Source organism: Klebsiella sp. P1CD1 (assembly GCF_003790505.1).
In the GTDB taxonomy this organism is placed as follows: domain Bacteria; phylum Pseudomonadota; class Gammaproteobacteria; order Enterobacterales; family Enterobacteriaceae; genus Klebsiella; species Klebsiella variicola.
The window spans coordinates 5,532,357-5,590,027 of the sequence record NZ_CP033631.1 but is presented as its reverse complement, the minus strand read 5'-3'; the positions used below and the strand labels follow the sequence as shown (position 1 = coordinate 5,590,027).

General features: G+C 57.4%; 47 protein-coding genes, 2 tRNA genes, 2 rRNA genes and 1 riboswitch (2 of these 52 cut by a window edge). Of the genes, 25 read left to right on the top strand and 26 right to left on the bottom strand.

Annotation, left to right across the window (positions count from 1 at the left end; translation table 11 throughout):
- The 7 genes from DTA24_RS27600 to rhaB form a co-directional block, all read right to left on the bottom strand.
- Positions 1 to 737, bottom strand: the 5' portion of a protein-coding gene (locus DTA24_RS27600; RefSeq protein ID WP_022064611.1) for an ABC transporter permease. 268 nt of this gene lie to the left of the window's left edge; only the first 737 of its 1,005 coding nucleotides appear in the window; it begins with the start codon at positions 735 to 737; the stop codon falls past the left edge of the window.
- The gene (locus DTA24_RS27595; protein ID WP_012969222.1) at positions 734 to 1,741 is read right to left on the bottom strand and encodes an ABC transporter permease; all 1,008 of its coding nucleotides are present in this window, start codon (positions 1,739 to 1,741) and stop codon (positions 734 to 736) included. Before DTA24_RS27595 ends, DTA24_RS27600 begins: the two co-directional genes overlap by 4 nt.
- Positions 1,738 to 3,249: a sugar ABC transporter ATP-binding protein gene (locus tag DTA24_RS27590; protein ID WP_123837153.1), complete on the bottom strand. Its 1,512-nt coding sequence runs from the start codon at positions 3,247 to 3,249 to the stop codon at positions 1,738 to 1,740. Before DTA24_RS27590 ends, DTA24_RS27595 begins: the two co-directional genes overlap by 4 nt.
- Before the next feature lie 146 nt (positions 3,250 to 3,395).
- The gene (gene rhaS / locus DTA24_RS27585; protein ID WP_022064613.1) at positions 3,396 to 4,382 is read right to left on the bottom strand and encodes a rhamnose ABC transporter substrate-binding protein; all 987 of its coding nucleotides are present in this window, start codon (positions 4,380 to 4,382) and stop codon (positions 3,396 to 3,398) included.
- A gap of 81 nt (positions 4,383 to 4,463) precedes the next feature.
- Complete coding sequence (rhaD, locus tag DTA24_RS27580) at positions 4,464 to 5,294, bottom strand: rhamnulose-1-phosphate aldolase (RefSeq protein WP_008807883.1); 831 nt, start codon at positions 5,292 to 5,294, stop codon at positions 4,464 to 4,466.
- A 154-nt stretch (positions 5,295 to 5,448) separates the two neighbouring features.
- The gene (gene rhaA / locus DTA24_RS27575; protein ID WP_012543272.1) at positions 5,449 to 6,708 is read right to left on the bottom strand and encodes an L-rhamnose isomerase; all 1,260 of its coding nucleotides are present in this window, start codon (positions 6,706 to 6,708) and stop codon (positions 5,449 to 5,451) included.
- Positions 6,705 to 8,171 carry a rhamnulokinase gene (gene rhaB / locus DTA24_RS27570; RefSeq protein WP_123837152.1) on the bottom strand — a complete coding sequence of 489 codons (1,467 nt, stop codon included), beginning with the start codon at positions 8,169 to 8,171 and terminating at the stop codon, positions 6,705 to 6,707. The genes rhaA and rhaB overlap by 4 nt, the downstream gene beginning before the upstream one ends.
- A 310-nt stretch (positions 8,172 to 8,481) precedes the next feature.
- Here rhaB and rhaS (DTA24_RS27560) point away from each other — a divergent pair, with 310 nt between their 5' ends.
- Both rhaS (DTA24_RS27560) and rhaR read left to right on the top strand, forming a co-directional pair.
- Positions 8,482 to 9,318 (top strand): HTH-type transcriptional activator RhaS, encoded by an 837-nt coding sequence (gene rhaS, locus DTA24_RS27560; protein WP_008807880.1) that lies wholly within the window; start codon positions 8,482 to 8,484, stop codon positions 9,316 to 9,318.
- 73 nt (positions 9,319 to 9,391) lie between these two features.
- Positions 9,392 to 10,237, top strand: coding sequence for an HTH-type transcriptional activator RhaR (rhaR, locus tag DTA24_RS27555; RefSeq protein WP_008807878.1), 846 nt, complete (start codon positions 9,392 to 9,394; stop codon positions 10,235 to 10,237).
- Between the two features lie 32 nt (positions 10,238 to 10,269).
- Here the strand turns inward: rhaR and rhaT are convergent, their stop codons facing one another.
- Positions 10,270 to 11,304 (bottom strand): L-rhamnose/proton symporter RhaT, encoded by a 1,035-nt coding sequence (gene rhaT / locus DTA24_RS27550; protein ID WP_046622711.1) that lies wholly within the window; start codon positions 11,302 to 11,304, stop codon positions 10,270 to 10,272.
- A gap of 288 nt (positions 11,305 to 11,592) precedes the next feature.
- Here rhaT and sodA point away from each other — a divergent pair, with 288 nt between their 5' ends.
- Both sodA and yiiM read left to right on the top strand, forming a co-directional pair.
- Positions 11,593 to 12,213: a superoxide dismutase [Mn] gene (sodA, locus tag DTA24_RS27545; RefSeq protein ID WP_004203668.1), complete on the top strand. Its 621-nt coding sequence runs from the start codon at positions 11,593 to 11,595 to the stop codon at positions 12,211 to 12,213.
- Positions 12,214 to 12,285: 72 nt separating this feature from the next.
- Positions 12,286 to 12,960, top strand: a complete 675-nt coding sequence (gene yiiM, locus DTA24_RS27540; protein ID WP_117249037.1) for a 6-hydroxyaminopurine reductase — start codon at positions 12,286 to 12,288, stop codon at positions 12,958 to 12,960.
- A gap of 63 nt (positions 12,961 to 13,023) precedes the next feature.
- Here yiiM and cpxA read toward each other — a convergent pair whose 3' ends face one another.
- Both cpxA and cpxR read right to left on the bottom strand, forming a co-directional pair.
- A complete protein-coding gene (cpxA, locus tag DTA24_RS27535) occupies positions 13,024 to 14,397 on the bottom strand; it encodes an envelope stress sensor histidine kinase CpxA (RefSeq protein ID WP_008807874.1) in 1,374 nt (457 codons plus the stop codon).
- Entirely contained in the window at positions 14,394 to 15,092 is a 699-nt protein-coding gene (gene cpxR, locus DTA24_RS27530) for an envelope stress response regulator transcription factor CpxR (RefSeq protein ID WP_002882901.1), read from the bottom strand. The genes cpxA and cpxR overlap by 4 nt, the downstream gene beginning before the upstream one ends.
- A gap of 149 nt (positions 15,093 to 15,241) precedes the next feature.
- Here cpxR and cpxP point away from each other — a divergent pair, with 149 nt between their 5' ends.
- The 3 genes from cpxP to pfkA all read left to right on the top strand — a co-directional run bounded on the left by cpxP (position 15,242) and on the right by pfkA (position 17,965).
- The gene (cpxP, locus tag DTA24_RS27525) at positions 15,242 to 15,745 is read left to right on the top strand and encodes a cell-envelope stress modulator CpxP (RefSeq protein ID WP_004178004.1); all 504 of its coding nucleotides are present in this window, start codon (positions 15,242 to 15,244) and stop codon (positions 15,743 to 15,745) included.
- A gap of 158 nt (positions 15,746 to 15,903) precedes the next feature.
- On the top strand, positions 15,904 to 16,806 hold the full coding sequence (gene fieF, locus DTA24_RS27520) for a CDF family cation-efflux transporter FieF (protein WP_008807873.1): 903 nt from the start codon (positions 15,904 to 15,906) through the stop codon (positions 16,804 to 16,806).
- A 196-nt stretch (positions 16,807 to 17,002) separates the two neighbouring features.
- On the top strand, positions 17,003 to 17,965 hold the full coding sequence (pfkA, locus tag DTA24_RS27515) for a 6-phosphofructokinase (protein WP_002882911.1): 963 nt from the start codon (positions 17,003 to 17,005) through the stop codon (positions 17,963 to 17,965).
- A 61-nt stretch (positions 17,966 to 18,026) separates the two neighbouring features.
- On the opposite strand, the gene rraA is transcribed toward pfkA, so the two are convergent.
- The 7 genes from rraA to priA all read right to left on the bottom strand — a co-directional run bounded on the left by rraA (position 18,027) and on the right by priA (position 25,991).
- Positions 18,027 to 18,512 (bottom strand): ribonuclease E activity regulator RraA, encoded by a 486-nt coding sequence (gene rraA / locus DTA24_RS27510; RefSeq protein ID WP_002882913.1) that lies wholly within the window; start codon positions 18,510 to 18,512, stop codon positions 18,027 to 18,029.
- Between the two features lie 92 nt (positions 18,513 to 18,604).
- On the bottom strand, positions 18,605 to 19,525 hold the full coding sequence (gene menA, locus DTA24_RS27505) for a 1,4-dihydroxy-2-naphthoate polyprenyltransferase (protein WP_038421951.1): 921 nt from the start codon (positions 19,523 to 19,525) through the stop codon (positions 18,605 to 18,607).
- 69 nt (positions 19,526 to 19,594) lie between these two features.
- A complete protein-coding gene (hslU, locus tag DTA24_RS27500; protein ID WP_008807871.1) occupies positions 19,595 to 20,929 on the bottom strand; it encodes an HslU--HslV peptidase ATPase subunit in 1,335 nt (444 codons plus the stop codon).
- Positions 20,930 to 20,938: 9 nt separating this feature from the next.
- Positions 20,939 to 21,469, bottom strand: coding sequence for an ATP-dependent protease subunit HslV (gene hslV / locus DTA24_RS27495; protein ID WP_002882918.1), 531 nt, complete (start codon positions 21,467 to 21,469; stop codon positions 20,939 to 20,941).
- 91 nt (positions 21,470 to 21,560) lie between these two features.
- The gene (gene ftsN / locus DTA24_RS27490) at positions 21,561 to 22,523 is read right to left on the bottom strand and encodes a cell division protein FtsN (protein ID WP_072047552.1); all 963 of its coding nucleotides are present in this window, start codon (positions 22,521 to 22,523) and stop codon (positions 21,561 to 21,563) included.
- Between the two features lie 93 nt (positions 22,524 to 22,616).
- Complete coding sequence (gene cytR / locus DTA24_RS27485; RefSeq protein WP_004203676.1) at positions 22,617 to 23,645, bottom strand: DNA-binding transcriptional regulator CytR; 1,029 nt, start codon at positions 23,643 to 23,645, stop codon at positions 22,617 to 22,619.
- Positions 23,646 to 23,795: 150 nt separating this feature from the next.
- Positions 23,796 to 25,991 (bottom strand): primosomal protein N', encoded by a 2,196-nt coding sequence (priA, locus tag DTA24_RS27480; protein ID WP_071583300.1) that lies wholly within the window; start codon positions 25,989 to 25,991, stop codon positions 23,796 to 23,798.
- A gap of 252 nt (positions 25,992 to 26,243) precedes the next feature.
- On the opposite strand from priA, the gene rpmE reads away from it, so the two are divergent.
- Positions 26,244 to 26,456, top strand: a complete 213-nt coding sequence (gene rpmE / locus DTA24_RS27475) for a 50S ribosomal protein L31 (RefSeq protein ID WP_008807868.1) — start codon at positions 26,244 to 26,246, stop codon at positions 26,454 to 26,456.
- 102 nt (positions 26,457 to 26,558) lie between these two features.
- On the opposite strand, the gene metJ is transcribed toward rpmE, so the two are convergent.
- Complete coding sequence (gene metJ / locus DTA24_RS27470; protein WP_004107547.1) at positions 26,559 to 26,876, bottom strand: met regulon transcriptional regulator MetJ; 318 nt, start codon at positions 26,874 to 26,876, stop codon at positions 26,559 to 26,561.
- Positions 26,877 to 27,143: 267 nt separating this feature from the next.
- Between metJ and metB the strand changes: the two genes are divergently transcribed.
- Together metB and DTA24_RS27460 are read left to right on the top strand one after the other, a co-directional pair.
- The gene (metB, locus tag DTA24_RS27465; RefSeq protein WP_008807867.1) at positions 27,144 to 28,304 is read left to right on the top strand and encodes a cystathionine gamma-synthase; all 1,161 of its coding nucleotides are present in this window, start codon (positions 27,144 to 27,146) and stop codon (positions 28,302 to 28,304) included.
- A gap of 2 nt (positions 28,305 to 28,306) precedes the next feature.
- Positions 28,307 to 30,739: a bifunctional aspartate kinase/homoserine dehydrogenase II gene (locus tag DTA24_RS27460; RefSeq protein WP_008807866.1), complete on the top strand. Its 2,433-nt coding sequence runs from the start codon at positions 28,307 to 28,309 to the stop codon at positions 30,737 to 30,739.
- A gap of 38 nt (positions 30,740 to 30,777) precedes the next feature.
- Here the strand turns inward: DTA24_RS27460 and DTA24_RS27455 are convergent, their stop codons facing one another.
- Positions 30,778 to 31,149, bottom strand: coding sequence for a carboxymuconolactone decarboxylase family protein (locus tag DTA24_RS27455; RefSeq protein WP_008807865.1), 372 nt, complete (start codon positions 31,147 to 31,149; stop codon positions 30,778 to 30,780).
- A gap of 91 nt (positions 31,150 to 31,240) precedes the next feature.
- Here DTA24_RS27455 and DTA24_RS27450 point away from each other — a divergent pair, with 91 nt between their 5' ends.
- Both DTA24_RS27450 and metF read left to right on the top strand, forming a co-directional pair.
- Positions 31,241 to 32,149 (top strand): LysR family transcriptional regulator, encoded by a 909-nt coding sequence (locus tag DTA24_RS27450; RefSeq protein WP_123837151.1) that lies wholly within the window; start codon positions 31,241 to 31,243, stop codon positions 32,147 to 32,149.
- 227 nt (positions 32,150 to 32,376) lie between these two features.
- Positions 32,377 to 33,264, top strand: a complete 888-nt coding sequence (gene metF, locus DTA24_RS27445) for a methylenetetrahydrofolate reductase (protein WP_008807863.1) — start codon at positions 32,377 to 32,379, stop codon at positions 33,262 to 33,264.
- 90 nt (positions 33,265 to 33,354) lie between these two features.
- Here metF and gldA read toward each other — a convergent pair whose 3' ends face one another.
- The 3 genes from gldA to DTA24_RS27430 form a co-directional block, all read right to left on the bottom strand.
- Positions 33,355 to 34,458 (bottom strand): bifunctional L-1,2-propanediol dehydrogenase/glycerol dehydrogenase, encoded by a 1,104-nt coding sequence (gldA, locus tag DTA24_RS27440; protein ID WP_016162055.1) that lies wholly within the window; start codon positions 34,456 to 34,458, stop codon positions 33,355 to 33,357.
- A 54-nt stretch (positions 34,459 to 34,512) separates the two neighbouring features.
- Entirely contained in the window at positions 34,513 to 35,175 is a 663-nt protein-coding gene (fsa, locus tag DTA24_RS27435; RefSeq protein ID WP_012543262.1) for a fructose-6-phosphate aldolase, read from the bottom strand.
- Between the two features lie 204 nt (positions 35,176 to 35,379).
- Entirely contained in the window at positions 35,380 to 36,366 is a 987-nt protein-coding gene (locus DTA24_RS27430; RefSeq protein WP_022064623.1) for an AraC family transcriptional regulator, read from the bottom strand.
- A gap of 24 nt (positions 36,367 to 36,390) precedes the next feature.
- Here DTA24_RS27430 and zinT point away from each other — a divergent pair, with 24 nt between their 5' ends.
- On the top strand, positions 36,391 to 37,041 hold the full coding sequence (gene zinT, locus DTA24_RS27425) for a metal-binding protein ZinT (RefSeq protein WP_071583302.1): 651 nt from the start codon (positions 36,391 to 36,393) through the stop codon (positions 37,039 to 37,041).
- Between the two features lie 48 nt (positions 37,042 to 37,089).
- On the opposite strand, the gene ppc is transcribed toward zinT, so the two are convergent.
- Together ppc and argE are read right to left on the bottom strand one after the other, a co-directional pair.
- Positions 37,090 to 39,741, bottom strand: a complete 2,652-nt coding sequence (gene ppc, locus DTA24_RS27420; RefSeq protein WP_008807858.1) for a phosphoenolpyruvate carboxylase — start codon at positions 39,739 to 39,741, stop codon at positions 37,090 to 37,092.
- A 258-nt stretch (positions 39,742 to 39,999) separates the two neighbouring features.
- Positions 40,000 to 41,151: an acetylornithine deacetylase gene (gene argE / locus DTA24_RS27415; protein ID WP_032734002.1), complete on the bottom strand. Its 1,152-nt coding sequence runs from the start codon at positions 41,149 to 41,151 to the stop codon at positions 40,000 to 40,002.
- A gap of 113 nt (positions 41,152 to 41,264) precedes the next feature.
- Here argE and argC point away from each other — a divergent pair, with 113 nt between their 5' ends.
- The 4 genes from argC to oxyR all read left to right on the top strand — a co-directional run bounded on the left by argC (position 41,265) and on the right by oxyR (position 45,701).
- On the top strand, positions 41,265 to 42,269 hold the full coding sequence (argC, locus tag DTA24_RS27410) for an N-acetyl-gamma-glutamyl-phosphate reductase (protein ID WP_123837150.1): 1,005 nt from the start codon (positions 41,265 to 41,267) through the stop codon (positions 42,267 to 42,269).
- A gap of 6 nt (positions 42,270 to 42,275) precedes the next feature.
- Positions 42,276 to 43,052 (top strand): acetylglutamate kinase, encoded by a 777-nt coding sequence (argB, locus tag DTA24_RS27405; RefSeq protein ID WP_086070891.1) that lies wholly within the window; start codon positions 42,276 to 42,278, stop codon positions 43,050 to 43,052.
- A gap of 98 nt (positions 43,053 to 43,150) precedes the next feature.
- Entirely contained in the window at positions 43,151 to 44,524 is a 1,374-nt protein-coding gene (gene argH, locus DTA24_RS27395; RefSeq protein WP_012543258.1) for an argininosuccinate lyase, read from the top strand.
- Between the two features lie 259 nt (positions 44,525 to 44,783).
- The gene (oxyR, locus tag DTA24_RS27385) at positions 44,784 to 45,701 is read left to right on the top strand and encodes a DNA-binding transcriptional regulator OxyR (protein ID WP_008807853.1); all 918 of its coding nucleotides are present in this window, start codon (positions 44,784 to 44,786) and stop codon (positions 45,699 to 45,701) included.
- Here oxyR and sthA read toward each other — a convergent pair.
- Positions 45,684 to 47,084: a Si-specific NAD(P)(+) transhydrogenase gene (gene sthA / locus DTA24_RS27380; RefSeq protein WP_008807852.1), complete on the bottom strand. Its 1,401-nt coding sequence runs from the start codon at positions 47,082 to 47,084 to the stop codon at positions 45,684 to 45,686. The genes oxyR and sthA overlap by 18 nt on opposite strands.
- A 196-nt stretch (positions 47,085 to 47,280) precedes the next feature.
- Between sthA and fabR the strand changes: the two genes are divergently transcribed.
- On the top strand, positions 47,281 to 47,916 hold the full coding sequence (fabR, locus tag DTA24_RS27375; protein WP_004151856.1) for an HTH-type transcriptional repressor FabR: 636 nt from the start codon (positions 47,281 to 47,283) through the stop codon (positions 47,914 to 47,916).
- 15 nt (positions 47,917 to 47,931) lie between these two features.
- Complete coding sequence (locus DTA24_RS27370) at positions 47,932 to 48,291, top strand: YijD family membrane protein (RefSeq protein ID WP_004203691.1); 360 nt, start codon at positions 47,932 to 47,934, stop codon at positions 48,289 to 48,291.
- Between the two features lie 54 nt (positions 48,292 to 48,345).
- Here DTA24_RS27370 and trmA read toward each other — a convergent pair whose 3' ends face one another.
- Complete coding sequence (trmA, locus tag DTA24_RS27365) at positions 48,346 to 49,446, bottom strand: tRNA (uridine(54)-C5)-methyltransferase TrmA (RefSeq protein ID WP_004203692.1); 1,101 nt, start codon at positions 49,444 to 49,446, stop codon at positions 48,346 to 48,348.
- Between the two features lie 114 nt (positions 49,447 to 49,560).
- Positions 49,561 to 49,748: riboswitch (cobalamin riboswitch) on the top strand.
- Between the two features lie 64 nt (positions 49,749 to 49,812).
- Here trmA and btuB point away from each other — a divergent pair.
- From btuB to DTA24_RS27335, 6 genes are all read left to right on the top strand, one after another.
- Positions 49,813 to 51,651, top strand: a complete 1,839-nt coding sequence (btuB, locus tag DTA24_RS27360) for a TonB-dependent vitamin B12 receptor BtuB (RefSeq protein ID WP_012969208.1) — start codon at positions 49,813 to 49,815, stop codon at positions 51,649 to 51,651.
- Entirely contained in the window at positions 51,596 to 52,447 is an 852-nt protein-coding gene (gene murI, locus DTA24_RS27355) for a glutamate racemase (RefSeq protein ID WP_008807849.1), read from the top strand. Before btuB ends, murI begins: the two co-directional genes overlap by 56 nt.
- A gap of 396 nt (positions 52,448 to 52,843) precedes the next feature.
- Positions 52,844 to 54,383, top strand: a 16S ribosomal RNA gene (locus DTA24_RS27350).
- Between the two features lie 69 nt (positions 54,384 to 54,452).
- Positions 54,453 to 54,529: transfer RNA gene (locus tag DTA24_RS27345), tRNA-Ile, on the top strand.
- 36 nt (positions 54,530 to 54,565) lie between these two features.
- Positions 54,566 to 54,641 (top strand) — tRNA-Ala (locus DTA24_RS27340).
- A 177-nt stretch (positions 54,642 to 54,818) separates the two neighbouring features.
- Positions 54,819 to 57,671 (top strand): 23S ribosomal RNA (locus DTA24_RS27335) (it continues 51 nt past the right edge of the window).
- The 16S and 23S rRNA genes sit together here with 2 tRNA genes alongside, the layout of an rRNA operon.

Genomic DNA, 57,671 nt, shown 5'->3' with positions numbered 1-57,671 from the left:
CGTGAGGTCAGCAGGACCGCCGCCAGCCCGGCCATCAGCCCGACCAGCGCGAACAGCACCAGGTTATGACGCTTAACATTGATCCCCGAAAACCAGGCGCCGGTCGGGTTATTGCCGATGGCGTAGGTCCGGCGACCAAAGTTGGTTTTATGCAGCAGGAAGGTGAAGGCGGCCGCGAGGAGGATAAACAGCGCAAACTCAAAAGAGAGCGCCCCCCACACGTAGCCCTGGCCGAACCAGGCGAAGCTCTCCGGATAGTGATTGAGCGCCTGATCGCCCAGCAGGATATAGGTGATGCCGCGATACAGGCTCATGGTGCCGATGGTGATCACAATGGACGACAGGTTAAAGCGAGTCACCAGCAAGCCGTTGAACAGGCCGCACAGCAGACCTACGCCCAGGCCGATGATCACCAGCAGCGGCGTGTCCACCCCCGCTGCCGCGCAGAAGCCCATCACCGTTGAGCTGAGCGCCATCGTCGAGGCCACCGACAGATCGATTTCCCGGGCGATAATCAGCATCGCCATCGGCAGGACGACGATCGCCTTCTCGGTAAAGGTAAAGGTCGCGTCCGAGAGGTTCCAGATATTGAGGAAGTACGGGGAAGCCACCGCGTTGCCGATAAATACCGCCAGGGTGACCGCCAGTAAAAACCCTTCCCAGCACAGCAGGCGGCGCAGCGGCGACGGCGCGGCCGGGGCGTTTTTCATCTCTTCAGATACCATCATTTTGCTCATGATTTCACCGCCTGTTTCTGTCGGGCTAACGCCGCGTTGCGCAGGATTAACCGCCCGTGACCGCGATTGCCGCGCTCGTTGAGCAGCACCGCCATGACGATCACCGCCCCGGAAATCGCCATTTGCCAGAAGGGCGAGATGCCGATCACCGGCAGGGCGTTATTGATGACCCCGAGGAACAGCGCGCCGCACAGGCAGCCCAGCACCCGTCCGCTTCCGCCCATGGTGCTGATACCGCCGATCACGCAGGCCGCTATCACCTGCAGTTCAAAGCCGTTCGCCACGTCGACATAGGCGACAGCGAAACGCGAGATCCACAGATAGCCGCAGAAGCCGGCCAGCGCGCCGGAGAGACAGAAGCTGACGAACTGCATTTTTCCGGCGTTAATGCCGGTGTAGTACGCCGCCGTCGCGTTGCCACCCGCGGTGTACAAGGCCCGGCCGGTGCGGCTGTAGCGCAGGAAATACCCTACCAGCAGCAGCGCGGCGATGGCGCACCAGCTCAGCAGCGGCAGCCCCAGGAGCGTGCTGCGCGGCAGACTGAGAAAATCAGCGCTCATCTGATGTGAGTTAACCCAGCCGCCGTCAGTCAGCAGGAAGATAATGCCGCGATAAATGCTCATGGTGCCCAGGGTCACCACGATGGCGGGAATGCCGAGGCGCCAGACCAGCAGGCCGTTAATCATCCCCATCAGCAGGCCCAGCAGGGTTGCCAGCGCCAGCAGCGCCACCACCGGAATACCCGGATAGTGGGCGTTAAGCAGGGCAACGATCATCCCGGTCAGCGCCAGGTTGGCGGCCATCGACAGATCGATGCCTTTGGTGAGCAACACCATCATCTGGCCGAGGGCGAGAATGATAAGGATGGCGGTATCGTTAAACATCTCCACCAGATTGCCCGGTGAAACGAACGACGGCGCCCGGCTGCCGATGGCGCCGATCATCAAAATGATGACCAAAGCCAGCAGCGCTTCGCGATGTTTAAGCCATGCGTGTCCCATCATGCCGCCTCCTGGCCGATGCCGCTGGCCGCGCTAACGATGATTTCCGCTGTCGCTTCCCCGGCCTGGTATTCGGCGACCATCAGCCCTTCGTGCATCACGATAATCCGGTCGGCCATGCCCATGACTTCCGGCAGCTCTGACGACACCATAATCACCGCCAGTCCCTGGCTGACCAGCTCGGACATAAACTGATGCACGGCGGCTTTTGAGCCGATATCGATGCCTTTGGTCGGCTCGTCGAGGATAATCACCTCGGGGTGGGTCGCCAGCCATTTGCCGATCACCACTTTCTGCTGATTGCCGCCAGAGAGGGTCTCCACCGGCTGCCGCCAGCTGAAGGCTTTAACCTGCAGGCGCGAGGCGTACTCGTCCGCCAGCCGCCATTCCCGGGCGTCGTTCAGGACGCCGTTAGGATTGAGCTTGCTGAGCTGCGGCAGACTGATGTTCTGGGCGATGGGCAGGGCGATGATCGCCCCCTGTTTCTGCCGCTCTTCCGGCACGCAGACGATGCCCGCGCGGATGGCGTCGGCGGGCTGGCGAAAGCGCATGGGGCTGCCGTTCAGGCGGATCTCGCCGGAGGAGGGACGCGAGACACCGGAGAGCGCCTGCATCAGCTCGGTGCGTCCGGCGCCCACCAGGCCGTAAAAGCCGAGAATTTCGCCCTTGCGCAGGCGGAAGCTGATATGGGCAAACTCGGTAGGATGACAGAGATCGGTCACCTCCAGCACCGTTTCTCCGGGCGTGCAGTCGATTTTCGGGTAGGTTTGGGTGATCGCCCGGCCCACCATCATCGACACCATTCGCTCTTCGGTGATGTCGCTTATCGCCCCGGAGCTGACGTACACCCCATCGCGCAGGATGGTGTAATAATCGGCCAGCTCGAAAATTTCATCGAACTTATGCGAGATAAACAGGATCGCTTTGCCGTCCAGCTTCAGACGCTCAACGATGTGATAAAACTCCAGGATTTCATGCTGGGAGAGGGCGGCGGTCGGCTCATCGAGGATCACCACCTGGGCGTCGAAAGCCAGCGCCCGGGCAATCGCCACCATGTGCCGCTGGGCGATGCTGAGGGTTTTCAGCGTGGCCCGCGGGTCGATCTGGACTTCCAGCCGGGTGAGGATCTCGCTGGCTCTGCGGTGCATCGCCGGCCAGTCGAGCGTTTTTAACAGTCCCTTATACAGATACTGGCCGACGAAAATATTTTCACTGACCGAGAGTTCGTCAAACAGCACGGTTTCCTGGTGAATGGCGGTGATCCCTACCTTATGCGCCGATTCCGGCGTTGGCAGATGAATAGGGATCGCTTTATAGAGGATCTCGCCCTCTTCGGGCTGATAAATACCGGTCATCACTTTGACCAGCGTGGATTTCCCCGCGCCGTTTTCGCCGATTAAGGCGGTCACTTTGCCGGGCCAGAGATCAAGCTGCACGTTCTCAAGGGCGCGCACACCGGGAAAAATCTTGGTGATCCCCTTCAGCGACAGCAGTGGCGTTGATGCTGACATGATAGTTCTCCACAAAAATCACCCCTCACCCTAACCCTCTCCCCAAAGGGGCGTGGGTACGGTCCGGCGTCCGCTGGCCACATCGTGCAGAGGACCAGCCTTTCCCCCTCTCCCTCCGGGAGAGGGCCGGGGTGAGGGAACAAGGGTTAGAAAATTTTCGAGAACTTATCGATGTTGCTCGCATCGTAGACGAACGGCTCGGCCATCGCGCCATTCCCCTCAGCATCCAGCTTCACTTTGCCCAGCTTGCCCATACTGGCTTCGGTTTTGGTCGCCGTGCCTTTGACTAAATCGTCGGCCAGATAGGTGGCGGCGTAGCCCAGGTCAATCGGGTTCCAGATGGCGAAGCTTTTGCTGGCGCCGGACTTGATCGCGCCGGCCATTTCCGACGGCAGCCCCAGCCCGGTGACATAGACTTTGCCGATTTTGCCCTGATCCTTCACCGCCTGCGCGGCGGCAACAATGCCCACCGACGACGGCGAAACAATGACTTTCAGGTCCGGATATGATTTCAGCAGGCCCACCGCTTCGCGGTAGCTTTTATCCGACAGATCGTCCCCGTAGGCGACGGTGACCAGCTGTACGGACGGATACTGCGGCAGCACCTTTTTCATCTCCTCAATCCAGATGTTCTGATTAGTGGAGGTTGGGGTGGCGCTTAACACGGCCACCTCGCCTTTCTCAACGTTCAGCGCCTTCAGCGCATCGGCGGCGAGCTTGACGTTGGTTTCGCCAATTAAGGCGTTATTCGAGGGGTTAAGATGGATCTGGCGGCCTGCCGGCGCCACGCCGGAGTCCCACGAGACCACCTTGATGCCGCGCTGCATCGCTTTTTTCAGCACCGGTACCACGGCGTCCGGATCGTTGGCGGAAATGGCGATCGCATCCACGCCCTGGGCGATCAACCCGTTCAGCACATCGATCTGCGCTTCGGCGGTGGTAGTGGTCGGGCCGGTGTAGATCACTTTGACATCACCTAACTCTTTGGCTGCCTGTTGGGCGCCAGCGTTGGCGGCTTCGAAGAAGCCATTTCCCAGCGATTTCGCCACAAGGGCGATTTTAACTTCGGCTAAGGCGGAACCGGACAACGCCAGGGCGGCAACGGTGAGGATCAAGCTTGTCTTTGTTTTCATTGCTTTTACTCCACATGAGTTAGTTTTGTAGGGTTTGCAGGTGATATTTCGCCCCGTCTCGGTGAGCGGGGCGCGATGTTGTTATGGATAAAGATCTAAAGCGGACTGCAGCGGCTGCACATTGAAGCGTTTACCAAGGGCGATAAGCTCTTCGCGGGTGATGGTCTGCTTCATCCCGCCCATCGACAAGACTTTCACCAGCACTTCGGCGGACTTCTCGGCAGTGTCGATCAGGCCGAAGGTCTCATCCAGCGTGGGGCCGCTGCCGAAGACGCCGTGGAATGGCCACAGCACCAGCGAGTGTTTTTGCATGGTTTCGGCGGTCGCCTGGCCGATTTCATCGGTGCCCGGTACCATCCACGGCAGAATGCCGACGCCGTCCGGGAAGACCACCAGACATTCGGTACTGCCTTCCCACAGCTTGCGGGTGAACAGATCGCTGTGGTTCTCCAGAACATAGGTCAGGGCGATCAGGTTGGTGGCATGGCAGTGCATGATCACCCGGTCTTTGCCGCCGGTCAGTTTGATACGCTCGCTGTGCGACAGGAAGTGTGCCGGCAGCTCGGAGGTCGGTACGGCATCCTCGGTGAGGCCCCACAGGATATGGTATCCCGCGCCATCGCTATCGACCTTTACCACGCCGAGGTTAGCGGCCGGGTCGAGCTGGACGTTACGGAAGAATTTGCCGGAGCCGGTGACGATAAATGGCTGGTTGGCCAGGATTGGCATCGGCTGGCTGAGGGCGATGTAGCGCGGTTTGGCGTGGAAATCCGCCGCGTAAGGTTCGATATCCGCTTCATCCAGACGCAGCGTCAGGTTGCCGCCGTTGCGTTCGTCCCAGCCTTTCAGCCAGGCGTCGGAGGTGGCTTTGATCATGCCCTGGACGAACCAGGCGTCGATAATGGTCTGCATAGTCTTGTCTTTCCTGTTGATTCGGTGCGGGGTTGACCCCCTCACCCTAACCCTCTCCCCACAGGGGAGAGGGAACTGTTCGGTGCGCTCTGGCAACATCGCGCAGTTCGTAGCCCGGGTAAGGCATCAGCCGCGACCCGGGGAAGCCCGTGCATTACCCGCGCTGGCTCAGAACCGCATTCTCATAAGCCCGTACGTTGTCCAGCCACTGACTGCCCGCCGGCGTGTCGTGACGCTGACAGTACATCTCCCAGATAGCCTGCCACGGCAGCGATTTTTGCTCTTCGAGCAGCGCCAGGCGGGCGGTGTAATCGCCGTCGTTCTCCAGCTGACGAAGCTGAGCAGTTGGTTCCAGCAGGGCGCGCAGCAGCGCTTTTTTCATATTCCGGGTACCAATCACCCAGGCTGCGATGCGGTTGATGGAGGCATCGAAGAAGTCGAGGCCGATGTGCACGCGGTCAAACAGGTTATGGCGAATGATTTCACTGGCGATGGCCTGGGTTTCATCATCCAGCAGCACCACGTGGTCGCTGTCCCAACGTACCGGGCGGCTGACGTGCAGCAGCAGGCGCGGGATGTAGAGCATGGCGGCAGAGATTTTGTCGGAGATCACTTCCGTCGGGTGGAAATGGCCGGCATCGAGACACAGCGCCGTCTGGCGGCTGGTGGCGTAGCCCATATAGAACTCGTTGGAGCCGACGGTGTAGCTTTCGGCGCCGATGCCGAACAGCTTGCTCTCCACGGCGTCAATATGGTGCGCCGGGTCGAGCTTCTCGCTGATCACTTCATCAAGGGCATTCAGCAACCGCTGGCGCGGCGCGAAGCGGTCAACGGTAATATCTTTCATGCCGTCCGGCACCCAGATATTCATCACCGATGGGGTACCCAGCTGTTCGCCAAAATAAGCGGATACGCGACGGCTGGCTTTGCAGTGGTCGATCCAGAACTGGCGGATCTCATCGTTGGCGTGCGACAGGGTAAAGCCGTCGGCGCTCAGCGGATGCGAGAAGCAGGAGGGGTTGAAATCCAGCCCCAGTTTGTTGGCTTTCGCCCACGTAACCCAGTTTTTAAAGTGCTCCGGCTTAATCTCATTGCGCGCTACCGGCGCGTCGGATTCCAGGTAAATAGCGTGCAGGTTGAGACGCTTTGGTCCCGGGATCAGGCTCAGCGCCTGCTCAAGGTCGGCGCGTAGCTCTTCAGCATTGCGCGCTTTGCCTGGGTAGTTGCCGGTCGCCTGGATGCCGCCGGTCAGGCTTCCCGCCGGGTTTTCGAAACCGGCGACGTCGTCACCCTGCCAGCAGTGCATGGAGACGGGCAGACGGTCCAGCTGGCGCAGGGCCTCCTCGACATCCACGCCGACGGCGGCGTAGCGCTGCTTAGCAATTTCCCAGGCTTGTTCAAGTTGAGTGGTCATGCGCAAAGCTCCTTGGTCTGTTGTGGCTGAAACTGCGCCACGAAACGGGCAATTTCACTATCAGGATTGGGGGTAAAAGCGGTGAGCGCCGCGTTGTCGCGCACCACTTGACGAAACTCATCGACATTGGCCAGCTCGTCGAGGGTCATTAACTGGATGCCGATATTGCCGAGGGTGGAGGCCTCCACCGGGCCGGCCACGACGGCGATCCCGCAGGCGTCAGCGCACAGCTGGTTAAGCAGCGCGTTCTGGCAGCCGCCGCCGACGATATGCAGCTGGCTGAAGGGCTGGCCGCGCAGCGCCGCCAGCTCGTTAAGCACCCGGGCGTAGAGCAGCGCCAGGCTGTCGAAAATGCAGCGCGCCAGCTCGGCATCGCTTTCAGGAACGGGCTGCCCGGCATCGCGACAGGCGGCCTGGATCTCGGCGCTCATACTGGCCGGGTTGATAAAGCGGTCATCGTTGCAGTCAATCATGAAGCGGCACGCCGGTAGCGCGGCGGTGCGGGCGATCAGCCCCTGCAGGTCGCTGACGTGTTGTTCTTTCAGCACCCGCTGCAGCAGCCACAGGCCCATGATATTTTTCAGCACCCGGTAGCGGCCTTCCGCTCCGCCTTCGTTGGTGATATTGGCCTGCAGCGCCGCGTCGCAGGTGTATGGGGTCAGGCTTTCAAACCCCATCAGCGACCAGGTGCCGGAGGAGAGATAGGCGGCATGGCGGTCAGCCAGCGGAGAGGCGATCACCGCGCTGGCGGTGTCGTGGCTGGCGACCGCGACCACCGGAATACGGTTGCCTTGCGGGCAGATCCAGTAGCCTGTCACATTGCCGGGATGGGTTGGGGTGCCAAACCACTCGCGCGGCGCGCCGGCCCAGTTCAGCAGCGTCTCATCCCAGCTATCGCTATTGATGTTAACCAGCTGGGTGGTGGTGGCGTTGGTATATTCCCAGTTCAGATTGCCGGTCAGGCGGAAGCTGAAATAGTCGGGGATCAGCAGGGCATGCGCGGCCTGACTGACCAGCTCCGGCTGCTGCTCCACCAGGGCGCGCAGCTGGTAAAGGGTGTTAAACGGCAGAAACTGAATACCACTGCGGCGATAGATCTCCGCCCGGCCCAGTTGTTCTTCAGCGTGACGTAGCAGGCCTTGGGTGCGGTCGTCGCGATAGGAGATCGGCAGTCCGACGCGCTGGCCCTGCTTATCCAGCAGGACATAATCCACCCCCCAGGTATCGATGCCGATACTGTCGATCAGGATGCCCTGCTCACACACTTTCTCCAGCCCGCGACGGATCTCGCCTTCCAGGCTATCCACATCCCAGCAGTCGAAGCCATCCACCTTCTGCAGGCTGTTGGTGAAGCGATGGATTTCCCGCAGGGTCAGGGCGCGTGGCCCGGACTGATAGCTGGCGAGCATCACCCGCCCGCTGGAGGCGCCTAAATCGACGGCGACACAATGACGAATACTCATGGAAAGACCCTTCTTAAAATCATTGTCCGCAGTCTAAAAAAGGCCGCTTACTGACACCTTCTCGCTACGGACAGTCAAAACTGGCCGCTGGCAAGAAAGCAAAGGTGACCGTGAGGGAAATCACAATTTGCGGTTTTAGGGGGTGGCGAGGGGGATGTGATGGCGTCCGCAGTTCCGTATCTTTCCGACTGATTCTTGAAAAAGCGGCAGGATTTACGAATTTCATGGTCAAAAATTGAAGGCCGGATAGCCAACCCTTCATTACTATCAGCCGGTGACTGATAATTTTTCTCATTACGAGGGTGGCATCATGACCATATTGCACAGTACGGATTTCTTTAAGGCCGGGATCTCGACGGTGGCTATTGAACCCCGCCTCCCTCAGTCGGCCTTTCCGGAACATCACCATGATTTCCATGAAATTGTCATCGTGGAGCAGGGCACGGGTATTCACGTCTTCAATGGTCAGCCCTATACCATCGGCGGCGGTTCGGTCTGCTTTATTCGCGATCACGACCGGCATCTGTACGAGCATACGGATAACCTGTGTCTGACCAACGTGCTCTATCGCGCGCCAGATGCGTTTCGTTTTCTCGCCGGGGTCAGCCAACTGCTGCCCCAGGAGCAGGAGGGGAACTACCCGTCGCACTGGCGGGTGAACCAGACGGTCCTGCAGCAGGTTCGGCATATCGTGGCGCAGATGGAGGCCATGGGGAGCGAAACGGATACCCATGCCGTCGCCAGCCGTGAGATCCTGTTTATGCAGCTGCTGGTGCTGTTGCGTAAAAGCAGTCTTGCGGAAGAGGCTACCAACAATGATGCGCGGCTGAATCAGCTGCTGGCCTGGCTGGAAGATCATTTTGCCCAGGAGATCTGCTGGGAGGAGGTGGCGGCGCAGTTTTCGCTGTCGCTGCGTACCCTGCACCGCCAGCTGAAGCAGCAGACCGGCCTGACGCCGCAGCGCTATCTTAATCGGGTGCGCCTGATGAAGGCCCGGCATCTGCTGCGCCACAGCGATGAAAGCGTGACTGATATCGCTTTTCGCTGCGGCTTCGGCGACAGTAACCACTTTTCGACGCTTTTTCGCCGCGAATTTGACTGGTCGCCGCGCGATATCCGCCAGGGCCGCGACGCCATTCTTCAGTAACGCGAGAAGAGTCAACGTATTGCGGGCTAAAAACGCGAATAATGCGCCCTTATCCGCGTTTGGAGTGTGAGCCGTGGCCGGTCTGATTCTACGTAAAGAGGAGTTTTTCCCTTCCGCCACGCAGGCAGTGGCGGTGGCTGACCGCTACCCGCAAAATGTTTTTGCCGAGCATACCCACGAGTTCTGCGAGCTGGTGCTGGTGTGGCGCGGCAACGGGCTGCACGTCCTTAACGATCGCCCCTGGCGCATTACCCGCGGCGATCTGTTCTATATTCGCGCCGAAGATAAACACTCCTATGCTTCGGTTAATGATTTAGTCCTGCAGAACATCATCTATTGCCCGGAGCGGCTGCAGCTCAATTTTGACTGGGCGGGGACGATCCCTGGCCTCTTTGGCACGCCGTGGAAGCCCCACTGGCGCATGGGCAGCACAGGTATGGCGCAGGCGCGCCAGGTGATTAGCCAGCTTGAGCATGAGTGCGCCCGGCGCGACGCGCAGGGAAATGCGATGGCCGAACTGCTTTTTGCCCAGCTGGCGCTGACGTTGCAGCGCCATCGCTACGCGACGGATGATCCCGCGGCGACGCAGCGCGAAGCGCTGCTGGACAAACTGCTGGCCGCGCTGGCGGCCAGCCTCAGCCGCCCCTTTGTTCTGGAGCGTTTCTGCGAGCAGGAGGGCGGCAGCGAGCGGGCGCTTCGCCAGCAGTTTCGCCAGCAAACCGGGATGACCATCAATCACTATTTACGCCAGCTGCGGATCTGCCATGCGCAGTATCTGCTGCAGCATACCGAGCGCTTAATCGGCGATATCGCCATGCAGTGCGGCTTTGAGGACAGTAACTACTTTTCGGTGGTTTTTAGCCGGGAAATCGGCATGTCGCCGGGGCAGTGGCGGCAGCGCAGTCGCGCCGCCGCCTGAAGACCGTCGTTGTCTGGCTGATGACCCGGTGGTTAACTGGCCATTCCCAGACCGACGATATTGGCGGCGATGATGATCACCACGCAGCCGAGGCTCAGGACGCTCACCGGACGACGACCGGCGTTGTTCCACTCCTTCAGCACCAGACCCACCAGACCGCCGCACAGCACGTAGAAACTCATGTGCAGCATCCAGCTCATATAGTCATACTGCGCCGGAATGCTGGCGTGGCCCCAGGCATAGAAGAAGAACTGGAGATACCACATCAGGCCGCCGAGGGCGGAGAGCAGAAGGTTGCTGATGATGAGCGGTTTGGCCAGCGAGAAATCGGCTTTGACTGACAGACTCTTCACTTTCGCCAGACGAATAAAGCAGAAGCCGAGGTTGACCAGCGCCCCGCCGCCCATAATGACTACGTAGCTTGGCAGCGCCGCGTACAGCGGGTCGACGCCGAGCGCTGCGGCGGCGTCATGCATCGGTTTGGCGGCGTTCATCGCGAACGACATCCCTGCTGAGAAGATGCCGCACATCACCGCCAGCAGAAGTCCTTTCTTCAGATTGAACTCTTCGGCTTTGATGCCCATTTTGCGCTCTTTCAACTGGCCTGCGCGGGTGACGATGCCGACGCCAATCACCGCCACCAGCACGCCGAGCAGCGTCATTTGACCGCCCTGGGTGTGCATCAGCACTGCAAACTGACCGTTAATAATCGGCGTCATCAGCGTGCCGACAATCAGCGTGATGCCAATGGCGATGCCAATCCCCATCGACATGCCAAGATAGCGCATGGTCAGGCCATAGTTGATATTACCTATGCCCCACATGGCGCCGAACAGAAAGACCGGCAGCAGCGTGGAGGCGTTAAAGGAGCGGTAGTAGGCCCAGAAATCGGGTAACAGTGTGGCGCTGATGGCCCAGGGCAGGATCAGCCAGGAGACGATCCCTCCAACCGACCACATGGTTTCCCACGACCAGTGTTTTACTTTTTTGAACGGGGCATAGAAACAGGCGGCACTGGCGGCCCCTATCAAATGCCAAAAAATACCCATCGTAATCGCGTGGTTCATTGATTTTATCCTCATCTTTTTTATCGGAGACGGCGGCTTCCGATGTGATGAGTGTAAAAATTAGCCGCTTTGGCCGCCTTCAAGCCGTTGCCACAGGATGGCGAACCCTGGCAACCATGGGCTTAATTAGTTGTTCTACATCACAAAATGGCGGGTATTTCTTCTGGTTATATCCATATGAAAAATACGGCATTGATAAGCATTTTCAATACCATTTAATTAACTATAATGGACAAACTGCTTACGCGGCGTTAACACTTGAGCCGCTCGACAATAATGGAGATGATTATGAGCTATACCCTGCCATCCCTGCCGTACGCTTACGATGCTCTGGAACCGCACTTCGACAAGCAGACGATGGAGATCCATCACACTAAACACCATCAGACCTACGTGAACAATGCCAACGCCGCGCTGGAAAGCCTGCCGGAGTTCGCTAACCTGTCCGCTGAAGAGCTGATCACCAAGCTGGATCAACTGCCGGCTGACAAAAAAACCGTACTGCGTAACAACGCGGGCGGCCACGCTAACCACAGCCTGTTCTGGAAAGGCCTGAAAACCGGCACCACCCTGCAGGGCGACCTGAAAGCGGCTATCGAGCGCGATTTCGGCTCTGTAGACAATTTCAAAGCGGAATTCGAAAAAGCCGCTGCGACCCGTTTCGGCTCCGGCTGGGCGTGGCTGGTACTGAAAGGTGACAAACTGGCCGTTGTCTCCACCGCCAACCAGGATTCCCCGCTGATGGGCGAAGCCATTTCCGGCGCTTCCGGCTTCCCGATCCTGGGTCTGGACGTGTGGGAACACGCTTACTACCTGAAATTCCAGAACCGTCGCCCGGACTACATCAAAGCCTTCTGGGACGTAGTGAACTGGGACGAAGCTGCAGCGCGTTTTGCCGCTAAAAAATAAGGTTGCATTGCGCTAAGAGAGAAGCGAGTCTGATGACTCGCTTTTTTTATATCTGTAGCAAGGAGAGCAGCCATGCATTATCCGGTGAATGTCTTTGTCGGCAAAATCAGGGACTACGCGGGCAGTCGCCCCAGCGCGATCGGCAAAATCCAGGTCGATGGCGAATTGCAGCTCGGCGATCTCGGCCTCGATGGGGATGAGCAGGCGGAGAAGAACATACACGGCGGGCCGGACCGCGCGCTGTGCCACTATCCGCGCGAACACTATGCCGACTGGATGCGTGAATTCCCCCAGCAGGCCGAGCGCTTCTGCGCGCCGGCGTTCGGCGAAAACCTCTCCACCACCGGGCTTACCGAGCAAAATGTTTATATCGGCGATATCTTTCGCTGGGGCGAGGCGCTGATCCAGGTCACCCAGCCGCGATCGCCGTGCTTCAAGCTCAACTTTCATTTTGCGATCGGTGATATGGCGCAGCTGGTGCAAAACAGCGGGAAGACCGGCTGGTTGTATCGGGTGATTGCCGGGGGGCAAGTCTCCAGCGATGCGCCCCTCGAACTGGTTTCCCGGCTGAGCGATGTCAGTGTCCATGAGGCCGGGGCGATTGCCTGGCAGATGCCGTTTGATGATGATCAGTATCATCGTTTATTGTCGGCTGCGGGCCTGTCGGTGAGCTGGAGCAGAACGATGCAGAAGCGGCGTTTAAGCGGCAAGATCGAGGATAGTTCGCGGAGATTGTGGGGGAAATAATTCCCCCATATTGAGTATTTTCGGGGATGCTCCCGGCTTAGCGCAGCGCAAGCCGGGACAGAGTCAGGTGCGCTTATACAGCGGCAGCCAAAGGGTTAAGCGCAAACCACCCAGCGGGCTGTCGTCGGCCTTCACCCAACCGCGGTGCTGCTGAATAGCGGTTTCGACAATCGCCAGCCCCAGACCGGTGCCGCCGGACTCGCGGTCGCGCGCCTCGTCGGTCCGGTAGAATGGCCGGAAAATCTGTTCGCGATCCTCCGGGCTAACGCCCGGGCCGTCGTCGTCGACGTTAACCGTAATCCCGTCTTTATCCACCGAGAAGCTGACGGAAATCTTCGTGTGCGAGTAGCGCAGGGCGTTGCGGACGATATTCTCCAGCGCGCTTTCCAGCGCATTAGGGTTACCGTACAGCGGCCAGGGGCCCGGCGGATATTCAACGGTGAAAGATTTACCCATCTGCTCGGCTTCAAACGCCGCGTTGTCCAGCACTTCGCCCCACAGCTGATTGGCTTTCACCGTCTCGCTGACCAGGGCATTTTTGGCCTGATTGCGCGACATCACCAGCAGGTCGTTGATCATGCTGTCCAGCCGGTGCGCCTCGGTTTCGATGCGCTCCAGCTCCTTGCTCTCACCGCTGCGGCGACGCAGCAGGGCGGTGCCCAACTGCAGGCGCGTAAGTGGTGTGCGCAGCTCATGCGAGATATCCGACAGCAGCCGCTGCTGGCTGGTCATCATCCGCTCCAGCGCGGTCACCATCTGGTTAAAGCTGGCGCCAGCGGCTAAGAACTCCTGCGGCCCGGCTTCCAGCTCCGGATGCTGGCGCAGGTTGCCCTGGGCGACTTCGTCGGCGGCGTTTTTCAGCTTACGCGCCGGTTTCGCCAGGCTCCACGCCAGCCACAGCAGCAGCGGGGCGCTGACCAGCATCGTGACGATCAGCAGCAGCAGCGGCCGGTCAAACAACAGGTTGATAAAGTCGGATTGGGAGGTGCTGGCGGGACGAATCAGATAGAGCTGATAGTTATCCTCGCCGTCCCTGACGGAAAACGGGCCCACCATTTCCAGGCGGCCATAGCGTTTTTTCTGCGGATGATCGGCATTATCGGCCTGGCCGATAAAGTTACGAATGATCTGCATCTCGTTGCGTTCTGCGCCGATCACGCGGCCTTCGCTGGTCACCAGCAGCAGGCGTTGTCCCGGCGGCGCCCATTTATCGATGGCGCGAAACAGACGGCGCCACCACATCAGGTCGTTTGGCGGATCGTTGGCCAGCTCGGCCTCGACGTGCTGCTCGATCATGATGCCCTGACGCTGCTCGCTTTCCAGCAGCTCGGTCATCTGCCGGGAATCCAGTTTGGGCAACATCAGCACCAGCATCAACACCAGCGCCAGCGTGAGCCAGAAGATGGCGAAGATGCGTGCAGTCAAACTTCCAATCATGAAGCGGAAACCATCAGATACCCGCGGCCACGCAGCGTTTTAAACCACGGATGGCCATCTTTGCGCTCCGGCAGCTTACGCCGCAGGTTGGAAATATGCATATCGATGGCGCGGTCGAACGGCGTCAGGCGCTTGCCTAACACTTCCTGGCTTAAATGTTCACGCGACACTACCTGGCCGAGATGTTGCGCTAACAGATAGAGCAGGGTGAACTCGGTACCGGTGAGCTCCAGCGTCTGGCCATCGAAATTGGCTTCCTGACGGCCCGGATTGAGGCTTAAGGCATCCACTTCCAGCGTTGGCGATCCGGCTTCGGTCGTCTGCTGCTGCTCGCTCCAGTGGGAACGGCGCAGAATCGCGCGTATACGGGCCACCAGTTCACGATCGTTGAACGGCTTAGGCAAATAGTCATCCGCGCCCAGCTCAAGGCCGAGAACGCGATCCAGCTCGCTTCCGCGCGCTGTTAGCATGATAACCGGGGTCTGGTGTGTCTGACGCAGCTCTTTCAGCGTATCAATACCGTTTTTCTTCGGCATCATTACGTCGAGCAGCAATAAATCAACGCTGTCGTCCAGAAGGGCCAGCGCCTGTTCCCCATCATGGGCCACCAGCACGTTAAAACCTTCCATATCGAGCAGCTCTTTTAACAGGGAGGTGAGCTCCCGGTCATCATCAACTAACAGGATTTTATTCATCTTTTAAATACCTCCGAGGCAGAAATTACGTCATCAAGGCCCGCTAATCCATGACTTTACGTTGTTTTACACCCCCTGACGCATGTTTGCAGCCTGAATCGTAGACTGTCTCTCGTTGAATCGCGACACAAACGTTTTGGGAGTATGTGATGCGCAATGTTATCGCTGCCGTCATGGCCTCAACGCTGGCGCTAAGTGCATATAGCCAGGCCGCTGAAGTCGTTACCAGCGTTAACTGGCTCCCCGGAGACGAAGGGGGACAGCGCGGTAGCCAGAGCCATATGTTTGACGGCATAAGTTTAACCGAGCAGCAACGTCAGCAGTTACGGGATCTTATGCAACGGGCACGCCACGACAGGCTCCCCGTTAATGTTAGCGAAATGGAGACAATGCATCGCCTTGTCACCGCAGAAAATTTTGATGAAAACGCTGTGCGCGCCCAGGCAGAAAAGATGGCGCAGGAACAGGTTGCTCGCCAGGTCGAGATGGCTAAGGTCCGCAACCAGATGTATCACCTGCTTACGCCAGAGCAGCAAGCGGTTTTAAATGCTAAGCACCAGCAACGTATGGATCAGTTGCGTGAGGTTGCAAGGATGCAGAAAGGCTCAGCCATGATGCTTTCGAGTAGTAGCAACACCCTGCAACCCCAGTAACAAACCCTGTTTTCCTTGCCATAGACACCATCCCTGTCTTCCCCCACATGATGTGGGGGTTTTTTTTGCCCTTTTTTCGGCAAATCAACTTCTTCGCGTATCCCGTGAGCGTCACAAGTTCAGGTTATACTAAGCGCAGTGCAGGAGAAGGAGCCTATATGAATCAATCTTATGGCCGGTTGGTCAGCCGCGCCGCTATCGCCGCGACGGCCATGGCCTCCGCGTTACTTTTGATCAAAATTTTTGCGTGGTGGTATACCGGTTCAGTCAGTATTCTGGCTGCGCTGGTGGATTCGCTGGTGGATATTGCCGCCTCGCTGACCAACCTGCTGGTGGTTCGCTATTCGCTGCAACCTGCTGATGAAGAACATACCTTTGGCCATGGCAAAGCGGAATCGCTGGCGGCGCTGGCGCAAAGCATGTTTATCTCCGGCTCGGCGTTGTTTCTGTTTCTCACCGGCATCCAGCACCTGGTGCGTCCGGAGCCGCTGCAGGCCGCTGGCGTCGGGGTCGTCGTCACGTTGATCGCCCTGTTCAGCACGCTGGCGCTGGTGACCTTCCAGCGCTGGGTGGTGCGAAAAACCCAGAGCCAGGCGGTGCGGGCGGATATGCTTCATTATCAGTCTGATGTTATGATGAACGGCGCTATTCTGGTGGCGCTGGGCCTTTCCTGGTACGGCTGGCATCGCGCCGATGCGTTGTTTGCCTTAGGAATTGGCATCTATATTTTATATAGCGCGCTGCGGATGGGCTATGAGGCGGTTCAGTCACTACTCGACCGCGCCTTGCCTGACGAGGAGCGTCAGGACATTATCACCATCGTGACCGCATGGCCCGGCATCCGCGGGGCGCACGATCTACGAACGCGGCAGTCAGGGCCGACCCGCTTTATTCAGATTCATTTGGAAATGGAAGATAACCTCCCGCTGGTGCAAGCCCACGTGATTGCAGACCAGGTGGAGCAGGCGATTCTGCGCCGTTTCCCGGGTTCCGATGTCATTATCCATCAGGATCCCAGTTCTGTGGTGCCAGCGGCGCAGCAGGGCTTTTTTGAGCGTTAGGTTATAGTCTGTAAACTCGATGTAAAAATGTGGGGCAGATCGGCATTTTTTGTATAAATTACCGCCGTTTGGTCTGACCTGAATCAATTCAGCTTGAGGCGTTTGATATACTATTGTCATTAGCGTCGTGCACTCCTGGTGAGGGAGCGCTTCAGGCAACAGAATTATTTTTTGCTTCCTAAGTTCAGAGGTAGTCATGATTAAGAAAATCGGTGTGTTGACAAGTGGCGGTGATGCGCCGGGCATGAACGCAGCAATTCGTGGCGTTGTGCGCGCGGCATTAACGGAAGGTCTGGAAGTTTTTGGAATCTATGACGGTTACCTCGGATTGTATGAAGACCGTATGGTTCAGCTCGACCGTTACAGCGTTTCCGACATGATCAACCGCGGCGGCACCTTCCTGGGCTCCGCTCGCTTCCCGGAATTCCGCGAAGAACACATTCGCGCTGTGGCTATCGAAAACATGAAGAAGCGCGGCCTGGATGCGCTGGTGGTTATCGGTGGTGACGGATCCTATATGGGGGCAATGCGCCTGACCGAGATGGGCTTCCCGTGCATCGGTCTGCCGGGCACCATCGACAACGATATCAAAGGCACTGACTACACCATCGGCTTTTTCACCGCCCTGAGCACCGTGGTGGAAGCGATTGACCGTCTGCGCGACACCTCTTCTTCACACCAGCGCATCTCCGTGGTGGAAGTGATGGGCCGTTACTGCGGCGACCTGACCCTGGCGGCGGCGATTGCCGGCGGCTGTGAGTTCATCATGGTGCCGGAAGTGGAATACACCCGTGACGATCTGGTCGCTGAAATCAAAGCTGGTATCGCGAAAGGGAAAAAACACGCTATCGTGGCGATTACCGAGCACATGTGCGACGTTGACGAGCTGGCAAGCTACATCGAGAAAGAAACCGGCCGTGAAACTCGCGCTACCGTTCTTGGCCACATTCAACGCGGCGGTTCTCCGGTTCCTTACGACCGCATCCTGGCTTCCCGCATGGGCGCCTATGCAATTGAGCTGCTGCTGCAGGGCCATGGCGGCCGTTGCGTCGGCATCCAGAACGAGAAGCTGGTGCACCACGACATCATCGATGCCATCGAGAACATGAAGCGTCCGTTCAAGAACGACTGGCTGGATTGCGCGAAGAAACTGTACTAAGTTGCGCGTCGGATAAACAAAAGGCCTTCTCATGGAGAAGGCCTTTTTTATGGCGGAGGGTTTATTCGATATCCAGCGGGTCTTCCGACAGGATCATCCCGGTGTTATCGGCATACAGATGGTCGCCGGAGAAGAAGGTCACCCCGCCGAAATTGACGCGCACGTCGCTTTCGCCGATGCCTTCGCCAGCCGCGCCGACCGGAATAGCCGCCAGCGCCTGGATGCCGATGTCCAGTTCCTCAAGGTCGTCAACCTGGCGCACCGCGCCATAGACCACTAACCCTTCCCATTCATTCTGTACGGCCAGACGCGCCAGGTCGGCGTCAATTAACGCGCGTCGTACTGAGCCGCCGCCGTCGATCAGGAGAATATGACCACGGCCGTTCTGCTCGAGCAGATCATAGAGCAACCCGTTATCCTCGAAACATTTTACCGTAATGATTTGTCCACCAAACGACGACCGTCCTCCAAAGTTAGAGAACAGCGGTTCCACGACGTTGACATCTTCCTGGTAGATGTCACAAAGCTCGGAAGTATCGTATTTCATAGGCTTAACGTTCAGTTGCTGCGAGAGTTTTTAGTATATCCCGCGAATCCCATTGTTGGCAAAATCATCAATTGTTAATTGATATTTGTCAGTTAAGCCATCAGCTTACTGGCAATAATTCCGATAACAAACAGCAGGTTGGTCAGTAAGGCCCCTTTGACCGTCTTTTCGAGCATTGGCCGCATCGCCAGCGGATCGGATTCGCGCAGGACGTAGCGCGCCTGTTTCACCAGCAGCGGCGTGGCGAGAATAAACAGCCAGCCCCACACAGAATGCAGCGCCAGCAGATTAAACAGCGCCAGACACAGCAGGGCGCCGAATAGCAGGCAGGCATGATAGCGGCGGGCATTGACCGGCCCCAGACGCACGGCGAGGGTGTTTTTTCCGTTCTGGCGATCGCTATCAATATCGCGCAGATTATTGATGTTCAGCACGGCGGTTGCCAGCAGACCGCAGGCCGTCGCTGGCAGAAAAATGGCCGCTTCCACATTATGGGCTTGCAGATACCAGCTGCCGAGGACGCTCAGCCAGCCGAAGAAAACGAGTACTGAGATATCACCCAGACCAATATATCCATAGGGGCGGGTGCCCACCGTGTAGGTGATGGCGGCCACGATAGACAGGCCTCCCAGGGCGAGGAAGCCGATGAAGTCGCCGACGCTCTGCCAGGCGGCGCACAGCAGCGCCAGACCAAACAGACAGATCAGCGCGACGGTGACGATGAGAGCGCGCTTCATCTGCTGGGGGGTAATCACCCCTTTCTGCATGCCGCGCAGCGGCCCGATGCGATCGGGTTTATCGCTCCCTTTGACTGCGTCGCCATAGTCATTCGCCAGGTTAGAAAGAATTTGCAGCAAGCCAGCGGTGATCAGCGCCAGCAGAGCAACCCAGGGATCAAAATGGCCCTGCTGCCAGGCAAGGGTGGTGCCAACAATAATCGCGGCAAACGCCAGCGGTAACGTTTTAGGACGCAGGCTTTCCAGCCATGCCCGAGAACGGCTGATATCAGTCATAGTTATTTTAGCCAATAAAAATGGGGGCTATAGCCCCCATCAACAGTGATGAAAATGCATTGCACCGGATTATAGGATAAAACGGCTCAGATCTTCATCTGCCACCAGAACATCCAGGTGTTTACTCACATATTCGGCATCGATAATGACGGTCTGGCCGTTCATCTCGCTGGCATCATAGGAAATATCTTCCACCAGACGCTCCAGCACGGTGTGCAGGCGACGCGCACCGATGTTCTCGGTGGTTTCGTTTACCTGCCACGCGGCCTGGGCGATACGCTTGATACCGTCTTCGGTGAATTCGATATTCACCCCTTCGGTCGCCATCAGCGCTTTGTACTGCACGGTGATGGAGGCATTCGGCTCGGTCAGGATGCGCTCGAAGTCATGGGTGGTCAGCGCTTTCAGCTCAACGCGGATCGGCAGACGCCCCTGCAGTTCAGGGATCAGATCGGACGGACTGGCCACCTGGAACGCGCCGGAGGCGATAAACAGAATGTGGTCGGTCTTAACCATCCCGTGCTTGGTGGAGACGGTGCAGCCTTCAACCAGCGGCAGCAGGTCGCGCTGTACGCCTTCGCGAGACACGTCCGGGCCGGAGGAGTTGCCGCCGCGCTTACAGATTTTGTCGATTTCGTCGATAAAGACGATACCGTGCTGTTCTACAGCGTCGATGGCTTCCTGCTTCAGCTCTTCCGGGTTGACCAGCTTGGCCGCTTCTTCTTCAATCAGCAGCTTCATCGCGTCTTTGATTTTCAGCTTACGCGGTTTCTGCTTCTGACCGCCGAGGTTCTGGAACATGGACTGCAGCTGGCTGGTCATCTCTTCCATGCCCGGAGGGGACATGATTTCAACGCCCATCGGCGCCGCAGCGAGATCGATTTCAATCTCTTTATCGTCCAGCTGGCCTTCACGCAGTTTCTTGCGGAACGCCTGGCGCGCAGCAGAGGGTTCCTGCGGCTGTTCAGCCTGGCCCCAGTTGTTTTTCGCCGGTGGGATCAGCACGTCAAGCACGCGCTCTTCCGCCAGCTCTTCCGCGCGGTAACGGTTTTTATCGATGGACTGCATGCGAACCATTTTGATCGCCGCATCGGTCAGATCGCGGATGATCGAGTCCACTTCTTTACCAACATAGCCCACTTCGGTGAACTTGGTCGCTTCAACTTTAATAAACGGCGCGTTGGCCAGTTTCGCCAGACGACGGGCAATCTCGGTTTTACCGACGCCGGTTGGGCCGATCATCAGAATGTTTTTCGGCGTGACTTCATGACGCAGCTCTTCGTTAAGCTGCATCCGGCGCCAGCGGTTACGCAGGGCGATAGCAACAGAACGCTTGGCGGCGTCCTGGCCGATAATGTGTTTGTCCAGTTCGCTGACAATTTCGCGTGGGGTCATTTCAGACATGGGAGATCCTTACGCTTTAGAAGGTAATTCTTCGATGGTGTGGAAATGGTTGGTATAGATGCAGATATCACCTGCAATATCCAACGCTTTCTCGGCGATGTCGCGCGCGCCCATATCGGTGTTTTCCAACAGCGCGCGGGCCGCGGCCTGGGCGTAAGGACCGCCGGAGCCGATAGCAATCAAATCGTTTTCTGGCTGTACCACGTCGCCGTTACCGGTGATGATAAGCGACGCGTTTTCGTCTGCGACGGCCAGCAGCGCTTCCAGCTTGCGCAACATCCGATCGGTTCGCCAGTCTTTGGCCAGCTCAACGGCGGCCTTCACCAGATGGCCCTGGTGCATTTCCAGTTTACGTTCAAACAGTTCGAACAGCGTGAAGGCGTCAGCGGTGCCGCCAGCAAAACCGGCAATCACTTTGTCGTTATACAGACGACGCACTTTCTTCACGTTGCCCTTCATCACGGTGTTGCCCAGCGTGGCCTGGCCATCACCGGCAATAACAACATGGCCGTTACGGCGAACACTTACAATTGTAGTCACGAGCAGACCCCTTGGTTGCAAAAGCGGAACAGGGGCCCCGCGCTGTCCGCGGGGCCGAATGCAATTATAGATGGGGGGGATTTTGAGGGTTTCAACCCCTGGCGGCGAGACGAATGCAGTTCGCGTGTCCGGCCATCTTCAGACGGGTGATCATCTCGTTGGCGCTTTCTTTGCCTTTCAGCGGGCCAATGACTACGCGGTTCCAGCCGTTGTTGGTGGTGATATGTGAAGCAAACCCTTCAAAAGCCAGCTGAGCGCGGACGGTTTCGGCCTGCTCGGCGCCTTTAAAGGAGCCACACTGGATCATCCAGCTACGATCGTCTTTCTTCTCGGCGGCTTTCGGCGCTTCCTCCACGCGGGTTACCGGCGCGGCGGCCTGCGTACGTGGCTGCGTGGTATTGGTATGCGCCGGCGTCTGCAGCAGATCCTGGTACGGCTGCTGGTTCGACGCGGTCTGCTTCGGCTGTTGCTGTTGCACCGGCTTCGGCTGCTGGACGCGCGGCTGCTGCTGCACGGCCTGCGGCTGAGTTTGCGTCCACTGCTGCTGTTGCGCCTGCTGTTGCTGCTGTGCTAAACGCTGACGCTGCAACGTCTGCTGGCGCTGTGCCGGGGTTTGTTCGTTCCACGGCACTTCGGTCAGCTGGGTCGGCTGCTGGCGCATATCGGCCTGCATCTGGGCGAGCAGCTGGCGCTGCTCGTCGGTCAGCTGTTCCGGTTTCATCACCTCGCCACCGGCGGTCGGTTCGGTCGGCGCGCGGACGCCAGGCTGGCGGCTTTCCAGCTCTTTGATATAGCGCCAGCGCTCTTCCGGTTTTGGCGGCAAGCCGTTACCGGCGGCCTGGCGATTTTGCATCGCTTCCGCTTCTTCTTTCTTATGGTGCGTAATGAAATAAAGTCCACCGATAAAGGCCACCAGCACCGCCGCCGCGATCGCCACCATAGCCGGTGAAATCGCCGGAAGGCTGCTTTGCTTATTCCTTGAGCTTCGGGTAGTGCTCTTTTTGCGCCGCGAAGAAGCCGGTTGGCTGCGGCGTACATAATCTCGTTGTGCCACTATCGTTTCGCTGTCTTATATTTGTTCGTCAGCCCGCCATGTTACTTAAGCGGCGGGCCTTTGACCAGAAGAGCAGGCCCGAAAGCCTGATGGTTATCGTCTGATTTTTTGCGTACTGCCGCGAACGATCAGTTCGCAATCGAGCAGACGCGAGCCGCTGTTCACATTATGACCCTGCATTTGCTCAAGTAATAGCAGCATTCCTTCACGGCCGATATCAAAACGCGGCTGTGAAACGGTAGTCAACGGCGGATCGCAAAATTCAGACAACGCGATGTTATCGAAGCCGACAATCGACAGGTCGTCCGGCACCTTCAGGCCGCGGCGTTTCGCCAGCGACAAGGCGCCCAGCGCCATCACATCACTATGGCAGAAGACCGCGGTGGGCGGCACCGGCTGTGACAGCAGCTGCTCCAGCGCATTGGCGCCGGCTTCGAAAGTAAAGTTGCCGCGAGCGATATAGTGCGGATCGACGGTGATGCCACTGCGACGCAGCGCCTGCACGTAACCCTGCAGACGATAATGGCACAGCGGCATATCTTCCGGGCCAGCGATACAGCCAATACGCTGGTGTCCCAGCTCATGAAGATAGTTCACCGCGTTAAAGGCCGCCGTCAGGTTATCGATGTGGACGGTGGGTAACTCCAGCTCCGGCGCGAATTCGTTCGACATGACCATCGGCGGCAAATTGCGCTGCTCTTCCACGCTGGCGTCGAACGGCAGGCGCGAGCTGAGCAGCACCATGCCGTCGATCTGCTTGGTGATAATAAGGTCAATAAAGGTTTTTTCTTTCTGGTTCTGGTGGGCGCAATCGCCGATTAACACCAGATAGCCGTGCTCGGCGGCCGTGACTTCAATTCCGCGGATGACTTCACTAAAAAAGGGATCGCAGATATCCGGCACGATCACGAGGATCGTCCGCGATTCGTTGCGCTTCATATTTCGCCCGAGCGACTGGGGTAAATAGCCGACTTCCAGCGCCGCCTGCTCGACCCGGTTACGGGTGGCTTGCGACACCTTATCAGGGTTCATCAACGCTCGGGACACGGTTGCCGTGGAAACGTTTGCCTTGAGGGCGACGTCTTTCATGGTGGCGGCAACCACTTGTTTTTTGGGCTTCACCTGGTTTCTCCTCGCTGAATGGCGCTGACATTTCCCTTGCGCGCTAACTGCTGCATCATTTTTATCAGATAGTCGCGGCAGTGAGTTACAGAATTTTCATGAAAAACGTGATGCTTGTTGAATTTTTCGATCCGGCTCGCAAGAGAAGCCTTACCCTTCAATAGGATCGACATCCAGCACCCATTTCACTTTTCTCGCCTCCGGTAGCGTATTGATTAACGCCAGCGTACCGCTGACGATGTGCTGCAGGCGCACCCGCGAAGGGTGCTGCAGCAATATTTGCCAGCGCCAGCGGCCGCCGCGCTTCGGCGCCAGCGCCGGAACCGGACCGAGCACCCACAGTTTATCGTCGGCCAGCGGGCTGGCCTGCAAGAGATTACGTAACTGCTGTAAAAAAAGCGGCGCCTGCTGGTTGTTATGGTCTTCAGCACGTATCAACACGTGACTGGTCCACGGCGGTAGCTGCATCGTCTGGCGTTCGGCCAGCGCCTGCTCGGCAAAGGCGTCGTAGCCTTTATACAGCAGGGTCTGCAGTAGAGGATGCTCCGGATGGTGGGTTTGCAGGATCACTTCGCCCTGTTTTCCTGCCCGGCCCGCTCGTCCGGAGACCTGGGTATAGAGCTGAGCGAAACGCTCTGCGGAGCGGAAATCAGCGGAAAATAGCGCCCCGTCGACGTCCAGCAGGGAGACGAGGGTCACGTCCGGAAAGTGGTGGCCTTTGGCCAGCATTTGGGTGCCGATCAAAATGCGCGCGCCGCCGCGGTGGACTGCGGCGAGATGTTCCTCAAGCGCCCCTTTACGGCTGGTGGTATCGCGGTCGATACGCGAGATGGGCACACCAGGGAACAGCGGCGTCAGGGACTGCTCCAGTTGCTCGGTGCCGATACCCACCGGCACCAGATGTGTGGAACCGCAGGAAGGGCACTGGCGCGGGATAGGGCGCTGACTGTCGCAATGGTGGCAGCGCAGATGGTGCTGCGCCTGGTGCAACGTATAGTAGCTGTCGCAGCGCGGGCACTCCGCGATCCAGCCGCAGTCGTGGCACAGCAGCGCCGGCGCAAAGCCGCGGCGGTTAAGAAACAGGATCACCTGGTTATCCGCCTGCAGATGCTGGCGCATGCGGTTGATCAGCGCGGGTGACAGACCCGCCAGCAGCACCTGTCCTTTCAGGTCGAGCACGTGCTGCTGGGCTGGACGCGCGTTGCCCGCGCGTTTGCTTAAGGTTAACTGCCGATATTTGCCCTGGCGGACGTTGTGCAGGGTCTCCAGCGCCGGCGTCGCCGAGCCGAGAATAATCGGGATCTGTTCGCTGTGAGCGCGCCATACCGCCAGGTCGCGGGCGTGGTAGCGCCAGCCCTCCTGCTGTTTATAGGAGCTGTCATGCTCTTCGTCGATGACGATGACGCCGAGGTCTTTAAACGGGGTAAACAGCGAGGAGCGAGTGCCGATCACAATGGCCGCTTCGCCGTTTTTCGCCTTCAGCCAGGCCGAGAGACGTTCGCTGTCATTGAGTCCGGAGTGCAGCACTTCCACCGGCGCATTAAAGCGCTGGCGAAAACGGGCGATAGTTTGCGGCGTCAGGCCGATCTCCGGCACCATCACCAGCGCCTGGCGCCCCTGCGCCAGTACATTCTCCAGCACGCTCAAGTAGACTTCCGTTTTCCCTGAGCCTGTGATGCCTGCCAGTAGCCAGGCGGAGAAGCGATCGGCAGCGCTGTGGATCGCCCCGACGGCGGTGGCCTGTTCGGTATTCAGACGCAGGCGTTCGCCGGCAACCGAATACGTGCTGCGCCAGTCGGTGAGAACGGGCGCTTCACAGGCCAGCTCCGCCAGCCCTTTGCCACGCAGCGCCTGCAGCGCCGCTTCATTAAATTCCAGTTCGCTAACCTGATGACGCCAGATCTTTCCCTGGCGCAGCGCCGCCAGCGCCTGCTGCTGCTTTGGGGAGCGTTTCAGACCGTTGAGGTCGACAGCCTGCCCCTGCTCGGTGGCGAACCAGTACCACAGCGGCGTCGCGCTGGCGGGTTTGCCCTGGCGCAGCAGAATGGGCAGCGCATGGAACAGCACATCGCCAATCGGATGATGGTAATACTCAGCCGCCCACATCAGCAGTCGCCAGACGGTGCCGGAGAAGACCGGCTCGTCGTCCAGCGCTTCGGCGACCGGTTTGAGTTCATCCAGCGGCAGCTCGCTGCGCTCGCTCACCGCCGCGACAATGCCGATCCGCTCCTGTTTGCCGAACGGCACCCGCACCCGACAGCCCGCTTTGACCGTCATGCCATCAGGCAGCAGATAGTCAAAGGTGCGCGGTAGCGGAACGGGTAGGGCAACGTGGGCGACGGGCATGTCATCTTCCTGACTTGAAATCTGGCGGGATAGTATACACATTACGATAAGGCGGCGCGGATCAGTTTGCATATGCTGGTCAAATTCTGTATGATTCGCCGCCTTCAATGCACTTTATACCGCATTGGAGATTGACCATTACCGTACGCTTCGCGCTGTCAGCAGCGTGGAAGACGACGGGAAATTATTAATATCGCGTGGTGTCTGGCGTTAGGGCTGGAAGAGCGACGCGGCCTTAACTGAGGTTCTCCCATGAAAAAAGGTATTCACCCAAAATACGAAGAAATTACTGCTACCTGTTCTTGCGGTAATGTCATGAAAATCCGTTCCACCGTTGGTCACGACCTGAACCTCGACGTGTGCGGTAAATGCCACCCGTTCTTCACCGGCAAACAGCGTGATGTTGCTACCGGTGGCCGTGTTGACCGCTTCAACAAGCGCTTCAGCATCCCGGGCAGCAAGTAAGTTGCCAGAAAAAGCCGCCTCAGGGCGGCTTTTTTGTGCCTCTCGCCAGCCTGCGCGGGACACAAAAAAGGGCGGAAGATTGCTTCCGCCCTTTTTATCAACTCAGTATTCCCACGTATCCGGGTCGATCCCCAGTTCACGCATAATCTCTTTCGCCGCTTCCGGGATCTCATCGCTGCGCTCTTTACGCAGGTCTTCATCGTTAGGTAACGGTTGTCCGGTAAAGGCATGCAGGAACGCTTCGCACAGCAGCTCGCTGTTGGTCGCGTGACGCAGGTTGTTCACCTGACGACGCGTGCGTTCATCGGTGAGGATTTTTAACACCTTCAGAGGAATGGAAACCGTAATTTTCTTTACTTGCTCACTCTTCTTACCGTGCTCAGCGTATGGGCTGATATATTCGCCGCTCCATTCAGCCATGAGATACCTTAATCCTCTGTTTATTAGTGAAGGGCCAGAATATTCCGCCCGGGCTATAATTGCGCGTAGTTTACCGTATGAGCGCGCTTTCTAACATGAGATAAGCCGCTACCGACGTGCGCTAATGCATATAATTTTAACGGCTATTTGCACTTTGCTCAATCTATACGCAAAGAAGTTTAGATGTCCAGATGTATTGACGTCTATTGTGACAATGTTTACTCTGGAGTCTGACTTTTCACCGATTCAGCCCAGGAACTTCCCAACATGACGCGTAAACAGGCCACCATCGCAGTGCGTAGCGGTTTAAATGACGACGAGCAGTACGGTTGCGTTGTCCCGCCGATCCACCTTTCCAGTACCTATAACTTCACCGGCTTTAATGAACCTCGCGCCCACGACTACTCCCGCCGCGGCAACCCGACGCGTGATGTGGTGCAGCGCGCCTTAGCGGAGCTGGAAGGTGGCGCCGGCGCGGTGCTGACCAATACCGGTATGTCGGCGATCCTGCTGGTGACGACGGTGTTCCTTAAGCCGGGCGATCTGCTGGTGGCGCCGCACGACTGCTACGGCGGCAGCTACCGTCTGTTCGACAGCCTGGCGAAGCGCGGCTGTTATCGCGTCCAGTTCGTCGATCAAAATGATGAGCAGGCGCTGCGGGCGGCATTGGCGGAAAAACCGAAGCTGGTGCTGGTTGAAAGCCCAAGTAATCCATTGCTGCGGGTGGTGGATATTGCGAAAATCTGTGGTCTGGCGCGTGAGGCAGGCGCGGTGAGCGTGGTGGACAACACCTTCCTGAGCCCGGCGCTGCAAAACCCGCTGGCGCTGGGCGCCGACCTGGTGTTGCATTCCTGTACTAAATACCTGAATGGCCACTCCGATGTGGTTGCCGGGGTGGTGATTGCCAACGATCCGGCGACTGTCACCGAACTGGCATGGTGGGCGAATAATATTGGCGTCACCGGCGGCGCCTTCGACAGCTATTTGCTGCTGCGCGGTCTGCGGACGCTGTCTCCGCGTATGGAGGTGGCGCAGCGTAATGCCCTGGCGATTGTTGAGTATCTGAAAACCCAGCCGCTGGTGAAAAAGCTGTATCATCCGTCGCTGCCGGAAAACCAGGGGCATGAAATTGCGGCGCGTCAGCAAAAAGGTTTTGGCGCAATGTTAAGCTTCGAGCTGGATGGTGACGAGCAGACGCTGCGCCGTTTCCTGAGCGGGCTGTCGCTGTTTACACTGGCGGAATCGCTGGGGGGCGTTGAAAGCCTGATTTCCCATGCGGCAACGATGACGCATGCCGGCATGGCGCCTGAAGCGCGTGCCGCCGCCGGAATTTCAGAAACGCTTCTGCGTATTTCAACCGGTATTGAAGATGGTGAAGATTTAATTGCCGACCTGGAAAATGGCTTCCGGGCAGCAAACGAGGAATAAAAATGAGTGTGATTGCGCAGGCAGGGGCGAAGGGTCGTCAGCTGCACAAATTTGGTGGGAGTAGTTTAGCGGATGCGAAATGTTACCTGCGCGTCGCAGGGATCATGAAGGAATATTCGCAGGCGGGCGACATGATGGTTGTCTCCGCCGCTGGCAGCACCACCAACCAGCTGATCAGCTGGCTTAAACTTAGCCAGAGCGATCGCCTTGCTGCGCATCAGGTTCAGCAGTCGCTTCGCCGTTATCAGACCGAGCTGATTGGCGGTCTGGTGGAGCCGGCGGCGGCGGATACGTTGATCGCCGCCTTCATCCATGACCTTGAGCGTCTGGCTGGGCTGCTTGATGGCGGGGTTACCGAAGCGGTTTATGCGGAAGTAGTCGGCCATGGTGAAGTCTGGTCCGCACGCCTGATGGCGGCGGTCCTTAACCAACTGGGTATGGAAGCGGCCTGGCTGGATGCTCGCGCTTTCCTGCGTGCGGAACGCGCCGCGCAGCCGCAGGTGGATGAAGGATTATCTTATCCACTGCTGCAACAGCTGATGGCGCAACATCCTAATAAGCGTCTGGTGGTGACCGGCTTTATCTCCCGCAACCAGGCCGGAGAAACCGTCCTGCTGGGCCGTAACGGGTCTGACTACTCCGCCACGCAGATCGGCGCGCTGGCGGGCGCCTCTCGCGTCACCATCTGGAGTGATGTCGCCGGGGTGTACAGCGCGGATCCGCGTAAGGTCAAAGATGCCTGTCTGCTGCCGCTGCTGCGTCTGGATGAAGCCAGCGAGCTGGCGCGTCTGGCCGCTCCAGTGCTCCACGCCCGCACGCTGCAGCCGGTGTCCGCCAGCGATATCGATCTGCAGTTACGTTGCAGCTATACGCCGGAACAGGGTTCTACGCGCATTGAGCGCGTGCTAGCTTCGGGTACTGGCGCGCGGATTGTCACCAGCCATGATGACGTCTGTCTGGTGGAGTTCCAGGTGCCGGCCAGCCATGATTTCAAACTGGCGCATAAAGAGCTGGACGCCCTGCTCAAACGCGCCCAGCTGCGCCCGTTAGCCGTTGGCGTCCATGCCGACCGTAAGCTGCTGCAGTTCTGCTATACCTCCGAGGTCGCCGACAGCGCGCTGAAGCTGCTCGATGAAGCGGGTCTGCCGGGCGAGCTGCGTCTGCGTCAGAAGCTGGCGCTGGTGGCGATGGTGGGCGCGGGTGTCACCCGTAACCCACTGCACTGCCATCGTTTCTGGCAGCAACTGAAAGGGCAACCGGTGGAGTTCACCTGGCAGTCCGAAGAGGGGATCAGTCTGGTAGCCGTGTTGCGCGCCGGACCAACGGAAAGCCTGATCCAGGGGCTGCATCAGACCTTGTTTCGTGCAGAGAAGCGTATTGGCCTGATGCTGTTCGGCAAGGGGAACATTGGCTCCCGCTGGCTGGAGCTGTTTGCCCGCGAACAAACCACCTTGTCGGCGCGTACTGGCTTCGAGTTTGTTCTCGCCGGCGTAGTCGACAGTAAACGCAGCCTGCTGAACTACGACGGGCTGGATGCCAGCCGGGCGCTGGCCTTCTTCAACGATGAAGCGGTGGAACAGGATGAAGAGTCGCTGTTCCTGTGGATGCGCGCGCATCCGTACGATGATTTAGTGGTGCTGGACGTCACCGCCAGCGAACAGCTGGCCGACCAGTACCTTGATTTCGCCAGCCATGGTTTCCATGTGATCAGCGCCAACAAGCTGGCGGGCGCCAGCAGCAGTGATAAATATCGCCAGATCCACGACGCGTTTGAGAAGACGGGTCGCCACTGGCTGTATAACGCTACGGTTGGCGCGGGTTTGCCGGTGAACCATACCGTGCGCGATCTGATCGACAGCGGCGACACCATCCTCGGTCTGAGCGGTATCTTCTCGGGAACGCTCTCCTGGCTGTTCCTGCAGTTTGATGGCACAGTGCCGTTCACCGACCTGGTGGATCAGGCCTGGCAGCAGGGGCTGACCGAGCCGGATCCGCGCGTCGATCTGTCCGGTAAGGATGTAATGCGTAAGCTGGTGATCCTCGCGCGGGAAGCGGGTTATGACATCGAACCGGATCAGGTCCGTGTGGAATCACTGGTCCCTGCACACTGCGAAGAGGGGTCGGTCGATCACTTCTTTGAAAATGGCGAAGAGCTGAACGAGCAAATGCTGCAGCGCCTGGAGGCGGCCCGCGAGATGGGGCTGGTGCTCCGCTACGTGGCGCGCTTTGATGCTAACGGCAAAGCACGTGTCGGCGTGGAAGCGGTACGCGAAGAGCACCCGCTGGCGGCGCTGCTGCCGTGCGATAACGTGTTCGCCATCGAAAGCCGCTGGTATCGCGATAACCCGCTGGTGATCCGCGGACCCGGCGCCGGGCGCGATGTGACCGCCGGAGCGATCCAGTCGGATATTAACCGTCTGGCGCAGCTGCTGTAGTTCCGAGAAAAAGACCAGGCGCTGCCTGGTCTTTTTTGTTAGTGCGCCGCAAAAACCGCTTTAGCGGCAAACAGGCCGTTGAGCGCCGCCGGGAAGCCGGCGTAGACCGCCATCTGCATGATCACTTCCGTAATCTCCTCTTGTGTCAGGCCGACATTTAATCCTGCGGCAATGTGTACTTTCAGCTGTGGCGCGGCGTTACCCAGCGCGGTGAGCGCGGCAATAGTAGCGATTTCCCGGCTGCGTAAATCGAGCCCCGGCCGGGCGTAAATATCGCCGAAGGGGAACTCAATCAGATAGCGGGCGAAATCGGGGGCGATATCCTGCAGGCTGTCGACGACGGCTTCCCCGCCGTGGCCATCCACCCGCTGCAGCATTTCCTGACCGGTGATATAACGTTCGCTGGACATCATTTTTTCCTCTCTGTGATGAAGCGTTGAGAGGAAGGGTAGGGAAGTGTGCCGGACTTGAGTAATACCCTTTTCGTGATACCTTTTCAGTATGACAACTTCGCGATTACATTCCCTGGATATTCGCCTGCTGCGCGCCTTTGCCGTGGTGGCGGAGGAAAATAACATCAGCCGGGCGGCGCAGCGGTTATTTATCTCGCAGCCGCCGCTGACCCGCCATATCCGCCATCTGGAAGCGCAGCTGGGGGTGACGCTGTTTCAGCGCCACAGCAAAGGCTTGATCCTGACCGACGCGGGAAGAGAGGTGCTGGAGATGATTCGACCTCTGCTGGCGCTCCAGGAACGCACGCTGGCGGCATTGAGCCAGCTCTCCGCTCACTCGCCGCAGCCCTTGCGTCTGGGATTGACCACCGCCTTTGAACAGGGCATTTTCGCCGCCGTTGAATCTGCGCTGAGCGATCATACCCGCACGTTGCATATTACCCGCCACGCCTCACCGGCACTGGCTCAGCAGGTACGCAAAGGCAAACTCGATGCGGCGCTGGTCGCGCTGCCGCTGAATACTGAAGGGCTGCACCTGCATCCTTTGCCGTATCAGGAGCCGCTCATCGCGGCATTGCCTGTCTCCTGGCCGGAAGCCGCCAGACCAGCGTTAACGCTACGCGCGCTCAATCATCGGCCGCTGTTCTGGTTTAAACGCGAGCGCAATCCCGATTTCTTTGACTACACGCGACGTATTTTTGACCGGGCTGGCTATACCCCCGCTTACGTGGAAGAGCCTGCCGAACATGATGTGCTGCTGGCGCGTATTGCGCGTGGGGAAGGCATGATCCTCCTGCCGGCGTCCTTTTCCGCGATCCAGCGTCAGGGGGTGGTGTTCTGTCCTGTCGCTGAAGGCGACAACATGCCGTTAAGCCTTGGGGTAGTCTATGCGCCTCACCATGCGGAATCCGTGCAGCAATGGCTCTCACTGCTGGATGATCACCTGACGACTCGCTAGTCTCAGGCTGAACATTGTGCTACCCCATATTGACTGCAGAGCGAGCTCTTTCGGCTGGCAAAGCGGCGGAAGATGAATTTTTTTCATTTTTGAGGCTTATTCCTCACTCTTTACGCAGATTTTTCTATTGACGCCCGCGCGCTTTTCCGTCATTTTTACATCTGGACGTCTAAACGTATAGAAGTTCGCAATATAACAGCCATTACATGCGATTGATGAGGTAAGGTATGAGCTTTTTTCACGCCAATCAGCGGGAAGCCCTGAATCAGAGCCTGGCGGAAGTCCAGGGCCAGATTAATGTGTCTTTTGAATTCTTTCCGCCGCGCACCAGTGAAATGGAGCAAACCCTGTGGAAATCCATCGATCGCCTGAGCAGTCTGAAACCGAAGTTTGTTTCGGTAACCTATGGCGCGAACTCTGGCGAGCGCGATCGCACCCACAGCATCATCAAAGGCATTAAAGAGCGAACTGGTCTGGAAGCCGCGCCGCACCTGACCTGTATCGATGCCACTCGTGATGAGCTGCGTACTATCGCTCAGGATTACTGGAACAACGGTATTCGCCATATCGTCGCCCTGCGCGGCGACCTGCCGCCGGGCAGCGGTAAACCGGATATGTATGCCGCCGATCTGGTGACGCTGCTGAAAGAGGTGGGCGATTTTGATATCTCTGTCGCCGCGTATCCTGAAGTGCATCCGGAAGCGAAAAGCGCACAGGCGGATTTGCTGAACCTGAAGCGTAAAGTCGAGGCGGGCGCCAACCGCGCGATCACCCAGTTCTTCTTCGATGTGGAAAGCTACCTGCGTTTTCGCGATCGCTGCGTCTCGGCGGGCATCGACGTGGAAATCATTCCGGGTATCCTGCCGGTCTCCAACTTTAAACAGGCGAAAAAGTTTGCGGATATGACCAACGTCCGTATCCCGGTGTGGATGTCGAAAATGTTCGAAGGGCTGGATAACGACGCCGAAACCCGTCAGCTGGTGGGGGCGAATATCGCCATGGACATGGTGAAGATTTTAAGCCGGGAAGGGGTAAAAGACTTCCACTTCTATACCCTGAACCGCGCCGAGATGAGCTACGCCATCTGCCATACGCTGGGCGTGCGTCCGGCCTGAGTGCTTGCCGTTTCGCGCAGCCTGTGGACGACGCGTCCGGCAGATAAATATAAAAAAACACCCGGCTGATGCCGGGTGTTTTGCTCTGGTTTATTCCCATTCCTGCAGGAAGCGCTGGCCGTATTGGTCGGCCACCAACAGCGCGGCGTAGACCTGGTCTGAATCGACGCCGCCCGGCATATTATGAATGGTTTCGCCTTCAGCGCAGGCGGCTTCCGCCACCAGGCGCATTTTGGTCGGGATATCACCTTTGATATCCAGCTGCGCCAGGGTGATCGGCAGCCCAACGCTGTGGCACAGCGCGGCGACGGTCTCTATTTCGTCCACCGGCGCATTTTCCAGCACCAGCTGCGTCAGGGTACCGAACGCCACTTTTTCCCCGTGATAATAGTGGTGGGCGTCAGGGATGGCCGTCATGCCGTTATGAATCGCGTGCGCCGCCGCCAGGCCGCCGCTTTCGAAACCCACGCCGCTCAGGTAGGTGTTGGCTTCCACCACTCGCTCCAGCGCCGGGGTGACCACGTGCTGTTCGGCGGCCAGCATCGCTTTTTCACCCTCTTCGAGTAAGGTGTTGTAACACAGCTCGGCCAGCGCCAGCGCCGCCTGAGTGCATTTCCCGCCCGCCATGGTGGTGGCGCCGCTACGGGAGCAGGCGCGGGCTTCGAACCAGGTGGCCAGCGCATCGCCAATCCCGGCAGCCAGCAGGCGGGCCGGTGCGCCGGCAACAATCTGCGTATCGACAATGACCATGTTGGGGTTGTGCGGCAGCATCAGGTAGCTGTCGAACTCCCCTTCGTCGGTGTAAATCACCGACAGCGCACTACACGGCGCATCGGTGGAGGCGATGGTGGGGGCGATCGCCACCGGCACATTCATAAAGTGAGCCAATGCTTTTGCGGTATCCAGCGTTTTACCACCGCCGATCCCCAGCACGGCGGTGCACTTCGCGCTGCCGGCGATATCGCGCAGGCGATTGATTTCATTATGCGAACACTCACCGCCAAACGGCGCGATTTCGGCCGCCAGGCCAGCGTCGGCCAGGCTTTTACGCAGCATCTCTTCCGCAAACCCCAGTACGAACTTATCGCCGACTACCAGCCAGCGTTCGGCCAGCGGCTTCAGATAGTCGCCGAGGCGCTTGATGGCGCCTGCGCCCTGAATGTATTTGCCTGGTGATTGAATAATGCGATCCATTTCGATTCCTCCTCGATGACCGTGCTGCCGCCCGCAGGCGACTCGCAGGTCCGGTTACAGGTTCAGCGTGCCAAAGGCGTTATTCCAGTCCTGTTCAAACTTCTCTATGGCTGACTCTACCGCAGGGGTGCCGAGCATTTGTTGCGCTACATCTAATGGAAGGGTGATGGCTTCGCAACCGGCCAGCAGGCAATCCAGCGCCTGACGGGGCGTTTTGAAGCTCGCCGCCAGCACTTTGCTCTCGGGCGCATGCATTTCCAGCAGTGATTGCAGCTCCTGCACCATGCGGATGCCGTCCCCGCCCTGGGCGTCAACGCGGTTAACGTAAGGCGCGACGTACTTTGCGCCGGCCAGTGCGGCCAGCAGGCCTTGCGAAGCGCTGTAGACGGCGGTGCCAAGAGTCGGGATGCCTTCCTTCTTCAGCATTTTGATAGCGGCGAGGCCTTCGGCGGTCACCGGGATTTTGACCACGATGCCCGGCACGGCGTTGCTCAGGCGTTTAGCTTCTTCCACCATGCCCAGCGCATCGCGGCTCATGGTCTGCGCGAAGAGGGTGCCCTCCGGACCGATGGCTTTCTGCAGGCGTGGGAGCACGTCCCATACCGGGGTTTTACCGGCGGCGATAATGCTCGGGTTGGTGGTTACCCCGGCCAGCGGGTAAATACGGGCCAGGCGTTCCACTTCGGCGACGTTGGCGGTATCCAGATAGAGTTCCATCGTGTTTTCCTCAATGCTTAATTCGATATTGTCGTTGAGGTAAGCATACGGCTTTCGTTCGAAGGACCGCCAGATGACAAATTTGCCAAAAACTGGATAAATGTACGCATCACGATTAAGGATGATTTAGATCACATTTATCGGCGATGGTGGGTTGTACAGCAATAAAGGCGCGCACAAAAGTCAGGTTTAACACACAAAAATCTAGTTTTGGGCCGGAGACGATATCTCCGTCAACTGGCTATGGTACTGACGGCGATATTCAGACGGCGAGCGCTCCGTAGTTTTGCGGAACAGGCGGCAGAAATAATTGCTGTCGGCGAAGCCGCAGGCGTGGGCGATATCTTTCACTTTCATATCGTGGCCCTTCAGCAGCATACGGGCCTGTTCAAGACGAATATGGTTTAGATATTCATTGAAGCCCATTGGCCCGCATTTCTGGAACAGGTGAGAAAGATAGTTGGGGGAGAGATAGAACGCCTGGGCCACCGATTCCCGGCTCAGCGGCTCCGCGTAATGGACGTCCATGTACTGGCGGATCGCCTCAAACAGCGCCTGGCTGCGCGAGGAGGTTTGCGCCTGGCTGCCGAGAAGGTCATGGCAGTGGCTGAGCAGGCTGACGACAATGCTGCGGGCGGTTCGCTGCTCCTGCGGCTGCATCCGGAGCTCATTGAGCGCCTGCAGCAGAAATGAACCGACGCGCGGCCCGCGGCGCAGCGCCTGCCGCTTTTCGACAACGGTTATCGCCTTGCCATTCCAGTGCTGCAGCGAGCACTCCAGCCGCTGCTTATCGAACAGGAGACTTAACAGCAGGCAGGGCGCCTGCCACTGGGGGCAGTTCCAGCTATCGCCAGGGATATAGAGCACGTCGTTCGCCTCAAGAGGGCTGGCGTTTTTGCCGAGTGCCCGGTCGGGCAACTGCCCATTGAGGATGATGTTCAGACGGGGAAAATCAACCTGCACTACCGGCTCAGCAGGCGAGCGCATCTCGCCGGCAAAATAGACCCGGCCGATACCATTCTGTTTTTTTAGGAATGAATCAATAAGTTGATTGATATCGTTGTCCATCATTCTTCCGTTCAGCGCATCACCTCTTTCATCATACCGGACATTTTTCCAGCGGTAAAAGCGCTTGCCAGTCACGCTTGCTTCCCAGATAAGATATGTTATATCGTAACAATTTGTCGCCATTGATAGCAAACTCAGGAGAGAGTAATGACCAGAAAGATCCCCCTGCTGGCCTTTGGATTCGGCATGGCGTTAGCCAGCGCCCAGGCGTTTGCCCACGGCAATCATAACCATGGCCCGGCGTTAACCGACATCGAGCGTCAGGCCAGCGAAGGCATTTTTGCCGATAAAAATGTGCAGGACCGCGCGCTGAGCGACTGGGAGGGCGTCTGGCAGTCGGTAAACCCGTATCTGCTCAACGGCGACCTTGACCCGGTGCTGGAGCAGAAGGCGAAAAAGCCCGGCGGCAAGAGCGTCGAGGAGTATCGCGCCTATTATAAGAAGGGCTACGCCACCGATGTGGAGCAGATTGGCATTGAAAATGATGTGATTGAGTTCCACGTTGGCGATGTCGTCAACAGCTGCAAATACCGCTATTCAGGCTACAAAATTCTGCATTACGCCTCCGGCAAGAAAGGCGTACGTTACCTGTTTGAGTGCCAGCAGGGCAATGCCAACGCGCCGAAATTTGTGCAGTTCAGCGACCATATTATTGGCCCGCGTAAATCGCAGCATTTCCATATTTTCATGGGCAATGAATCACAGGAGGTGTTGCTGAAAGAGATGGATAACTGGCCGACCTATTATCCATATGCGCTGCATAAAGAGCAGATCGTTGATGAGATGCTGCACCACTAGAACAGGTGAAAATCCCCCGACCGGGCGGCCGGGGGAGAGAGGCTTCGATTAGCCGGTGTTACGCATACCGGCGGCAACGCCGGCGATGGTGACCATCAGCGCTTGTTCAACGCGCGGATCCGGGTCCTTGCCTGCTTCTTCGGCCTGGCGTGAACGGTGCAGCAGTTCCGCCTGCAGGACGTTCAGCGGGTCGGTATAGATATTACGCAGCTGGATAGACTCGGCGATCCACGGCAGGTCGGCCATCAGATGGGAGTCATTGGCGATGGCCAACACGACGTTGATGTCGGCAGCCAGCAGCTTACGCAGCTCGGTACCCAGCGCCCACAGCTCCGGCTTCACCAGGCGCTGATCGTAGTACTCCGCCAGCCACAGGTCGGCCTTCGAGTAAACCATCTCCAGCATGCCAAGGCGGGTGGAGAAGAACGGCCAGTCGCGACACATCGCTTCCAGTTCACTCTGTTTTCCACCTTCGACTACCTTCTGCAGCGCGGCGCCAGCGCCCAGCCAGGCCGGTAGCATCAGGCGGTTCTGGGTCCAGGCGAAGATCCACGGAATGGCGCGCAGCGACTCGACGCCGCCGGTCGGGCGACGTTTTGCCGGACGCGAACCCAGTGGCAGTTTGCCCAGCTCCTGCTCCGGAGTCGCAGAGCGGAAGTAAGGCACGAAATCTTTGTTTTCACGTACGTAGCCGCGATACATCTTGCAGGAGACGTCGGACAGCTCAGCCATGATGTCGCGCCATTCGGCTTTCGGTTCCGGCGGCGGCAGCAGGTTGGCTTCCAGAATGGCGCTGGTATATAGCGACAGACTGCTGATGGTCACTTCCGGCAGGCCGTACTTAAAGCGGATCATCTCGCCCTGCTCTGTGACGCGCAGGCCGCCTTTCAGGCTTCCCGGCGGCTGCGAGAGCAGCGCCGCGTGGGCTGGCGCGCCGCCGCGGCCGATGGAACCGCCGCGTCCGTGGAACAGCGTCAGTTCGATACCGGCTTTCTCACAGGTTTTGATCAGCGCGTCCTGCGCCTGGTACTGCGCCCAGGAGGCGGCCATCACGCCAGCATCTTTGGCGGAGTCAGAATAGCCAATCATGACCATCTGCTTGCCCTGGATAAAGCCGCGGTACCAGTCGATATTCAGCAGCTGAGTCATGACATCGTTGGCGTTGTTCAGGTCGTCCAGCGTTTCGAACAGCGGGGCCACCGGCAGAGCAAAACCAATCCCGGCCTCTTTCAGCAGCAGATGAACCGCCAGCACGTCGGACGGCGTTTTGGCCATCGAGATCACGTAGGCGGCGATCGATCCGCGCGGCGCCTCGGCGATCACTTTGCAGGTATCGAGGACTTCGCGCGTCTCTTCGCTTGGCTCCCACTGACGCGGCAGCAACGGACGTTTGGAGTTCAGTTCGCGGATCAGGAAAGCCTGTTTGTCGGCTTCTGACCAGCTTTCGTAATCGCCGATCCCGAGGTAACGGGTCATTTCGCCCAGCGCTTCGGTATGGCGAGTGCTTTCCTGACGGATATCAATACGCACCAGCGGTACGCCGAAAGACTTCACGCGGCGCAGGGTGTCGAGCAGTTCGCCGTTGGCGATAATGCCCATGCCGCAGGCCTGCAGCGATTTATAGCAGGCGTACAGCGGCTCCCACAGCTGCTCGTTCTGAGTGATCAGTCCTGCCGGTTTCGGCAGCTTCTGACCTTTCAGGCGCGCTTCCAGCCAGGCCTGGGTCTCCATCAGCTGAGTGCGCAGTTTCTTCATCAGATAACGGTACGGTTCCTGAGCGCCCTCGGCGCCAGCCAGCGCGCGAAGTTCGTCGGTACACTCCACCATCGACAGCTCGGAGATCAGCACCTGCACGTCTTTGAGGAACAGATCGGTGGCTTTCCAGCGGCTGAGCAGCAGCACGTGGCGGGTGATGTCGGCGGTCACGTTCGGGTTGCCGTCGCGGTCGCCGCCCATCCACGAGGTGAAACGCACCGGGACAAAGTCCACCGGTAGCTGATAGCCAAGGTTGGCTTCCAGCTGTTCGTTCAGCTCGCGCAGATAGTTAGGCACCCCTTCCCACAGGCTGTTTTCCACCACCGCGAAGCCCCATTTGGCTTCGTCGACCGGAGACGGGCGGTATTTACGGATCTCGTCAGTATGCCAGGACTGGGCGATCAGCTGGCGCAGACGGCGCATCAGCTGATGGTGTTCGTAGTCGGCGATGTCTTTATTGTCCAGTTGCTTGAGGCAGCTGTTCACTTCCACCATTTTATGGATCAGCGTCCGGCGGGTGATCTCGGTCGGGTGGGCGGTTAATACCAGCTCCAGAGACAGAGATTCCACCGCTTTTTTGATGGTGTCTTCGTTGAGATTGGGTTGGTCTTTGAGCTTTCTCAGGGTACGCGCAATGACTTCCGGATTGCTGGCCGCTTCGCCATTCGGCGAAATGCTGTGGTACTGCTCAGCGGTGTTCGCCAGATTAAGAAACTGGCTGAAGGCACGGGCAACCGGCAGCAGTTCGTCGTTAGACAAATTCTGCAGCGTGGTCAGCAGCTCCTGGCGGTTAGCTTCGTTGCCGGCGCGTGAAGATTTGGACAACTTACGGATAGTTTCGACACGATCAAGAATATTTTCTCCCAATGCATCCTTGATGGTATCGCCCAGCACCTTGCCGAGCATACTGACATTACTACGCAATGCGGAATATTGTTCGTTCATGTTACCCCAGACACCCCATCTCATTTTATTTTGTTATATCCGCTGCGCTGGAACGTGAGCAACGGATAAGCAACCCGTCTTTTATAAAGCCACGTAAATACCCCCACGTCAATTACTGCGAAATCGCTTCAGCAAACGAGTAAATCGCCGTAATTTGCGAAATTTAATTCAGGGGTCGCTGGATAAGCATCGCTTATGGAAATGTGACGATCGTCACCGTTCCGCCCCGGGAGAACGGGGCGGAAAAAGAGGGCGATTTTAGTGCCAGCAGAAGTGGTGGACGACCTGGCTAATCAGCTCCCGGGTCGGCTTGATAAAGCGCGTCTCCAGATACTCGTCAGGCTGATGGGCCTGGTTGATGGAGCCTGGGCCAAGAACCAGCGTCGGACACAGCGTCTGGATAAACGGCGCTTCGGTGCAGTAGTTCACCACGTCGGTCTGCGCGCCGAGCAGTTTCTCAACCACCTGGACCAGCTTATGGTCCGGCGGGCATTCGTAGCCGGGGATCGGCGGGTGCAGCTCTGAGACCGTCAGGCGGCCCGGCCAGCGCTCACTGACGGGCGCCAGCGCTTCGCCCAACAGACCATTAAGATCGTTGAGGGTCATCCCCGGCAGCGGGCGGATATCCATATGCAGTTCGCAGCAGGCGCAGATACGGTTTGAGGCATCGCCGCCATGGATAGCGCCCAGGTTGAGGGTTGGGTAAGGGACCGTGAACGCCTCGAAGTGGTAGCGCTCTTTTAGCAGATCGCGCAGCTGCATAATGCGGCCGATGGCGTCGTGCATAAGCTCAATCGCGTTAACTCCGCGTGCCGGATCGCTGGAGTGGCCGGACTGGCCCTGAATACGGATCGCGTTGGACATATGTCCTTTGTGGGCGCGGATCGGCTGCAGGGAGGTGGGCTCGCCGATGATGGCGCAGTCCGGGCGCAGCTGGGTGGTTTCGGCAAAATAGCGCGCGCCGGCCATGCTGGTCTCTTCGTCGGCGGTGGCCAGAATATACAGCGGTTTTTTCAGCGTGGTGACGTCGACATCGCGCAGGGCGTCGAGAATAAAGGCGAAGAAGCCTTTCATGTCAGCCGTGCCGAGGCCGTAGAGCTTGTTATCGTATTCGGTGAGGGTGAACGGATCCCGCGTCCAGCGGCCATCATCGAATGGCACGGTATCGGTATGCCCGGCGAGCAGCAGACCGCCGGCGCCGTGTCCGGTGCTGGCCAGCAGGTTGAATTTATGGCGCGTATCCGGCACCGGCTGTATCTCAACATTGAAGCCGAGATCGCGGAACCAGCCTGCCAGCAAATTGATTAAAGACTCATTGCTTTGATCGAGAGCCTCTTCGGTCGCGCTGATGGACGGTGTGGCGATCAACGCGCGGTAAATCTCGATAAAGGGCGGTAAATTGTTTTTCATTGTTGACACACCTTGGGTCGTGATAGTATCAATATTCATGCATTTATTGTGAATAAAAATACAATATCGTTGAGCGTAAGAAAACCCATCGAATGTAAGGAGATGCGCTTCCAATGTTAAATACGCTGATTGTGGGTGCCAGTGGTTATGCCGGCGCAGAGCTGGTGACCTATATCAATCGTCATCCGCATATGAACATAACCGCTTTGACGGTCTCCGCGCAAAGCAATGATGCGGGAAAATTAATTTCCGACCTGCATCCGCAGCTCAAAGGCATTGTCGATATGCCGCTGCAGCCGATGTCCGATATCAGCGAATTCAGCGCTGGCGTGGACGTGGTGTTTCTCGCCACCGCGCACGAAGTGAGTCACGACCTGGCGCCGCAGTTCCTTGCCGCCGGCTGCGTGGTGTTCGATCTTTCCGGTGCCTTCCGCGTTAACGATGGGGCGTTCTACGAAAAATATTACGGTTTCACTCATCAACATCCCGACCTGCTCAAACAGGCGGTGTATGGTCTGGCGGAGTGGAGCGCGGATGCGCTTAAAGAAGCGCAGTTAATCGCGGTGCCTGGCTGCTATCCGACGGCGGCGCAGCTGTCGCTGAAGCCGCTGATTGAGGCCAATCTGCTGGATCTGAACCAGTGGCCGGTGATCAACGCCACCAGCGGGGTGAGCGGCGCGGGTCGCAAAGCCGCGATCGGCAATAGCTTCTGTGAAGTGAGCCTGCAGCCATACGGCATATTTAACCATCGCCATCAGCCGGAGATTGCCAGCCACCTCGGGGCAAAGGTGATTTTTACCCCGCACCTGGGTAATTTTAAGCGCGGCATCCTTGAAACCATTACCTGCCGCCTGAAGCCGGGCGTTGGCCACGCGCAGATCGCAGCGGTTTACCAGAAAGCTTACGCCGATAAACCGCTGGTACGTTTATATGATAAAGGCGTACCCGCATTGAAAAGCGTCGAGGGTCAGCCATTCTGTGATATCGGTTTTGCCGTGCAGGACGACCATCTCATCGTCGTCGCGGCTGAAGATAACCTGCTGAAAGGCGCCGCAGCGCAGGCAGTGCAGTGCGCGAATATTCGTTTCGGCTTCGCTGAGACGCAGTCTCTTATTTAAGGTGTGATGATGAACCCATTAATTATCAAACTCGGCGGCGTATTACTCGATAGCGAAGAGGCGCTGGAGCGCCTGTTTACCGCGCTGGTTAACTACCGTGAAGCGCACCAGCGCCCGCTGATTATCGTCCATGGCGGCGGCTGCGTGGTGGATGAGCTGATGAAGCAGCTTAATCTGCCGGTGAAAAAGAAAAATGGCCTGCGGGTTACGCCTGCCGATCAGATTGACATCATTACCGGCGCGCTGGCGGGAACCGCCAACAAAACGCTGCTGGCATGGGCGAAAAAACATGGTATTTCCTCGGTAGGCCTGTTCCTCGGCGATGGCGATAGCGTGAAGGTCACGCAACTGGATGCCGAGCTGGGCCATGTCGGGCTGGCGCAGCCGGGCTCCCCGGCGCTGATCAACACCCTGCTGGCGGGCGGTTACCTGCCGGTGGTGAGCTCTATCGGGGTGACCGATGAAGGCCAGCTGATGAACGTCAATGCTGACCAGGCGGCGACAGCGCTGGCGGCCACCCTGGGGGCGGATCTGATCCTGCTGTCTGATGTCAGCGGTATCCTCGACGGTAAAGGACAGCGCATTGCCGAGATGACCGCCGAGAAAGCGGAGCAGCTGATCGAGCAGGGCATTATCACTGACGGCATGATTGTTAAAGTGAATGCGGCCCTTGACGCCGCACGTGCCCTGGGCCGTCCGGTGGATATCGCCTCCTGGCGTCACGCCGAGCAGCTGCCAGCGTTATTTAACGGCACGCCGATCGGCACACGTATTCTGGCTTAAGATTTCATGCCCGGCGGCGCGTCGTCTGCCGGGCTTACAGACTGTAGGCCGGGCGGCACAATGCCGCCGGCAGAACTAACGAATAAAGGAAGCATGTTATGGCACTTTGGGGCGGGCGTTTTACACAGGCAGCAGATCAACGGTTCAAACAGTTCAACGACTCGTTGCGCTTCGACTATCGTCTGGCGGAGCAGGATATCGTTGGCTCTGTCGCCTGGTCGAAAGCGCTGGTAACGGTCGGCGTTCTGAGTGCCGCTGAACAGCAGCAGCTGGAAGAAGCGCTGAACGTGCTGCTGGAAGAGGTGCGCGCCAATCCGCAGCAAATCCTCGCCAGCGATGCCGAAGATATTCACAGCTGGGTGGAAGGCAAGCTGATCGATAAAGTGGGCCAGCTGGGCAAGAAACTGCACACCGGGCGCAGCCGTAACGACCAGGTCGCCACCGATCTTAAACTGTGGTGCAAAGATACCGTTGTCGAACTGCTGTCGGCGAACCGCCAGCTGCAGAGCGCGCTGGTGGAGACCGCCCAGCATAACCAGGACGCGGTGATGCCGGGGTACACTCACTTGCAGCGCGCGCAGCCAGTGACGTTCGCACACTGGTGTCTGGCCTACGTTGAAATGCTGGCGCGTGACGAAAGCCGCCTGCAGGACGCGCTGAAGCGCCTCGACGTTAGCCCGCTGGGCTGCGGCGCGCTGGCGGGGACGGCGTATGAAATCGACCGCGAGCAGCTGGCCGGCTGGCTGGGCTTTGCCTCTGCCACACGCAACAGCCTCGACAGCGTTTCCGATCGCGACCATGTGCTGGAGCTGCTTTCCGATGCGTCTATCGGCATGGTGCATCTGTCGCGCTTTGCTGAAGATCTGATTTTCTTTAACTCCGGCGAGGCGAACTTCGTCGAACTTTCTGATCGCGTGACCTCCGGCTCCTCGCTGATGCCGCAGAAGAAAAACCCGGACGCGCTGGAATTAATTCGTGGTAAATGCGGCCGCGTGCAGGGCGCGTTGACCGGCATGATGATGACGCTGAAAGGGCTGCCGCTGGCCTACAACAAAGACATGCAGGAAGATAAAGAGGGGCTTTTCGACGCTCTGGATACCTGGCTCGACTGTCTGCATATGGCGACCCTGGTGCTGGATGGCATCCAGGTGAAGCGCCCGCGCTGTGCGGAAGCGGCGCAGCAGGGCTATGCCAACGCCACAGAACTGGCAGATTATCTGGTGGCAAAAGGCGTTCCGTTCCGTGAAGCGCACCATATTGTTGGTGAGGCGGTAGTCGAAGCCATTGCGCAAGGGAAACCGCTGGAAGCGCTGCCCCTGGTCGATCTGCAGAAATTCAGTCCGGTCATCGCAGACGATGTTTATCCGATTCTGTCTCTGCAGTCCTGCCTCGATAAACGCGCAGCGAAAGGCGGCGTTTCGCCGCAGCAGGTGGCGCAGGCTATCAGCGACGCAAAAGCGCGCCTGAGCTAATTCTCTGGCATCCGCCTCTCTGAACCCGGCCGAGCCTGATGACGCCGGGTTTTTTATGCAAAAAAAAAGCGGACACAAGGTCCGCAAAAGTTCACGTTGGCTTTAGTTGTTCGGGTAGAGAAACAGTGTGACGGGCCAATGATTTTCACAGGTTTACCGTCTCTATGGGCGTATTATTGAACAGAAAGCTTGATAGGGATAATCGTTCGTTGCTATGCTATCTATCGCCATGGACTATCGTGGCGATGGAGGATGAATAATGAATATTCGCGATCTTGAATACCTGGTAGCGCTCGCCGAACACCGCCACTTCCGGCGGGCGGCTGACTCATGCCACGTGAGCCAACCGACGCTCAGCGGACAGATCCGCAAGCTCGAGGATGAACTTGGCGTCATGCTGCTGGAGCGCACCAGCCGTAAGGTTCTGTTTACCCAGGCGGGGCTGTTGCTGGTGGATCAGGCGCGTACCGTGTTACGCGAAGTAAAAGTGCTCAAGGAGATGGCAAGCCAACAAGGGGAAACCATGTCCGGGCCGTTGCATATCGGCTTGATCCCGACAATTGGCCCGTACCTGCTGCCGCAAATCATTCCGATGCTGCACCAAACCTTTCCGAAACTGGAAATGTACCTGCACGAAGCGCAGACCCATCAGCTGCTGGCCCAGCTCGACAGCGGTAAGCTCGACTGCGCCATTCTGGCGCTGGTCAAAGAGAGCGAGGCCTTTATCGAGGTGCCGCTGTTTGATGAGCCGATGATGCTGGCTATCTATGAGGATCACCCGTGGGCGAACCGCGACCGGGTGCCGATGTCGGATCTGGCTGGTGAAAAGCTGCTGATGCTGGAGGATGGCCACTGTCTGCGCGATCAGGCGATGGGCTTTTGCTTTGAAGCAGGAGCGGATGAGGATACCCACTTCCGGGCGACCAGTCTGGAAACGCTACGCAATATGGTGGCGGCGGGCAGCGGCATTACCTTGCTGCCTGCGCTGGCGGTACCGCAGGAAAGAAAACGCGATGGCGTGGTCTATCTGCCGTGCATTAAGCCAGAGCCAAGACGAACCATCGGCCTGGTTTACCGTCCCGGCTCCCCGCTGCGCAGCCGCTATGAACATCTGGCGGAGGCCATCCGCGGTACGATGGATGGCCATTTCGACAAGGCGTTAAAACAGGCGGTTTAAGCCGTTCAGCGCGGCGACCCGATACGCTTCCGCCATGGTCGGGTAGTTAAAGGTGGTGTTGACGAAGTACTCAATGGTGTTACCACCACCTTTCTGCTCCATGATCGCCTGGCCGATGTGAATGATTTCGGCTGCGCGTTCGCCAAAGCAGTGAATGCCGAGGATCTCCTTGGTCTCCCGATGGAACAGGATCTTCAGGGTTCCCACGCTCATGCCAACGATTTGCGCCCGTGCCAGGTGTTTAAACTGGGCGCGACCCACCTCATACGGCACTTTCATTGCCGTCAGCTGCTGCTCGGTTTTCCCGACGGAGCTGATTTCCGGAATGGTGTAGATCCCGGTGGGGATATCTTCAATCAGATGCGCCGAGGCTTCGCCTTTCACCAGCGCCTGGGCGGCAATGCGCCCTTGATCGTAAGCGGCAGAAGCCAGGCTTGGATAGCCGATGACATCGCCAACCGCATAAATGTGCGGGAGGGCGGTCTGGTACATGCTGTTGACCTTCAGCTGGCCGCGGCTGTCAGTCTGCAGACCGATGTTTTCCAGCGCCAGGGTGTCGGTATTGCCGGTGCGGCCGTTGGCGTACAGCAGGCAATCGGCCTTCAGCTTTTTGCCGGACTTCAGGTGCATGATCACGCCGTCATCCACCCCCTCAATTTTCTCATACTCCTCATTGTGGCGAATGACCACGCCGCTGTTCCAGAAGTGATAAGAGAGCGAGTCTGACATCTCCTGATCGAGGAAGGCCAGCAGACGATCGCGGGTGTTGATCAGATCGACCTTCACCTCCATGCCGCGGAAGATCGAGGCGTATTCACAACCGATCACCCCGGCGCCGTAAATGATCACGTGGCGCGGCTCATGCTGCAGGCTGAGAATCGAATCGCTGTCATAGATGCGCGGGTGGTGGAAATCGACATCGGCCGGATGGTAGGGACGTGACCCGCAGGCGATAACGAATTTCTCCGCAGTCACCGTCTCGACCGTGCCGTCATGGCATTCCAGCGCCAGAGTATGTTCATCAACGAAGTGCGCATTGCCCTGCAGAATTTCACAGTGGTTGCGCTCATAGAATCCCTGGCGCATATGAGTCTGCTGGTTGATGACGCTGTCGGCATGGTTGAGGATGTCGGCGAAAGAAGAGCGAAGAAGGCGGGAGTGGTCGCTGTAGAGGGGGTTTTGGTTAAACTCGATAATACGGCTGACGGCATGGCGGAGGGCTTTCGACGGGATGGTGCCCCAGTGGGTGCAACCGCCGCCGACATTATGGTAGCGCTCAATGACGGCAACGCGTACTCCCTGTTTCACCAGTCCCATGGCGGCGCCTTCGCCGCCAGGACCGGAACCAATCACTATTGCATCATAATCCCAAGAGTGTGACATGGCATTACTCACCTGTTTTATACATAAAATAAACACGATGATAACATTCGCTGCGCTTTAACCCAATTATCGTTGTGCTTTTTTGCGGCATAAAAGCAGAAACGGCTCGTAAACAATCATTCACAATCCAGTGCAAACCGATTAGTTTTAATCTCTGGTATAGTGCCAGCAGGGCTATTGGAAGGATTCATACATCGTGATGGGCGTAAGAGCACAACAAAAAGAAAAAACCCGCCGTTCGCTGGTGGAAGCAGCATTCAGCCAACTTAGCGCTGAGCGGAGTTTCGCCAGCCTGAGCTTGCGCGAAGTGGCGCGGGAAGCTGGGATCGCGCCGACGTCCTTTTATCGTCATTTTCGCGATGTCGATGAGTTAGGCCTGACGATGGTCGATGAGAGCGGACTGATGCTGCGCCAGCTGATGCGCCAGGCGCGCCAGAGAATTGCTAAAGGCGGCAGCGTGATCCGTACCTCGGTCTCCACCTTTATGGAGTTTATCGGTAACAACCCGAACGCCTTCCGCTTGCTGTTGCGAGAGCGCTCGGGAACCTCTGCGGCGTTTCGCGCCGCCGTCGCGCGCGAGATCCAGCACTTTATCGCGGAACTCGCCGACTATTTAGAACTCGAAAACCATATGCCGCGCGCCTTCACCGAAGCGCAGGCTGAAGCTATGGTCACCATCGTCTTTAGCGCTGGCGCGGAAGCGCTGGATGTCGGCCCTGAACAGCGCCGGCAGCTGGAAGAACGGTTGGTGCTGCAGCTCAGAATGATCTCGAAAGGCGCGTATTACTGGTATCGCCGTGAACAAGAAAAAATGTCACATCATTCCGAATAACGTGAAGGACGAGCAATGAAACACTCAGTTCAAGATAAAGGTACGCTGCTGCTGGCGCTGATTGCCGGGTTATCCATTAATGGCGCCTTTGCGGCGCTGTTCAGTTCGATAGTTCCGTTTTCCGTCTTCCCGATTTTATCCCTGCTGCTGACGGTCTACTGTCTGCATCAGCGCTATCAGAATCGCAGTATGCCCGTTGGGCTTCCGGGCCTGGCCGCCGCCTTTTTTATTCTCGGGGTACTGTTGTACAGCACCGTCGTGCGTGCGGAGTACCCGGATATCGGCTCTAACTTCTTCCCGGCCGTTCTGTCCGTCGCGATGGTCTTCTGGATCGGCTACAAGATGCGTAACCGCAAAAATACGGCAGCCGAGTAAGCCGCCAGTGGTGTAAAAAAAACCGGCAATATGACATTGCCGGTTTTTTTGGGCCTATTTCCGGGTCAGCAGAACGCCGCATTCCATATGATGGGTGTACGGGAACTGATCGAACAGCGCCAGTCGGGTGACGTTGTGCGTCTGGCTTAACGTCTCCAGATTGCGGCACAGCGTTTCCGGGTTGCACGAAATGTACAGAATGCGCGGATAGGCCTGCACCATTTTTTCCGTTTCGCTGTCCAGTCCGCTGCGCGGCGGATCGACGAAAATGGTCTCGCACTGATAGCTCTGCAGATCGATACCCTGCAGCCGGTTGAACTCCCGCACGCCATTCATCGCCTGAGTAAACTCTTCCGCCGCCATGCGGATAATCTGCACGTTGTCGATATGGTTAGCGGCGATGTTGTACTGCGCCGCAGCCACCGACGGTTTGGCGATTTCGGTGGCCAGCACGCGATCAAAATTACGCGCCAGCGCCAGCGAGAAGTTACCGTTGCCGCAGTACAATTCCAGCAGGTCGCCGGTCGCCCCTTTGGTGACATCCAGCGCCCACTCCAGCATCTGAATGTTCATGGCCGCGTTCGGCTGGGTAAAGCTGTTTTCCACCTGACGGTAGATCATCTCTCGCCCGCCAACCGGCAGACGTTCATCTATATAGTCCTGATCGAGTTCGATTTTGGTTTTGGTCGCCCGTCCAATCAGATGCACATTGAGTCCCTGGGCTCGCAGGGCGTCACGCAGCGCCTCCGCTTGCTCACGCCAGGCATCATCGAGTTTTTTATGATACAGCAGCGAAACGACCGCCTGGTTGCTGAGGGTGGTCAGATAGTCAATCTGGAACAGCTTATGGCGCAGCACGGGATTGTTGCGCACGCCCTCCAGCATGGCGGTCATCAACTGATTGATAAGCGCGCTGGCGGCCGGAAAGCTGTCAACGCGAATCCGCGACCGGGTCTGCTGATCGAAAATAATATGGTACAGATCGTCGCCATCGTGCCACAGACGGAACTCGGCGCGCATCCGGTAGTGGCTGACCGGCGAACGAAACACTTCCGGAACCGGCGCGGCAAAAGGCGCCATCATGGTTTGCAAACGGACGACTTTTTCTGCCAGCTGCGCTTCGTATTGTTCGGTAGGAAGGTGTTCGGGGGTCATGATGCATCCTGAATAAAATAAGTACGCGGGGATTGTAGGGAAAGCGCCGGGGATGTCCAGCCTCGAATGTGGCGGGAAATATAATTAGCAGTCTGGACATCTATATGATTCTAATTGTAGCATTCGCCTACCGGTCCTGTGAGTTAAAAGGGAACCCAGTGGAAATCTGGGGCTGACGCGCAGCGGTAAGGAAGGTGAGAAATGAGCGCACTCGGTGCAGACACTGCGGCTAGCCGTGGGAAGTCATTATTTCTTGAAACAGCCTCCAAGCCCGAAGACCTGCCGGAATACGTCGCACTGGGTTTTATCGTCGCGAGCAACTGATAAAACCAGCGGCATCCTTTTTCTGTTTCGGATGCTTTTACAATGATTAAAAAAGCTTCGCTGATGACGGCTTTATCCGTCACGGCATTTTCCGGCTGGGCGCAGGATAGCAATTCAGATACGTTAGTGGTGACAGCAAACCGTTTTCAACAGCCGGTCAATACCGTGCTGGCGCCGACCGACATTGTGACGCGCGATGATATCGACCGCTGGCAGTCCAAAGATTTAAACGATGTCATGCGTCGTCTTCCTGGGGTCGATATTGCCCGCAACGGCGGCATGGGGCAGAGCGCTTCGCTGTATGTCCGGGGGACGGAGGCTCGTCACGTGCTGGTGCTGATCGACGGTGTGCCGATGGCGCGTCCGGGGATCTCCAATGGCGTAGATATCAGTCAGATCCCTATCTCGCTGGTCCAGCGGGTGGAATACATCCGTGGCCCGCGCTCCGCAGTCTACGGCTCCGGAGCGATCGGTGGGGTGGTGAACATTATCACCATGACCGACGCTGAGCGTTCGCAAATTAACGCCGGCGCGGGGACGAACGGCTACCAGTCCTATGACGGCGCCTTTAACAAGCGGTTTGGCGATACGCTGGTTACCGCTGCCGGCGCCTATCAGACCACCAAAGGATTTAACGTTCAGCCAAACTCCTCTTATAGTGGCGACAGCGATCGCGACGGCTACCGCAATAAAATGCTGTGGGGCGGGGTACAGCATCAGTTCGATGACAACTTCTCAGGTTTCTTCCGCGGCTATGGTTATTCCGCCAACGCTGACTATGACCAGGGCAACTGGGGCTACGCAGGCGGAAACGATGAAGATCAGTCTTATACTCAGTCCTGGGATACCGGTCTGCACTACCACTCCGGGATTTACTCCTCTCAGTTGATTGCTAACTATCAGCGCATCAAAGATTACAACTACAGCAGCGACGCTGGCCGCTATGCCGCGGGCACCACCCTGGATGATATGGAACAGCGCTATATCCAGTGGGGAAATAATGTGGTGGTAGGCCATGGGGCAGTGAGCGGCGGCGTTGACTGGAAACAAGAGAAGCTGAAATCCAGCGGAACGACCAGTACCGACGTGTATAAGCGTGACACCACCGGTCTTTATCTGACTGGGCAGCAGCAGATTGATAGCGTGACGCTGGAAGCTTCCGGCCGTGAGGATCATGACGAGCAGTTTGGCTGGCACGGAACCTGGCAGACGGCGGCAGGCTGGGAGTTTATCGACGGTTATCGGACAACGCTCTCGTACGGTACAGGATTCCTCGCCCCCTCCCTTGGGCAGCAGTATGGCGCAGAGCGTTTTGGCATCGCCTCTAACCCGAACCTGAAACCCGAGGAGTCGAAGCAATGGGAAGCGGGCCTCGAAGGGTTAACGGGGCCGCTCGACTGGCGCCTCTCCGCGTATCGCTATGAGATTCAGAACCTCATCGATTACGACAACAACGCCTATTACAACGTCAAGTCTGCGACGATCAAGGGGCTGGAGTGGACGGGGAATGTCACCACCGGGCCGGTGGAGCATCATCTGACGCTGCAGTATGTTGACCCTCGCGATGACGAAACCAACAAGATCCTCTATCGCCGGGCGAAGCAGCAGGTGAAATACGAGCTGAACGGTCAGGTCTACGATCTGGGGTGGGATGTGACGTATCACTACATCGGCAAGCGTTACGATTATGACTACGACAACTCGCGTACCGTCAATATGGGTGGGTTGAGCCTCTGGGATGTCGGTTTATCGTATCCCGTCACCTCACACCTGACAGTTCGTGGTAAAATAGCCAATCTGTTCGATAAAGATTACGAGACAGTTTATGGCTACCAATCTGCAGGACGGGAATACACCTTGTCTGGCAGCTACACCTTCTGATCCACGTCCCACCGTGCTGGTGTTTGATTCCGGCGTCGGTGGGTTGTCAGTTTATAATGAGATTCGGCAGTTGCTGCCGAATCTGCATTACATCTATGCTTTTGATAACGTCGCTTTCCCGTACGGTGAGAAGAGCGAGGAGTTTATCGTTGAGCGCGTTGTGGAAATCGTGACTGCCGTTCAGCAACGCTATCCACTGGCGCTGGCCGTCATCGCCTGTAACACCGCCAGTACCGTCTCACTGCCTGCCCTGCGTGAAAAGTTCGCTTTCCCCGTCGTTGGCGTGGTGCCGGCGATCAAGCCCGCCGCCCGCTTAACGGCGAACGGTATTGTTGGCCTGCTGGCGACGCGCGGTACCGTTAAGCGTCCTTATACCCGTGAGCTGATCGACCGCTTTGCCAATGAATGTCGGATTGAGATGCTGGGGTCGGCGGAGCTGGTGGAGCTGGCGGAAGCGAAGCTGCATGGCGAGCCTGTGCCGTTAGAAGAGCTGCGCCGTATCCTGCGCCCGTGGCTGCGGATGCAGGAGCCGCCGGATACGGTGGTGCTGGGCTGCACCCACTTTCCTCTTTTACAGGAGGAGCTGCAGCGCGTTCTGCCGGAGGGCACGCGGCTTATCGATTCTGGCGCGGCGATTGCCCGCCGCACCGCCTGGCTGTTAGAGCATGAAGCGCCGGACGCGAAGTCCAGTGACGAGAATAAAGCATTCTGCATGGCGCTGACGGCAGAAACAGAACAACTTTTACCCGTTCTGCATCGCTATGGTTTCCCAACGCTGGAAAAATTACCGCTTTAAGGGCGTTTTGCACAAAAAAGAGACGGTTGAATAATTTTTTGAAAACAGGGCTTGTCAACGTCTCAGAACTCCCTATAATGCGCCTCCACTGACACGGAACAACGGCAAGCAAGCCGCCGGGTCAGCAGGGTTTCGGCGATGAAGTTCAACGCTGAAAACCGACAGAGAAAAGCAAAATAAGCGCTTGACTCTGCATGAGGAAAACGTATTATACGGGACCTCGCAACGGTGAGCTGAAAGCCGCGTTGCAACTGCTCTTTAACAATTTATCAGACAATCTGTGTGGGCACTCAAAGTGACATGGATTCTTAACGTCCTCGGACGAAAAATGAATACCAAGTCTCTGAGTGAACATACGTAATTCATTACGAAGTTTAATTCACGAGCATCAAACTTAAATTGAAGAGTTTGATCATGGCTCAGATTGAACGCTGGCGGCAGGCCTAACACATGCAAGTCGAGCGGTAGCACAGAGAGCTTGCTCTCGGGTGACGAGCGGCGGACGGGTGAGTAATGTCTGGGAAACTGCCTGATGGAGGGGGATAACTACTGGAAACGGTAGCTAATACCGCATAACGTCGCAAGACCAAAGTGGGGGACCTTCGGGCCTCATGCCATCAGATGTGCCCAGATGGGATTAGCTGGTAGGTGGGGTAACGGCTCACCTAGGCGACGATCCCTAGCTGGTCTGAGAGGATGACCAGCCACACTGGAACTGAGACACGGTCCAGACTCCTACGGGAGGCAGCAGTGGGGAATATTGCACAATGGGCGCAAGCCTGATGCAGCCATGCCGCGTGTGTGAAGAAGGCCTTCGGGTTGTAAAGCACTTTCAGCGGGGAGGAAGGCGGTGAGGTTAATAACCTCACCGATTGACGTTACCCGCAGAAGAAGCACCGGCTAACTCCGTGCCAGCAGCCGCGGTAATACGGAGGGTGCAAGCGTTAATCGGAATTACTGGGCGTAAAGCGCACGCAGGCGGTCTGTCAAGTCGGATGTGAAATCCCCGGGCTCAACCTGGGAACTGCATTCGAAACTGGCAGGCTAGAGTCTTGTAGAGGGGGGTAGAATTCCAGGTGTAGCGGTGAAATGCGTAGAGATCTGGAGGAATACCGGTGGCGAAGGCGGCCCCCTGGACAAAGACTGACGCTCAGGTGCGAAAGCGTGGGGAGCAAACAGGATTAGATACCCTGGTAGTCCACGCTGTAAACGATGTCGATTTGGAGGTTGTGCCCTTGAGGCGTGGCTTCCGGAGCTAACGCGTTAAATCGACCGCCTGGGGAGTACGGCCGCAAGGTTAAAACTCAAATGAATTGACGGGGGCCCGCACAAGCGGTGGAGCATGTGGTTTAATTCGATGCAACGCGAAGAACCTTACCTGGTCTTGACATCCACAGAACTTTCCAGAGATGGATTGGTGCCTTCGGGAACTGTGAGACAGGTGCTGCATGGCTGTCGTCAGCTCGTGTTGTGAAATGTTGGGTTAAGTCCCGCAACGAGCGCAACCCTTATCCTTTGTTGCCAGCGGTTAGGCCGGGAACTCAAAGGAGACTGCCAGTGATAAACTGGAGGAAGGTGGGGATGACGTCAAGTCATCATGGCCCTTACGACCAGGGCTACACACGTGCTACAATGGCATATACAAAGAGAAGCGACCTCGCGAGAGCAAGCGGACCTCATAAAGTATGTCGTAGTCCGGATTGGAGTCTGCAACTCGACTCCATGAAGTCGGAATCGCTAGTAATCGTAGATCAGAATGCTACGGTGAATACGTTCCCGGGCCTTGTACACACCGCCCGTCACACCATGGGAGTGGGTTGCAAAAGAAGTAGGTAGCTTAACCTTCGGGAGGGCGCTTACCACTTTGTGATTCATGACTGGGGTGAAGTCGTAACAAGGTAACCGTAGGGGAACCTGCGGTTGGATCACCTCCTTACCTTAAAGAACCTGCCTTTGTAGTGCTCACACAGATTGTCTGATGAAAAACAGCAGTAAAAACCTCTACAGGCTTGTAGCTCAGGTGGTTAGAGCGCACCCCTGATAAGGGTGAGGTCGGTGGTTCAAGTCCACTCAGGCCTACCAAATTTGCGAAGCAAATTTGAAGAGGTTGCAAACGATGGGGCTATAGCTCAGCTGGGAGAGCGCCTGCTTTGCACGCAGGAGGTCTGCGGTTCGATCCCGCATAGCTCCACCATCTTTACTGCAAACACAAGAAAACTTCAGAGTGAACCTGAAAAGGTGCACTGCGAAGTTTTGCTCTTTAAAAATCTGGATCAAGCTGAAAATTGAAACGACACACAGTTAATGTGTGTTCGAGTCTCTCAAATTTTCGCGACACGATGGTGTTTTACGAAACATCTTCGGGTTGTGAGGTTAAGCGACTAAGCGTACACGGTGGATGCCCTGGCAGTCAGAGGCGATGAAGGACGTGCTAATCTGCGAAAAGCGTCGGTAAGGTGATATGAACCGTTATAACCGGCGATGTCCGAATGGGGAAACCCAGTGTGATTCGTCACACTATCGTTAACTGAATACATAGGTTAACGAGGCGAACCGGGGGAACTGAAACATCTAAGTACCCCGAGGAAAAGAAATCAACCGAGATTCCCCCAGTAGCGGCGAGCGAACGGGGAGCAGCCCAGAGTCTGAATCAGCTTGTGTGTTAGTGGAACGGTCTGGAAAGTCCGACGGTACAGGGTGATAGTCCCGTACACCAAAATGCACAGGTTGTGAACTCGAAGAGTAGGGCGGGACACGTGGTATCCTGTCTGAATATGGGGGGACCATCCTCCAAGGCTAAATACTCCTGACTGACCGATAGTGAACCAGTACCGTGAGGGAAAGGCGAAAAGAACCCCGGCGAGGGGAGTGAAAAAGAACCTGAAACCGTGTACGTACAAGCAGTGGGAGCACCTTCGGGTGTGACTGCGTACCTTTTGTATAATGGGTCAGCGACTTATATTCTGTAGCAAGGTTAACCGTATAGGGGAGCCGCAGGGAAACCGAGTCTTAACTGGGCGTTAAGTTGCAGGGTATAGACCCGAAACCCGGTGATCTAGCCATGGGCAGGTTGAAGGTTGGGTAACACTAACTGGAGGACCGAACCGACTAATGTTGAAAAATTAGCGGATGACTTGTGGCTGGGGGTGAAAGGCCAATCAAACCGGGAGATAGCTGGTTCTCCCCGAAAGCTATTTAGGTAGCGCCTCGTGAACTCATCTTCGGGGGTAGAGCACTGTTTCGGCTAGGGGGTCATCCCGACTTACCAACCCGATGCAAACTACGAATACCGAAGAATGTTATCACGGGAGACACACGGCGGGTGCTAACGTCCGTCGTGAAGAGGGAAACAACCCAGACCGCCAGCTAAGGTCCCAAAGTCATGGTTAAGTGGGAAACGATGTGGGAAGGCACAGACAGCCAGGATGTTGGCTTAGAAGCAGCCATCATTTAAAGAAAGCGTAATAGCTCACTGGTCGAGTCGGCCTGCGCGGAAGATGTAACGGGGCTAAACCATGCACCGAAGCTGCGGCAGCGACACTATGTGTTGTTGGGTAGGGGAGCGTTCTGTAAGCCTGCGAAGGTGGCCTGTGAGGGTTGCTGGAGGTATCAGAAGTGCGAATGCTGACATAAGTAACGATAAAGCGGGTGAAAAGCCCGCTCGCCGGAAGACCAAGGGTTCCTGTCCAACGTTAATCGGGGCAGGGTGAGTCGACCCCTAAGGCGAGGCCGAAAGGCGTAGTCGATGGGAAACAGGTTAATATTCCTGTACTTGGTGTTACTGCGAAGGGGGGACGGAGAAGGCTATGTTAGCCGGGCGACGGTTGTCCCGGTTTAAGCATGTAGGCGGAGGTTCCAGGTAAATCCGGTACCTTTTAACGCTGAGGTGTGATGACGAGGCACTACGGTGCTGAAGTAACAAATGCCCTGCTTCCAGGAAAAGCCTCTAAGCATCAGGTAACATTAAATCGTACCCCAAACCGACACAGGTGGTCAGGTAGAGAATACCAAGGCGCTTGAGAGAACTCGGGTGAAGGAACTAGGCAAAATGGTGCCGTAACTTCGGGAGAAGGCACGCTGGTGTGTAGGTGAAGTCCCTGCGGACGGAGCTGAGACCAGTCGAAGATACCAGCTGGCTGCAACTGTTTATTAAAAACACAGCACTGTGCAAACACGAAAGTGGACGTATACGGTGTGACGCCTGCCCGGTGCCGGAAGGTTAATTGATGGGGTTATCCGTAAGGAGAAGCTCTTGATCGAAGCCCCGGTAAACGGCGGCCGTAACTATAACGGTCCTAAGGTAGCGAAATTCCTTGTCGGGTAAGTTCCGACCTGCACGAATGGCGTAATGATGGCCAGGCTGTCTCCACCCGAGACTCAGTGAAATTGAACTCGCTGTGAAGATGCAGTGTACCCGCGGCAAGACGGAAAGACCCCGTGAACCTTTACTATAGCTTGACACTGAACATTGAGCCTTGATGTGTAGGATAGGTGGGAGGCTTTGAAGCGTGGACGCCAGTCTGCGTGGAGCCAACCTTGAAATACCACCCTTTAATGTTTGATGTTCTAACGTAGGCCCCTGACCGGGGTTGCGGACAGTGTCTGGTGGGTAGTTTGACTGGGGCGGTCTCCTCCCAAAGAGTAACGGAGGAGCACGAAGGTTAGCTAATCCTGGTCGGACATCAGGAGGTTAGTGCAATGGCATAAGCTAGCTTGACTGCGAGCGTGACGGCGCGAGCAGGTGCGAAAGCAGGTCATAGTGATCCGGTGGTTCTGAATGGAAGGGCCATCGCTCAACGGATAAAAGGTACTCCGGGGATAACAGGCTGATACCGCCCAAGAGTTCATATCGACGGCGGTGTTTGGCACCTCGATGTCGGCTCATCACATCCTGGGGCTGAAGTAGGTCCCAAGGGTATGGCTGTTCGCCATTTAAAGTGGTACGCGAGCTGGGTTTAGAACGTCGTGAGACAGTTCGGTCCCTATCTGCCGTGGGCGCTGGAGAATTGAGGGGGGCTGCTCCTAGTACGAGAGGACCGGAGTGGACGCATCACTGGTGTTCGGGTTGTCATGCCAATGGCACTGCCCGGTAGCTAAATGCGGAAGAGATAAGTGCTGAAAGCATCTAAGCACGAAACTTGCCCCGAGATGAGTTCTCCCTGAGACTTTAAGTCTCCTGAAGGAACGTTGAAGACGACGACGTTGATAGGCCGGGTGTGTAAGC

What these genes read in the sequence shown, in the direction of transcription:
- argH (WP_012543258.1), top strand. Translation starts at nt 43,151, where the DNA reads ATGGCACTTTGGGGCGGGCGTTTTACACAGGCAGCAGATCAACGGTTC.
- trmA (WP_004203692.1), bottom strand. Translation starts at nt 49,446, where the DNA reads ATGACCCCCGAACACCTTCCTACCGAACAATACGAAGCGCAGCTGGCA.
- rraA (WP_002882913.1), bottom strand. Translation starts at nt 18,512, where the DNA reads ATGAAATACGATACTTCCGAGCTTTGTGACATCTACCAGGAAGATGTC.
- btuB (WP_012969208.1), top strand. Translation starts at nt 49,813, where the DNA reads ATGATTAAAAAAGCTTCGCTGATGACGGCTTTATCCGTCACGGCATTT.
- DTA24_RS27430 (WP_022064623.1), bottom strand. Translation starts at nt 36,366, where the DNA reads ATGGCGACAAATTGTTACGATATAACATATCTTATCTGGGAAGCAAGC.
- zinT (WP_071583302.1), top strand. Translation starts at nt 36,391, where the DNA reads ATGACCAGAAAGATCCCCCTGCTGGCCTTTGGATTCGGCATGGCGTTA.
- sodA (WP_004203668.1), top strand. Translation starts at nt 11,593, where the DNA reads ATGAGCTATACCCTGCCATCCCTGCCGTACGCTTACGATGCTCTGGAA.
- rhaS (WP_022064613.1), bottom strand. Translation starts at nt 4,382, where the DNA reads ATGAAAACAAAGACAAGCTTGATCCTCACCGTTGCCGCCCTGGCGTTG.
- DTA24_RS27450 (WP_123837151.1), top strand. Translation starts at nt 31,241, where the DNA reads ATGACAACTTCGCGATTACATTCCCTGGATATTCGCCTGCTGCGCGCC.
- rhaS (WP_008807880.1), top strand. Translation starts at nt 8,482, where the DNA reads ATGACCATATTGCACAGTACGGATTTCTTTAAGGCCGGGATCTCGACG.
- pfkA (WP_002882911.1), top strand. Translation starts at nt 17,003, where the DNA reads ATGATTAAGAAAATCGGTGTGTTGACAAGTGGCGGTGATGCGCCGGGC.
- gldA (WP_016162055.1), bottom strand. Translation starts at nt 34,458, where the DNA reads ATGGATCGCATTATTCAATCACCAGGCAAATACATTCAGGGCGCAGGC.
- rhaA (WP_012543272.1), bottom strand. Translation starts at nt 6,708, where the DNA reads ATGACCACTCAACTTGAACAAGCCTGGGAAATTGCTAAGCAGCGCTAC.
- argE (WP_032734002.1), bottom strand. Translation starts at nt 41,151, where the DNA reads ATGAAAAACAATTTACCGCCCTTTATCGAGATTTACCGCGCGTTGATC.
- DTA24_RS27370 (WP_004203691.1), top strand. Translation starts at nt 47,932, where the DNA reads ATGAAACACTCAGTTCAAGATAAAGGTACGCTGCTGCTGGCGCTGATT.
- sthA (WP_008807852.1), bottom strand. Translation starts at nt 47,084, where the DNA reads ATGTCACACTCTTGGGATTATGATGCAATAGTGATTGGTTCCGGTCCT.
- cpxP (WP_004178004.1), top strand. Translation starts at nt 15,242, where the DNA reads ATGCGCAATGTTATCGCTGCCGTCATGGCCTCAACGCTGGCGCTAAGT.
- fsa (WP_012543262.1), bottom strand. Translation starts at nt 35,175, where the DNA reads ATGGAACTCTATCTGGATACCGCCAACGTCGCCGAAGTGGAACGCCTG.
- priA (WP_071583300.1), bottom strand. Translation starts at nt 25,991, where the DNA reads ATGCCCGTCGCCCACGTTGCCCTACCCGTTCCGCTACCGCGCACCTTT.
- fieF (WP_008807873.1), top strand. Translation starts at nt 15,904, where the DNA reads ATGAATCAATCTTATGGCCGGTTGGTCAGCCGCGCCGCTATCGCCGCG.
- rhaD (WP_008807883.1), bottom strand. Translation starts at nt 5,294, where the DNA reads ATGCAGACCATTATCGACGCCTGGTTCGTCCAGGGCATGATCAAAGCC.
- metF (WP_008807863.1), top strand. Translation starts at nt 32,377, where the DNA reads ATGAGCTTTTTTCACGCCAATCAGCGGGAAGCCCTGAATCAGAGCCTG.
- DTA24_RS27455 (WP_008807865.1), bottom strand. Translation starts at nt 31,149, where the DNA reads ATGTCCAGCGAACGTTATATCACCGGTCAGGAAATGCTGCAGCGGGTG.
- argC (WP_123837150.1), top strand. Translation starts at nt 41,265, where the DNA reads ATGTTAAATACGCTGATTGTGGGTGCCAGTGGTTATGCCGGCGCAGAG.
- oxyR (WP_008807853.1), top strand. Translation starts at nt 44,784, where the DNA reads ATGAATATTCGCGATCTTGAATACCTGGTAGCGCTCGCCGAACACCGC.
- rpmE (WP_008807868.1), top strand. Translation starts at nt 26,244, where the DNA reads ATGAAAAAAGGTATTCACCCAAAATACGAAGAAATTACTGCTACCTGT.
- metB (WP_008807867.1), top strand. Translation starts at nt 27,144, where the DNA reads ATGACGCGTAAACAGGCCACCATCGCAGTGCGTAGCGGTTTAAATGAC.
- DTA24_RS27595 (WP_012969222.1), bottom strand. Translation starts at nt 1,741, where the DNA reads ATGATGGGACACGCATGGCTTAAACATCGCGAAGCGCTGCTGGCTTTG.
- hslU (WP_008807871.1), bottom strand. Translation starts at nt 20,929, where the DNA reads ATGTCTGAAATGACCCCACGCGAAATTGTCAGCGAACTGGACAAACAC.
- argB (WP_086070891.1), top strand. Translation starts at nt 42,276, where the DNA reads ATGATGAACCCATTAATTATCAAACTCGGCGGCGTATTACTCGATAGC.
- menA (WP_038421951.1), bottom strand. Translation starts at nt 19,525, where the DNA reads ATGACTGATATCAGCCGTTCTCGGGCATGGCTGGAAAGCCTGCGTCCT.
- cpxR (WP_002882901.1), bottom strand. Translation starts at nt 15,092, where the DNA reads ATGAATAAAATCCTGTTAGTTGATGATGACCGGGAGCTCACCTCCCTG.
- DTA24_RS27460 (WP_008807866.1), top strand. Translation starts at nt 28,307, where the DNA reads ATGAGTGTGATTGCGCAGGCAGGGGCGAAGGGTCGTCAGCTGCACAAA.
- rhaB (WP_123837152.1), bottom strand. Translation starts at nt 8,171, where the DNA reads ATGAGTATTCGTCATTGTGTCGCCGTCGATTTAGGCGCCTCCAGCGGG.
- ppc (WP_008807858.1), bottom strand. Translation starts at nt 39,741, where the DNA reads ATGAACGAACAATATTCCGCATTGCGTAGTAATGTCAGTATGCTCGGC.
- cpxA (WP_008807874.1), bottom strand. Translation starts at nt 14,397, where the DNA reads ATGATTGGAAGTTTGACTGCACGCATCTTCGCCATCTTCTGGCTCACG.
- murI (WP_008807849.1), top strand. Translation starts at nt 51,596, where the DNA reads ATGGCTACCAATCTGCAGGACGGGAATACACCTTGTCTGGCAGCTACA.
- rhaT (WP_046622711.1), bottom strand. Translation starts at nt 11,304, where the DNA reads ATGAACCACGCGATTACGATGGGTATTTTTTGGCATTTGATAGGGGCC.
- yiiM (WP_117249037.1), top strand. Translation starts at nt 12,286, where the DNA reads ATGCATTATCCGGTGAATGTCTTTGTCGGCAAAATCAGGGACTACGCG.
- metJ (WP_004107547.1), bottom strand. Translation starts at nt 26,876, where the DNA reads ATGGCTGAATGGAGCGGCGAATATATCAGCCCATACGCTGAGCACGGT.
- DTA24_RS27590 (WP_123837153.1), bottom strand. Translation starts at nt 3,249, where the DNA reads ATGTCAGCATCAACGCCACTGCTGTCGCTGAAGGGGATCACCAAGATT.